Source organism: Sphingomonas sp. P4_D12, assembly GCF_056401895.1.
Map to the genome: position 1 here is coordinate 1 of NZ_JBFUIL010000005.1, position 56,908 is coordinate 56,908.

Annotated in this window: 52 protein-coding genes, 1 tRNA gene, 1 other RNA gene and 1 pseudogene (1 of these 55 cut by a window edge); 28 read left to right on the plus strand and 27 right to left on the minus strand. The window is 64.5% G+C overall.

Annotated elements, in window-relative coordinates; all coding sequences use genetic code 11:
* Positions 1–231, plus strand: a 231-nt coding sequence (locus tag AC1DSD_RS10055; protein WP_478029897.1) for an aminotransferase class I/II-fold pyridoxal phosphate-dependent enzyme, incomplete at its 5' end; no start/stop codon positions are given.
* Positions 232–237: 6 nt separating this feature from the next.
* Here the strand turns inward: AC1DSD_RS10055 and AC1DSD_RS10060 are convergent.
* The 9 genes from AC1DSD_RS10060 to ccoN are packed head-to-tail and all read right to left on the minus strand — an operon-like array spanning position 238 to position 8,148.
* Positions 238–483 carry a hypothetical protein gene (locus tag AC1DSD_RS10060; RefSeq protein ID WP_478029898.1) on the minus strand — a complete coding sequence of 82 codons (246 nt, stop codon included), beginning with the start codon at positions 481–483 and terminating at the stop codon, positions 238–240.
* Positions 467–616 (minus strand): cbb3-type cytochrome oxidase assembly protein CcoS, encoded by a 150-nt coding sequence (ccoS, locus tag AC1DSD_RS10065; RefSeq protein ID WP_066590482.1) that lies wholly within the window; start codon positions 614–616, stop codon positions 467–469. The genes AC1DSD_RS10060 and ccoS overlap by 17 nt, the downstream gene beginning before the upstream one ends.
* Positions 613–2,757 carry a heavy metal translocating P-type ATPase gene (locus tag AC1DSD_RS10070; RefSeq protein ID WP_478029899.1) on the minus strand — a complete coding sequence of 715 codons (2,145 nt, stop codon included), beginning with the start codon at positions 2,755–2,757 and terminating at the stop codon, positions 613–615. Before AC1DSD_RS10070 ends, ccoS begins: the two co-directional genes overlap by 4 nt.
* Entirely contained in the window at positions 2,754–3,212 is a 459-nt protein-coding gene (locus tag AC1DSD_RS10075) for a FixH family protein (protein WP_478029900.1), read from the minus strand. The genes AC1DSD_RS10070 and AC1DSD_RS10075 overlap by 4 nt, the downstream gene beginning before the upstream one ends.
* A gap of 3 nt (positions 3,213–3,215) precedes the next feature.
* Positions 3,216–4,703 carry a cytochrome c oxidase accessory protein CcoG gene (ccoG, locus tag AC1DSD_RS10080; RefSeq protein WP_478029901.1) on the minus strand — a complete coding sequence of 496 codons (1,488 nt, stop codon included), beginning with the start codon at positions 4,701–4,703 and terminating at the stop codon, positions 3,216–3,218.
* 1 nt (position 4,704) lies between these two features.
* The gene (ccoP, locus tag AC1DSD_RS10085; RefSeq protein ID WP_478029902.1) at positions 4,705–5,619 is read right to left on the minus strand and encodes a cytochrome-c oxidase, cbb3-type subunit III; all 915 of its coding nucleotides are present in this window, start codon (positions 5,617–5,619) and stop codon (positions 4,705–4,707) included.
* The gene (locus tag AC1DSD_RS10090; protein WP_478029903.1) at positions 5,612–5,773 is read right to left on the minus strand and encodes a cbb3-type cytochrome c oxidase subunit 3; all 162 of its coding nucleotides are present in this window, start codon (positions 5,771–5,773) and stop codon (positions 5,612–5,614) included. Before AC1DSD_RS10090 ends, ccoP begins: the two co-directional genes overlap by 8 nt.
* Positions 5,770–6,510 carry a cytochrome-c oxidase, cbb3-type subunit II gene (ccoO, locus tag AC1DSD_RS10095; protein ID WP_478029904.1) on the minus strand — a complete coding sequence of 247 codons (741 nt, stop codon included), beginning with the start codon at positions 6,508–6,510 and terminating at the stop codon, positions 5,770–5,772. The genes AC1DSD_RS10090 and ccoO overlap by 4 nt, the downstream gene beginning before the upstream one ends.
* A 6-nt stretch (positions 6,511–6,516) precedes the next feature.
* The gene (ccoN, locus tag AC1DSD_RS10100) at positions 6,517–8,148 is read right to left on the minus strand and encodes a cytochrome-c oxidase, cbb3-type subunit I (protein WP_478029905.1); all 1,632 of its coding nucleotides are present in this window, start codon (positions 8,146–8,148) and stop codon (positions 6,517–6,519) included.
* Positions 8,149–8,517: 369 nt separating this feature from the next.
* On the opposite strand from ccoN, the pseudogene AC1DSD_RS10105 reads away from it, so the two are divergent.
* A pseudogene (locus AC1DSD_RS10105) lies at positions 8,518–8,616 on the plus strand (pyridoxine 5'-phosphate oxidase C-terminal domain-containing protein); the annotation flags it as partial.
* A gap of 112 nt (positions 8,617–8,728) precedes the next feature.
* Positions 8,729–9,559, plus strand: coding sequence for a universal stress protein (locus AC1DSD_RS10110; RefSeq protein WP_478029906.1), 831 nt, complete (start codon positions 8,729–8,731; stop codon positions 9,557–9,559).
* Here AC1DSD_RS10110 and AC1DSD_RS10115 read toward each other — a convergent pair.
* Positions 9,546–10,820 (minus strand): hypothetical protein, encoded by a 1,275-nt coding sequence (locus AC1DSD_RS10115; RefSeq protein WP_478029907.1) that lies wholly within the window; start codon positions 10,818–10,820, stop codon positions 9,546–9,548. The two genes, AC1DSD_RS10110 and AC1DSD_RS10115, sit on opposite strands and share 14 nt — an antisense overlap.
* A 114-nt stretch (positions 10,821–10,934) precedes the next feature.
* Here AC1DSD_RS10115 and AC1DSD_RS10120 point away from each other — a divergent pair, with 114 nt between their 5' ends.
* From AC1DSD_RS10120 to AC1DSD_RS10155, 8 genes are all read left to right on the plus strand, one after another.
* Positions 10,935–11,540: a CGNR zinc finger domain-containing protein gene (locus AC1DSD_RS10120; RefSeq protein WP_478029908.1), complete on the plus strand. Its 606-nt coding sequence runs from the start codon at positions 10,935–10,937 to the stop codon at positions 11,538–11,540.
* 176 nt (positions 11,541–11,716) lie between these two features.
* Complete coding sequence (locus AC1DSD_RS10125) at positions 11,717–14,611, plus strand: TonB-dependent receptor plug domain-containing protein (RefSeq protein ID WP_478029909.1); 2,895 nt, start codon at positions 11,717–11,719, stop codon at positions 14,609–14,611.
* 30 nt (positions 14,612–14,641) lie between these two features.
* Positions 14,642–16,024 carry a serine hydrolase domain-containing protein gene (locus AC1DSD_RS10130; protein ID WP_478029910.1) on the plus strand — a complete coding sequence of 461 codons (1,383 nt, stop codon included), beginning with the start codon at positions 14,642–14,644 and terminating at the stop codon, positions 16,022–16,024.
* Between the two features lie 94 nt (positions 16,025–16,118).
* Complete coding sequence (locus tag AC1DSD_RS10135) at positions 16,119–18,902, plus strand: valine--tRNA ligase (RefSeq protein WP_478029911.1); 2,784 nt, start codon at positions 16,119–16,121, stop codon at positions 18,900–18,902.
* 285 nt (positions 18,903–19,187) lie between these two features.
* Positions 19,188–20,660: an MATE family efflux transporter gene (locus tag AC1DSD_RS10140; RefSeq protein WP_478029912.1), complete on the plus strand. Its 1,473-nt coding sequence runs from the start codon at positions 19,188–19,190 to the stop codon at positions 20,658–20,660.
* Positions 20,661–20,716: 56 nt separating this feature from the next.
* Complete coding sequence (hemB, locus tag AC1DSD_RS10145; RefSeq protein ID WP_478029913.1) at positions 20,717–21,706, plus strand: porphobilinogen synthase; 990 nt, start codon at positions 20,717–20,719, stop codon at positions 21,704–21,706.
* Complete coding sequence (locus AC1DSD_RS10150; RefSeq protein ID WP_478029914.1) at positions 21,703–22,242, plus strand: GNAT family N-acetyltransferase; 540 nt, start codon at positions 21,703–21,705, stop codon at positions 22,240–22,242. Before hemB ends, AC1DSD_RS10150 begins: the two co-directional genes overlap by 4 nt.
* Positions 22,239–22,775 (plus strand): GNAT family N-acetyltransferase, encoded by a 537-nt coding sequence (locus AC1DSD_RS10155; protein WP_478029915.1) that lies wholly within the window; start codon positions 22,239–22,241, stop codon positions 22,773–22,775. The genes AC1DSD_RS10150 and AC1DSD_RS10155 overlap by 4 nt, the downstream gene beginning before the upstream one ends.
* Here AC1DSD_RS10155 and AC1DSD_RS10160 read toward each other — a convergent pair.
* Positions 22,772–24,814: an acyltransferase family protein gene (locus AC1DSD_RS10160; RefSeq protein WP_478029916.1), complete on the minus strand. Its 2,043-nt coding sequence runs from the start codon at positions 24,812–24,814 to the stop codon at positions 22,772–22,774. The two genes, AC1DSD_RS10155 and AC1DSD_RS10160, sit on opposite strands and share 4 nt — an antisense overlap.
* A gap of 141 nt (positions 24,815–24,955) precedes the next feature.
* Between AC1DSD_RS10160 and AC1DSD_RS10165 the strand changes: the two genes are divergently transcribed.
* Positions 24,956–29,458 (plus strand): hypothetical protein, encoded by a 4,503-nt coding sequence (locus tag AC1DSD_RS10165; protein WP_478029917.1) that lies wholly within the window; start codon positions 24,956–24,958, stop codon positions 29,456–29,458.
* 53 nt (positions 29,459–29,511) lie between these two features.
* Here AC1DSD_RS10165 and AC1DSD_RS10170 read toward each other — a convergent pair whose 3' ends face one another.
* Positions 29,512–30,006: a hypothetical protein gene (locus tag AC1DSD_RS10170; protein ID WP_478029918.1), complete on the minus strand. Its 495-nt coding sequence runs from the start codon at positions 30,004–30,006 to the stop codon at positions 29,512–29,514.
* Positions 30,007–30,088: 82 nt separating this feature from the next.
* On the opposite strand from AC1DSD_RS10170, the gene AC1DSD_RS10175 reads away from it, so the two are divergent.
* Positions 30,089–30,165: transfer RNA gene (locus AC1DSD_RS10175), tRNA-Arg, on the plus strand.
* A gap of 158 nt (positions 30,166–30,323) precedes the next feature.
* The gene (locus AC1DSD_RS10180; RefSeq protein ID WP_478029919.1) at positions 30,324–30,974 is read left to right on the plus strand and encodes a glutathione S-transferase family protein; all 651 of its coding nucleotides are present in this window, start codon (positions 30,324–30,326) and stop codon (positions 30,972–30,974) included.
* 82 nt (positions 30,975–31,056) lie between these two features.
* On the opposite strand, the gene AC1DSD_RS10185 is transcribed toward AC1DSD_RS10180, so the two are convergent.
* The 3 genes from AC1DSD_RS10185 to AC1DSD_RS10195 all read right to left on the minus strand — a co-directional run bounded on the left by AC1DSD_RS10185 (position 31,057) and on the right by AC1DSD_RS10195 (position 34,286).
* Positions 31,057–31,467 carry a MerC domain-containing protein gene (locus tag AC1DSD_RS10185; protein ID WP_478029920.1) on the minus strand — a complete coding sequence of 137 codons (411 nt, stop codon included), beginning with the start codon at positions 31,465–31,467 and terminating at the stop codon, positions 31,057–31,059.
* Positions 31,468–31,598: 131 nt separating this feature from the next.
* Positions 31,599–33,770 (minus strand): TonB-dependent receptor, encoded by a 2,172-nt coding sequence (locus AC1DSD_RS10190; protein WP_478029921.1) that lies wholly within the window; start codon positions 33,768–33,770, stop codon positions 31,599–31,601.
* Between the two features lie 96 nt (positions 33,771–33,866).
* Positions 33,867–34,286, minus strand: a complete 420-nt coding sequence (locus tag AC1DSD_RS10195; protein WP_478029922.1) for a DUF2946 family protein — start codon at positions 34,284–34,286, stop codon at positions 33,867–33,869.
* Positions 34,287–34,458: 172 nt separating this feature from the next.
* Here AC1DSD_RS10195 and rpiA point away from each other — a divergent pair, with 172 nt between their 5' ends.
* The 6 genes from rpiA to AC1DSD_RS10225 all read left to right on the plus strand — a co-directional run bounded on the left by rpiA (position 34,459) and on the right by AC1DSD_RS10225 (position 41,188).
* Positions 34,459–35,139, plus strand: coding sequence for a ribose-5-phosphate isomerase RpiA (gene rpiA, locus AC1DSD_RS10200; protein WP_478029923.1), 681 nt, complete (start codon positions 34,459–34,461; stop codon positions 35,137–35,139).
* Positions 35,140–35,240: 101 nt separating this feature from the next.
* The gene (tkt, locus tag AC1DSD_RS10205; RefSeq protein ID WP_478029924.1) at positions 35,241–37,313 is read left to right on the plus strand and encodes a transketolase; all 2,073 of its coding nucleotides are present in this window, start codon (positions 35,241–35,243) and stop codon (positions 37,311–37,313) included.
* Positions 37,314–37,396: 83 nt separating this feature from the next.
* Positions 37,397–38,509: a transaldolase gene (gene tal / locus AC1DSD_RS10210; RefSeq protein ID WP_478029925.1), complete on the plus strand. Its 1,113-nt coding sequence runs from the start codon at positions 37,397–37,399 to the stop codon at positions 38,507–38,509.
* Between the two features lie 128 nt (positions 38,510–38,637).
* Positions 38,638–39,624: a phosphogluconate dehydrogenase (NAD(+)-dependent, decarboxylating) gene (gnd, locus tag AC1DSD_RS10215; RefSeq protein ID WP_478029926.1), complete on the plus strand. Its 987-nt coding sequence runs from the start codon at positions 38,638–38,640 to the stop codon at positions 39,622–39,624.
* A complete protein-coding gene (locus tag AC1DSD_RS10220; RefSeq protein ID WP_478029927.1) occupies positions 39,621–40,445 on the plus strand; it encodes a Cof-type HAD-IIB family hydrolase in 825 nt (274 codons plus the stop codon). Before gnd ends, AC1DSD_RS10220 begins: the two co-directional genes overlap by 4 nt.
* Positions 40,442–41,188: an HAD-IIB family hydrolase gene (locus AC1DSD_RS10225; protein WP_478029928.1), complete on the plus strand. Its 747-nt coding sequence runs from the start codon at positions 40,442–40,444 to the stop codon at positions 41,186–41,188. The genes AC1DSD_RS10220 and AC1DSD_RS10225 overlap by 4 nt, the downstream gene beginning before the upstream one ends.
* Before the next feature lie 135 nt (positions 41,189–41,323).
* On the opposite strand, the gene AC1DSD_RS10230 is transcribed toward AC1DSD_RS10225, so the two are convergent.
* Positions 41,324–42,466 (minus strand): aromatic ring-hydroxylating oxygenase subunit alpha, encoded by a 1,143-nt coding sequence (locus AC1DSD_RS10230; protein WP_478029929.1) that lies wholly within the window; start codon positions 42,464–42,466, stop codon positions 41,324–41,326.
* A gap of 62 nt (positions 42,467–42,528) precedes the next feature.
* Between AC1DSD_RS10230 and AC1DSD_RS10235 the strand changes: the two genes are divergently transcribed.
* Together AC1DSD_RS10235 and AC1DSD_RS10240 are read left to right on the plus strand one after the other, a co-directional pair.
* Positions 42,529–44,220, plus strand: coding sequence for an AmpG family muropeptide MFS transporter (locus AC1DSD_RS10235; protein WP_478029930.1), 1,692 nt, complete (start codon positions 42,529–42,531; stop codon positions 44,218–44,220).
* On the plus strand, positions 44,220–44,981 hold the full coding sequence (locus AC1DSD_RS10240; protein ID WP_478029931.1) for a tetratricopeptide repeat protein: 762 nt from the start codon (positions 44,220–44,222) through the stop codon (positions 44,979–44,981). The genes AC1DSD_RS10235 and AC1DSD_RS10240 overlap by 1 nt, the downstream gene beginning before the upstream one ends.
* A gap of 24 nt (positions 44,982–45,005) precedes the next feature.
* Here the strand turns inward: AC1DSD_RS10240 and AC1DSD_RS10245 are convergent, their stop codons facing one another.
* From AC1DSD_RS10245 to AC1DSD_RS10295, 11 genes are all read right to left on the minus strand, one after another.
* The gene (locus tag AC1DSD_RS10245) at positions 45,006–45,449 is read right to left on the minus strand and encodes a DUF6628 family protein (RefSeq protein WP_478029932.1); all 444 of its coding nucleotides are present in this window, start codon (positions 45,447–45,449) and stop codon (positions 45,006–45,008) included.
* Positions 45,450–45,516: 67 nt separating this feature from the next.
* Positions 45,517–46,845, minus strand: a complete 1,329-nt coding sequence (locus tag AC1DSD_RS10250; RefSeq protein WP_478029933.1) for a bifunctional folylpolyglutamate synthase/dihydrofolate synthase — start codon at positions 46,843–46,845, stop codon at positions 45,517–45,519.
* A gap of 191 nt (positions 46,846–47,036) precedes the next feature.
* Positions 47,037–47,894, minus strand: coding sequence for an acetyl-CoA carboxylase, carboxyltransferase subunit beta (accD, locus tag AC1DSD_RS10255; protein WP_478029934.1), 858 nt, complete (start codon positions 47,892–47,894; stop codon positions 47,037–47,039).
* A complete protein-coding gene (gene trpA / locus AC1DSD_RS10260; RefSeq protein ID WP_478029935.1) occupies positions 47,891–48,691 on the minus strand; it encodes a tryptophan synthase subunit alpha in 801 nt (266 codons plus the stop codon). Before trpA ends, accD begins: the two co-directional genes overlap by 4 nt.
* Positions 48,688–48,873 carry a hypothetical protein gene (locus tag AC1DSD_RS10265; protein ID WP_478029936.1) on the minus strand — a complete coding sequence of 62 codons (186 nt, stop codon included), beginning with the start codon at positions 48,871–48,873 and terminating at the stop codon, positions 48,688–48,690. Before AC1DSD_RS10265 ends, trpA begins: the two co-directional genes overlap by 4 nt.
* The gene (gene trpB, locus AC1DSD_RS10270; RefSeq protein WP_478029937.1) at positions 48,870–50,111 is read right to left on the minus strand and encodes a tryptophan synthase subunit beta; all 1,242 of its coding nucleotides are present in this window, start codon (positions 50,109–50,111) and stop codon (positions 48,870–48,872) included. Before trpB ends, AC1DSD_RS10265 begins: the two co-directional genes overlap by 4 nt.
* Before the next feature lie 94 nt (positions 50,112–50,205).
* Positions 50,206–50,847, minus strand: a complete 642-nt coding sequence (locus AC1DSD_RS10275; RefSeq protein WP_478029938.1) for a phosphoribosylanthranilate isomerase — start codon at positions 50,845–50,847, stop codon at positions 50,206–50,208.
* 74 nt (positions 50,848–50,921) lie between these two features.
* Entirely contained in the window at positions 50,922–51,428 is a 507-nt protein-coding gene (locus AC1DSD_RS10280) for a GNAT family N-acetyltransferase (RefSeq protein WP_478029939.1), read from the minus strand.
* A gap of 9 nt (positions 51,429–51,437) precedes the next feature.
* The gene (pyrF, locus tag AC1DSD_RS10285; RefSeq protein WP_478029940.1) at positions 51,438–52,112 is read right to left on the minus strand and encodes an orotidine-5'-phosphate decarboxylase; all 675 of its coding nucleotides are present in this window, start codon (positions 52,110–52,112) and stop codon (positions 51,438–51,440) included.
* Positions 52,109–52,471 carry a hypothetical protein gene (locus AC1DSD_RS10290; protein ID WP_478029941.1) on the minus strand — a complete coding sequence of 121 codons (363 nt, stop codon included), beginning with the start codon at positions 52,469–52,471 and terminating at the stop codon, positions 52,109–52,111. The genes pyrF and AC1DSD_RS10290 overlap by 4 nt, the downstream gene beginning before the upstream one ends.
* Positions 52,472–52,566: 95 nt before the next feature.
* Complete coding sequence (locus AC1DSD_RS10295) at positions 52,567–53,223, minus strand: alpha/beta hydrolase (protein WP_066807358.1); 657 nt, start codon at positions 53,221–53,223, stop codon at positions 52,567–52,569.
* A gap of 104 nt (positions 53,224–53,327) precedes the next feature.
* Between AC1DSD_RS10295 and AC1DSD_RS10300 the strand changes: the two genes are divergently transcribed.
* The 6 genes from AC1DSD_RS10300 to AC1DSD_RS10325 all read left to right on the plus strand — a co-directional run.
* Positions 53,328–54,401 (plus strand): cysteine desulfurase family protein, encoded by a 1,074-nt coding sequence (locus tag AC1DSD_RS10300; RefSeq protein WP_478029942.1) that lies wholly within the window; start codon positions 53,328–53,330, stop codon positions 54,399–54,401.
* Entirely contained in the window at positions 54,398–55,477 is a 1,080-nt protein-coding gene (locus AC1DSD_RS10305) for a cysteine desulfurase family protein (protein ID WP_478029943.1), read from the plus strand. The genes AC1DSD_RS10300 and AC1DSD_RS10305 overlap by 4 nt, the downstream gene beginning before the upstream one ends.
* Positions 55,474–55,806 carry a 2Fe-2S iron-sulfur cluster-binding protein gene (locus AC1DSD_RS10310; RefSeq protein ID WP_478029944.1) on the plus strand — a complete coding sequence of 111 codons (333 nt, stop codon included), beginning with the start codon at positions 55,474–55,476 and terminating at the stop codon, positions 55,804–55,806. Before AC1DSD_RS10305 ends, AC1DSD_RS10310 begins: the two co-directional genes overlap by 4 nt.
* A gap of 361 nt (positions 55,807–56,167) precedes the next feature.
* Positions 56,168–56,265, plus strand: an RNA gene (ffs, locus tag AC1DSD_RS10315) — signal recognition particle sRNA small type.
* Between the two features lie 210 nt (positions 56,266–56,475).
* Positions 56,476–56,862, plus strand: coding sequence for a hypothetical protein (locus AC1DSD_RS10320; RefSeq protein ID WP_478029945.1), 387 nt, complete (start codon positions 56,476–56,478; stop codon positions 56,860–56,862).
* 42 nt (positions 56,863–56,904) lie between these two features.
* On the plus strand, positions 56,905–56,908 hold the beginning of the coding sequence (locus AC1DSD_RS10325) for a DNA polymerase III subunit gamma/tau (RefSeq protein ID WP_478029946.1). It continues 1,625 nt past the right edge of the window; the window shows 4 of its 1,629 coding nt (coding positions 1–4); the start codon lies at positions 56,905–56,907; the stop codon falls past the right edge of the window.

A 56,908-nucleotide genomic window follows, 5' to 3' on the forward strand; every position in this document is an offset into this window, starting at 1 on the left:
CTGATGGTCGGCGATCCGGTCAAGGCGAAGCGGATCAGCGACATCCTGCTCGCCGAATACGGCGTCTATGTTCAGCCGATCAACTACCCGACCGTGCCGCGCGGCACCGAACGCCTGCGCTTCACGCCCGGCCCCGCCCACGACGAAGCCATGATGCGCGACCTCACCAAGGCACTGGTCGACATCTGGAACCGGCTGGAAATGGAAAGCGCCGTTCGTCTCGCGGCGTAACGGCGATCAGCAATCGGGACAGTCTTCGCCGTCGCTGGCCAGCTTCCGGCTGCAAACCGCGTGGCACCCCGTAGGCGATTCCTCGCGCGGGGCTTTTTTGCGATCGAGCGGGATGGCGATGCGGTGACTGCTATCGCCGCAGATCGACAGCGTCAGAACCTGTGAAGGCGGGCAGCAGGCAATAGCCAGCGCCAGCCGAGTAACCGCTGCAATCCCCATCCAGGCCGCCGCGCCCTCAATCATCTCGATCATCCTCGATCAGAATACGCATGGAGGCGCCGTCGAGATCCTCGAATTGGCCATCGCGAACCGCCCAGAAAAAGGCCGCGAGACCAGCGAGGCCGAGGCCAAGCGCGAATGGGATGAGCAACAGGATGCCGTTCATCGTACCGCGCCCCTCAACCGCAGCGCATTGGCGACGACCAACAGCGACGATCCCGACATCGCTGCCGCGGCAATCAACGGCGTCACGTGCCCCAGGATGGCGAGCGGCACGGCGATCGCATTGTAGCCGATCGCCAGCGCGAAGTTCTGGCGCACGACCGACATTGTCCGCCGCGCGGCCGCGATCGCCAGGGGGACGGGCATCAACCGGTCGCCGAGAAAGACGATATCGGCGGCGAGCGTGCCGACATCGCTCGCGCTTCCCGGGGCCATCGCAACGTCCGCGCTTTTGAGCGCCGGACCGTCATTGAGCCCGTCGCCGACCATCAGGACGTGGTGTCCCGCAGCTTGGAGCTTGCCGACGTGATCATATTTGTCGCCCGGCGACATCCGCGCCTGGGCGGCGACGCCAAGCGTGGCGGCGAGTTCCGCCACCGCGGCGGGCGTGTCGCCCGACAACATCTCTACGGTCAATCGCGAACGATGCAGGCGCGCGATCGCCTCCGCCGCATCGGGCCGGGTTTCGTCCCTCAGCACGACCATGCGGGGCGGCTCTTCGCCGATGCGATAGGCGATAGCGGTGCGATCATAGTTCGGTGCAACGTCGCCGGCGATCCAGTCGGGTCGTCCCAGCCGGCAGCGGATCCCGGCGATTTCGCCTTCGAGCCCCAATCCGGCCTGTTCGATCAGATAGGCGGAGGGCAGCGCCACCGCGCCGGCTCGTTGCGCCGCCGCCGCGATGGCGCGCGACATCGGGTGCGTGCTGCCGCGTGCCAGGGTGTACAGGATCGACAAGGTGGCGACGTCGTCAGGCATGCCGCTGACTGGAGCGAAGCGTCCCAGCGTCGTCGTTCCGGTCTTGTCGAGCAGCACGGTATCGACGCGCGACAGGCGCTCGATCGCACTGCCGTCCTTGACCAGCATGCCCGCACGCATCAGCGCACCCGAGGCGACGACATGTGCGATCGGCACCGCCAGCCCCAGCGCGCACGGGCAAGTGATGATGAGCACGGCGACCCCGATCGTCGCCGCGTGATGGACGCCGGCACCGGCGATCAGCCAGCCGAGGAAACTGAGCGCAGCCAGCGTATGGACCGCGGGTGCATAAAGGCGCGATGCGCGATCGGCGATCCGTACATAGCGCGATTTGACCTGGTGCGCCGTTTCCATCAGCCGCGCGATATCCGCAATCGCCGTATCGTCGCCCGTTCGCGTCACACAGATTACCAGCGGGGCGGCGACATTGATGGTGCCGGCGAGAACCTCGCCATCGGCCTCCACCGGGTCGGGCGCGCTTTCGCCCGTCACCAGCGATCGATCGACCAAGCTCGTGCCGGTCTCGACGATCCCGTCGACCGGGATCCGCTCCCCGGCGGCGACGAGCACGCGGTCGCCGGGGCGCAGGTCGGCGATCGGCCGCCGCGAGGACGATCCATTGGCGGCAAGGACCAGCGCGTCGGCGGGAACCTGGTGGAGCAAGGCCGCGACGCTGTCGCGGGCGCGGGCGCGCATGACGCTGTCGAGGAAGCGCCCCGCGAGCAGGAAGAACAGCAGCATGACCGCGCCGTCGAAATAGGCATGCTCGCCGCCGGTGGCGGTTTCGTAGAGACTCATCAGCGTGGTCAGCACGACGCCGATCGAGATCGGCACATCCATGTTGGTGCGGCCACGACGCAGCGCGCTCCACGCATTGGTGAAGAAGGGCCGGCCGGCAAAGCCTACCGCCGGGATCGCGATCAGCGCGGACAGCCAATGGAACAGGCCGCGCGTCGTGTCGTCGGCGCCCGACCAGACCGATACCGACAACAGCATGATATTCATCGCCGCGAACCCGGCCACGCCGAGCGCGAGCAGTAGCCGGCGGCGTTCGCCGTCCTCGCTTGCGCTCTCGGCAGCGGCGAACGGATGCGCCCGAAAACCCATCCCCTCGACCGTGCGGACCAGCGTCGCCGCATCGATTGCCGGAGCATGGGCGACATGCAGCCGATGCGTCGAGAGATTCATCCGGGCAGTCGCGATCCCGGGCAGGGCATGCAGGCCGCCCTCGATCTTGGCGATGCACGAGGCGCAATGCACGCCCTCGACGGTCAGATCGGTCGTTGCCAGCCTGTCGTCGCGGCGGATGACGACCGGCGCGTTCATACCCTGATCTCATCGTCGAACGCGGCCTTCTCGGCGCCGGTATCGACCTCGATGCGCACCAGCCACCGGCCATGCGGCAAGCGGTCGACCGAGCGGTACATCCCGTCCCCGATTGACCGCAGACGAACCTTCCGCTGCGCAACCAACCCGACGGGATGGTTGGCGACGATGCTGACCATCGCGCCCTCGACTGGCCGGCCGGCGCGCGACAGGCGCAGTGAGATCGTCCCGGCGGAATCGGCGGTCGGCGCGGCTTGCCACCCCTGGCGCTCCTGCTGGCGGCCCTCTGCCAGCCAGCGATTGTAATGCGTCGTCGCGACATAGGAATTATCGACGACCAAGCCGCCAAACGTGCGGATCGCGTCGCTGGCCATCACCATGTTGACCGCGATCACCACGCCGAAAAAGCCGATCATGATCGCCAGCATGTGCCAGCCGGTGAAACGTGCGGTCATCATCTACTCCGGGCGTTCGAAGACACTGGACACGGACGCGACGCCGCCTTCGCGATCGAGCGCACGCGCGGTGAAGGTGATCGGCGTATGCTCTTCCTCGGCTGCGGGCGCGGCCACGAACAGCGGCACTTTGGCAACCTGATCGGCCGGGACGGTCAGGCGGATCGTGCGGGTGGCGGCCTCGCGTGACCCTTGTTCGGTCCAGATCACGGCATCGACTCCCTGCAGATGCAGTTCGACGCTGCGCGGGCGACCTTCCATATTGCGCACGTTGATCGAATAGCTGTTGCGGATGCTGCCGTCCGACAGCCGCACCCACATCGGATTGCGGTTCTGCAGCGCCTCGACCGTCAGCCGCGTGCGCGTGCCGAGCGAGAAGAGCATGGCGAGCCCGACCGCCGACCAGGCGGTGAGATAGATCAGCGTGCGCGGCCGCAACAGCCGGCGCAGCGGCGGCAATGCCGGCTTGCCCGCGGTCTCGAGCTGCGCATCGACCTCCGTCGTATAGCCGATCAGCCGCGGTGGTCGTCCGACCCGCTTCATCACGTCGTCGCACGCGTCGATGCACAGGCCGCAAGTGATGCAGCCGATCTGCGGGCCTTCGCGGATGTCGATCCCGGTCGGGCAGACCGCGACACAGGCATTGCAGTCGATGCAATCGCCGATCCGCGACGCACCGGTCGCGAGGTCGGCCAGTACGATATTGCCGTCGCGCGCTTCAGCAGCACGCTTCACGCCATGGCTACGCGGTTCGCCGCGCCAACTCTTGTAAGTCACCGCGAGCGTGCGCTCGTCCATCATCGCGCCCTGGATACGCGGCCACGGACACATATAGATGCATACCTGCTCGCGCATCAGGCCACCCAACGTGAAGGTGGTGAAGGTCAGGACCCCGATCGTCGCATAAGCGACGAATGGCGCGGCGCCGTCGAGGAGTTCGCGGGCGAGGGTAGGCGCATCGGTGAAGTAGAAGACCCAGGCGCCACCCGTCGAAACGGCAATCGCCAGCCACAGGACGATCTTGCTCGTCCGCTTGGCGATCTTGGCTGGTCCCCAAGGCGCGCGATCGAGGCGGATCTGCGCGTTGCGGTCCCCCTCGATCATGCGCTCGACATGCACGAACAGATCGGTCCAGACCGTCTGAGGGCAGGCATAGCCGCACCAAGCGCGGCCGACCGCCGAGGTCACCAGGAACAGTCCGATCGCCGCCATGATCAGCAACCCGGCCACATAATAGAATTCGTGCGGCCAGATCTCGATCGAGAACATGTAGAACCGACGATGCGCCAGGTCGATCAGCACCGCCTGATCGGGAGCGTAGGGCCCGCGGCCCCAGCGCAGCCACGGCGTGACGTAATAGATGACCAGCGCGACCGCCATCACCGCCCATTTCAATCGGCGGAACGTCCCGTCGATCTTCTTGGGAAACACCTTGCGGCGCGCGGCGAAGAAATGTTCCTCGCCCTTGGTCAGGTCGCGTGGGTCCGACATCTCACTTGGCCGCGACGGTCGTGGCCGGTGCCGCGGCTGGGAGCGCTTCGCCGCCACCGAGCGAATGGACATAGACCGCCAGCATCTTCAGCGTGACCGGGTCGAGCTTCTTTCCCCAGGCCGGCATGATCCCATAGCGCGCATTGGCCACCGTTTGGGTCAGGCTGTCGCGATCGCCGCCATAGAGCCAGATCTTGTCGGTCAGGTTCGGCGCGCCGAAGTCGCGGTTTCCCTGGCCATTGGCGCCATGACACGCCGCGCAATTGTTGGCGAAGATCGTGCCGCCACGCTTGGCCGACGGGCTCATCGCTTCCTGGTGCGAGATGAAGCGCACATAGGAAACGGCATCCTGAACCTCTTCGGGCTTGAGGATCTCGTCCTTGCCGAACGCCGGCATCTGCGACATGCGCGTGCTGTCGTCGCCCGGGAACCGTACGCCGTCGAGCAGGGTCCGCTGGATCGACTTGATGTCGCCGCCCCACAACCAATCGTCGTCGTTCAAATTGGGATAGCCCTTGCTGCCCGCGGCGCCCGATCCGTGGCACGCCGAACAATTGATGCGAAACGCCGCGCGGCCACCGTCGATCGCCGCGTGCATCAAGGTCGGGTTCTTCTCGATTTCCTCGATCGGCAGACGATCGATCGCCGCGAGCGTGGACGCCTTGGCCTTTTGATCGGCGGCGAGTTCCGCCTCCAGCTGGCCCTTGCTGGTCCAGCCCAGCACGCCCGGCGTACCGCGCGTCAAGAGCGGCCAGGCCGGATAGGCGATGCAATAACCGATCGCGAAGACGATGGTCGCGTACAGGATATACAGCCACCACCGCGGCATCGGCGTGTCGAGTTCTTCGATCCCGTCCCATTCGTGACCGACAGTCGGGGTGCCGGTCGCCTGGTCGATGCGGCCTTTCTCAGACATCGGCCTGATCCTCTTCGAAAATGCTGGTGGCGGCGCGGCGCGTGGCCGCACTCGAATTCGGGCGGAAGGCCCAGCCGACAAAGCAGAGGAAGGCCACGCTCATCAGCACGAGCCCCCAAGAGTCGGCGAATTCGCGGAGCGCATTATAGCTCATCGTGCCTGCTCCCGTGCCGCCGCCTTCTTGAAGTCGACCTGGGTGCCGAGCATCTGGAGATAGCCGACAAGCGCATCCATCTCGGTCAGCCGGCCGGGATTGCCGTCGTAATCGCGCGATTGCGCGCCGGGATAGCGCTTGGCGAGTTCGGCCTTGTCGCCGTCGCCGAAGTCGCCCTGGGTCAGGACGTCGGCGACCGCTTTCTTGACGTCGTCGTCGCTGTACGGAACCCCGACGTCGCGCAACGCGGTCAGGTCGCGGTCGATATTGGGCAGCTTCAAATCGCGCTCGGCGAGGAAGGCATAACCCGGCATGATCGATTCCGGCACGACCGAACGCGGATCGGTCAGATGCTGGCGGTGCCATTCGTCCGAATAGCGTCCGCCGACGCGGGCCAGATCGGGGCCGGTGCGCTCAGATCCCCATAGAAACGGGTGGTCGTACATGCTCTCCGACGCCAGGCTGTAATGGCCATAGCGTTCGACCTCGTCGCGAAACGGGCGGATCATCTGGCTGTGGCAGAGCGAGCAGCCTTCCCGGATGTAGATGTTGCGCCCAGTGAGCTCGAGCGGGGTGTACGGCCGCACGCCGTCGACCTTGGGCACCGTCTCCTTGATCCAGAACAACGGCGCGATTTCGACGATGCCGCCGATCGCGACGACGAGCAAAGAGAGCACCAGCAGCAACATCACGTTGCGTTCGACGACCTTATGCTTCTGAAGGAATGAAATGGCCATTGCTGCTTACTCGGCGGCAAGAGGAAGAGGAGCGGCGGTGGCACCGTCGGCGGGCGTCCGGACCACCGGACGGTCGCTGGCCGGGTCGAACGCGGCATCGGCGAGTGGGGCTTCGCTGCGCAGCTTACCCGCGATGGTCATCCAGATGTTCCAGACCATGAACAGCGCGCCGACGAAGTAGAGCAGGCCACCGGCGGTACGGATCACGTAATATGGATGCAGCGCGGCGACGACTTCGGCGAACGAGTAGACGAGATAGCCGTCCTGGCCATATTCGCGCCACATCAGGCCCTGGGTGATACCGGCGACCCACATCGACGAGGCGTAGAGGACGATCCCCAGCGTCGCGCACCAGAAGTGCCAATTGACCATGCGCAGCGAGTAGAGCCGCTCGCGACCCCACAAGCGCGGCGTCATGTAATAGAGCGCGCCGAAGGTGATCATGCCGTTCCAGCCGAGCGCGCCCGAATGGACATGGCCGATGGTCCAGTTGGTGTAGTGCGACAGCGAGTTGACGCTCTTGATCGACATCATCGGGCCTTCGAAGGTCGACATGCCGTAGAAGGCGAGCGCGAAGACCATCATGCGGATGATCGGGTCGGTGCGGATCTTGTCCCAGGCGCCGTTGAGCGTCATCAGGCCGTTGATCATGCCGCCCCAGCTCGGCATCCACAGCATCACCGAGAACACCATGCCGAGCGTCTGCGCCCAGTCGGGCAGCGCGGTATAGTGAAGGTGGTGCGGACCCGCCCAGATGTAGAGGAAGATCAGCGACCAGAAGTGAACGATCGACAGGCGATAGCTGTAGATCGGCCGCTCGGCCTGTTTGGGCACGAAATAATACATCATGCCGAGGAAGCCGGCGGTCAGGAAGAAGCCGACCGCGTTATGGCCGTACCACCATTGCGTCAGCGCATCCTGAACCCCGGAAAAGGCCGAATAGGATTTCGATCCCAGCCATGACGGCGGCACCGAGATGTTGTTGACCAGGTGCAACATCGCCACGGTGATGATGAAGCCGAGATAGAACCAGTTGGCGACGTAGATGTGCGGTTCCGACCGCTTCACGATCGTGCCGACGAAGACGATCAGATAGCTGACCCAGACAATCGTCAGCCAGATGTCGACATACCATTCGGGCTCGGCATATTCGCGGCCCTCGGTGATGCCCAACATATAGCCGGTCGCCGCCAGGACGATGAACAGCTGGTATCCCCAGAACACGAAGCGGGCGAGGGCGGGTGCGAACAGCCGCGCGCGGCACGTCCGCTGCACGACATAGAAACTGGTCGCGATCAGCGCGTTGCCGCCGAATGCGAAGATGACCGCAGAGGTGTGGAGCGGACGCAGGCGCCCGAAGGAGGTATATTCGATGCCGAGATTGAAGATCGGCCATGAAAGCTGCGATGCGATCAGGATGCCGACCAGAAATCCGGCGACGCCCCAGAAGACGGTCGCGATGACGCCCCAGCGTATCACGTCGTCATAATAACGGTCGGGACGTACCGCTTCCGGCGCGCGCCCTATCTGCCGCAGCGTATAGAAAGCCGCGATCGTCGCCGCGGCGGCGGAGATCATCATGTGCACGGCAAAGCCGGTATCGGCCGCAAAGCCCGCTGCGCTCACGCACAGGAACATCAATAGGAGCCAACCCCCGGCTCTGGTCACGACGTCGTCCAAATCGACCCCCCGAAAAGCGTTGTCACCCCGGTTCATGGGGGTGGCGGCGGCTTAGCCGGGGGGATCGGCGCGGCTCTATGCGTAGTTTCCCCAAGGCCTTGCCGGCGCGATGGGCCGGTGGCCGTCAATGCCGCGAATTCCTTGACCACGATCAAATCCAGGCCGTGGAGCAGGGGTTTATGGGTCTTTGCGACGAGGCGGCAGAGGGGGTAATCGGTCCGTCTCGTCGCTTTCCATCAGCCGAGGCACGATCCGTCATGCAGGCCGACGCATACCGAGCGTTTCGACGGGCAACACGTTGCCCGACCGCCCTTCTGGAGTGGCTATGCCATGCCTCCGACCTCGATCGAATTCTGGTCGGATGGCGCGGTGCGTTCGCACGAACGGCGGGAATATCGTCGTTGTTGCGATGGACGGACGATATAGGCGCTATTTCCCTGATCCGACGGAGATCGAGCTGGCGCGACGCGCGTGATCCTCGCCGAGCTGAATGGGTCCGTAATACCCCGAATATCGCGGTCGCAGCCGGCGCAATAGGGTGAGCGCCGGCTATTTCGCGGGGACGGCGATGAAGAATATCCTGGTATTGATCCATGACGACCCGGGGCAGGAGGCGCGCCTCCAGCTGGCATTGGATGTGACGAGGATGTTCAACGGGCACCTGATGTGCCTGGACGTCGCAATTCCTTCGATCGCGCTCGCGGACGAGGCATTCGGCGGTGGGGTCGGCGCGATCCTGCTGGCCGAAGAGGTCACCCATGAGGCCGCCAATCGCACCCGATTGGAGCAGCGGCTGAAGATCGAAGGCGTTTCCTGGGAATGGGCTGACGCGACGGGCCGGGTTGCCCCCAGCCTGCGCGCTGCGAGTCAGTTTGCGGACCTGATCGTCGTCAACCGGCGGCTGGACGATTTCCCGAGTTCGGACATGCGCGCCGTCGCCGGCGAAGTGATCGCGCGATCGGGCAAACCCGTATTCGCCGTTCCGGAGAGTCTGCGCCGATTCCGGCCAGCCTGTGCCATGATCGCCTGGAACGGATCGACCGGCTCGATGGCGGCGGTGCGGCACGCGCTTCCTCTTTTACAGCACGCCGACCGCGTGTTCCTGACCGAAGTGGAAGGGCGCGGTGAAGGGTCCGCCGAGGCTGCGGCCAGCTATTTGTCGCGATACGACGTGCATGTCCGCGTCGAGCGACTGGCGCCCGAAAACGGCGACATCGGCCGCACGTTGATCAGCCGCGCAGTAAGACACGACGCAGGCTATATGATTGCCGGCGGATTCGGGCACTCGCGGTTGACGGAAGCGCTGTTCGGCGGCGTCACTCGCGACTTGCTCACGCACGCTCCATGTCCCGTGTTCATGGCGCACTGACGGTAATCATATCCTGCGCGCGAGCATCGTCCTTGAGCGGAGAGAGCGCAAAGGAAAGCAGCGGGAGCGATAGCGCATAGGCATATTGCGTGAGCGAGACGCCGATGTTGAACGGGAACCAGATAGTGGGAACCCCAAGCCGGGAAAGCTCATTGATGAACAGCGCTACAGCGACCACCGCCATCGTTGTCAGTGCTAGCAATCTGCGTTCGCCGCGCGCGATGATCCGCACCGCAATCACCACGAACAGGACGGCGAAGACGGCGCGTCCAACGGCGACCAATGCATCTGCATGTGTGATCGCTCCGACGACTCTTACCACCCAGGCGGCTATACCGGTCAGCAAGACGATCCGCCTATCGCGGCCGTCCGCCCAGTCGTTCCAGGCAGCCGTCCATGCCAGCATGGCGAGTGGCGAGAGCAGAATGGCGTTCTGCCGATCCAGTGTCGAAATACCGATCAGGTCGGTCCAGGAGGCGACCGCGTTTCCCAGCCTGAGGCAAGCAGTCGCAACGAGGGCGATCGATAACCACCGGGCAAAGCCTGGCCTGGCCATCGAGGGAGCCACGACGAGCGCGATCCCGGCGAGCAGGAACATCATGATCGGTAACGCGATTTCGACGATGTAGCCGGCAATGGTTCGATGCCATTGGGCATTGTACAATGTGTCGCCGAACGAGGCCGCGGCCAGAGTGGGCACGCTCCTGAGTCCGCCGCTCTGATTGTCCCGACCAAGTCCCGGCTGCATGAAGGCCCTGATCGCCAGCAACGCGGAATGCTCGCCCACCGATCGCGGAAGCTTGACCAGGAACGGCCGGGCACCGACCACTTTCGGATCATGGCCCAGCCTGCCGATGCCGCTGATCGGCTTGCCATTCCAGAACATCTCATAACCGTCATCGACCATCGTCGGGCCAAGCAACGCCAAGTCGCCCTGCGCGGGCAAGGCGACGCGGCGGCGATACCAGCCATAACCCTCAAGATCGGGATGGCCGCGCGCGTGCCAACCGGCGAGATAGCCGGGAAGGCCGACGTCGAAATCGTGATTGCTCGGTAGCGAAACCAGGTCGATCCGATCCCAGTTGCGATCGTCGGTCCGCGGGTCGGCCCATCGTGGATCGTCGCCCGCGTGGAAGCGCCACGACCCGTCCAGCACCCTCGCCGGGCCAACCGGATCGGGCCGGCCGCCGATCGCGAGCGTTGCGACGACCGAGAGCAGCATCACCAGACAGAGAGAGCAGAACCAGAACCGCTGAGACAATTCGCTTCCCCTACAAACTGCCCGAACGAAGGTGCATTTGGAAACTGAAGCAGGTAGATCTGACTGCACCAGTTAAATGTGTTTTACTGGTGCAGTCAACGGAGTGCAGGTTGGATGGCCATTTCCTCTCCCCGTCCGGTTTCCGCGATCCGCCTGGATGGCGGCCGCTTGTCCATCGATTTCGCCAACACGATCCACGACCGGTTCGCGGCGGACGTGGAGGATTATATCGCGACCCCCGAACGCTATGTGGAATGGGCGAGGCGCTCGGGCGCGATCGCTGCCGACGAGGCGATGGAGGTATCGCGTTTGGACGGAGAGGGCGAACTCCTCATGGCGGACGTTCGCTCGCTGCGGGACGCTACCTATCTCCTCTTGTCGGCATACATCGACGATGTCGCGCTTCCCAAAGGTCCGCTGCTCGTTGAAAATCATTGGCTCCTGCATGCCCGACGGAGCCAGTCGCTGGCAGAAAGCGGCCTACTAGCGTTGCAGGTGGACCCGGAGGATCTTCGCCTTCCTCTCAAGCGGATCGCCTTGGACGTCGTGGACACGCTCGCGGACGCGCGCGCCGGCAAGTTCACGCTCAAACGTTGTGCAAACCAGAGCTCCTGCGGATGGATATTCGCGGACACCAGCAAGAACGGGCGACGACGGTGGTGCGCGATGCAAACCTGCGGGACCGCGAGCAAAACCGAGACTCGCCGCAACAAGAACTGACATCTGCGATACGCCGCGAGCAGGTGCCGAGCAGCGCGGGATGAACAGAGCCCGATCATAACTCCAGGTTATCGGCGCAAGACGTAATTGCGATTGATTCCTCGCCCCCGCTCACGGACGTTGCAGTGCCCGGTCAGCAATAAGACCGAGAGCAAAATAAACATCAGGGGAAAATCATGGGGCCTCATTCGTGTTCCAATGCCGCACGTCTGCGCTACGCGTACCTTGCTGGTTGCGCCGCGATCTTGCTGGTATCTCCGCCCGCATTTGCCGCGAGCGCCAATAGCGAGGCGCCGACCGGACAGGAAACGCCCCCTGTTACTCAGCCGAGTGACGATCAACCGCAAAAGGACATTGTCGTCACCGGTTCGCTGGTGCGCAGCACCGGCTTCACCGCACCGACGCCGGTCACCGTGATCGATGCCGACGCCTTGGCGCGGGTCTCCGCGCCCAATGTCGCCGACGCGATCAACCAGATGCCGGCGCTGCGTCCCTCGCTCACCCCGACCAGCGCCGTGAACGCCGGCGGCGGCACCCAGATCGGCGGCAATTATCTCGACCTGCGCGGTCTCGGCTATGCCCGTACCCTGGTGCTGCTCGACGGTCGGCGCTACGTGCCGTCCAACCCGACCGGCGCGGTCAACCTCAACAACATCCCCCAGGCCTTGATCGATCGCGTCGACATCGTGACGGGCGGGGCCTCCGCCGCTTATGGCGCCGATGCCGTGGCCGGTGTCGTCAACCTGCAGACCAAGGCGAATCTGGAAGGGCTCAAGGCGACGCTGCAAGCCGGCGAGGCCGGAGCGGGCGATTATCGCAACGTGCTGATCTCGGTGGCGGCCGGGACCAAGCTGACTGACAGCATGCACCTGGTATTGGCCGGCGAATATTCCGACAATTCCGGTATCGCCCGCTTGGCCGCGCGGCGATGGGCCGCGGCCGGCGCCGGTCTGTTGGCCAACCCCAATGCCGGCAATGGCGGGCTCGGCACGCCGAGCCAACCGCGTCAGTTTCTCGTTACCAGCGGTCTGCGCAACAGCAATTCCACGGCCAACGGTGTGATCACCGGAGTGACCTTCCGGCCCGGTTCCGGCTCGCCGATCAACACCATCACCGGCCTGCCGTCCTATTTGAAAGGCGTGCAGTTCAACGATGCCGGTCAGGCGGTACCGTTCTCGCTGGGAACCCTGACGACCTCGGGCACGATGCTGGGCGGGGACGGCGTGAACGGCATGGCCGACCAGGTCGGGGCGACGCCGATCACGCGTTATACCGCTTATGGCAAGCTGAGCGGCGACGTCGCGCCCGGATGGACTGCGTTCATCGAGAGCTCCTACAGCCATTTCCATTCGCTGCAGGACGGAATCCCCTCGACCTTCAGCTACACGATCGCGGCGGACAATTTCTATTTGCCGAGCCAATTGGCGGCGACGATGGCGGCCAACAAGGTTGCCGCCATCACCGTCAACAAGCTCGCCGATCAGAATGCGCGGACGCTGACCAGCTACAATACCGACGTCTATCAGATCACGCTGGGCGTGCATGGCGATCTCGGCAAGAGCTGGTCGTTCGACGGCTATTACGGCCACGGCCGCAACTACAACGACAATATCAGCCGGAACAACCGCATCCTGGCCAATTACGCCCTGGCGATCGACGCCGTGGCCGATCCGGCGCATCCGGGCTCGGCGATCTGCCGATCCACCCTGACCAAGCCGGGCAATGGCTGCATCCCGCTCAACATCATGGGCAAGGTCGATCCCAACAATCCGGCCTTGGGCTATGTCAACGGCGTCGCCGAAACGATCAACGACATCGAGCAGGACGAGCTTTCGCTCACGCTGCGCGGCGAACCCTTCTCGACCTGGGCCGGCCCGGTGTCGCTGGCCCTGGGTGGCGAATATCGCAGCCAGTCGCTGAGGGTGAATTTCGACAGCGCCTCGCGGGCCGGCGCCTATTCCGCTCCAGCGCTTCCTTATTCCGGCAGCGTCGACGTCAAGGAGGCGTTCGGCGAGCTGCTGATCCCGTTGCTCGCCGATTCACCTTTCGGTAAACGGCTGAGTGTCGACATTGCAGGCCGCATTACCAATTACACGACCTCGGGAACGGTCGAGACCTGGAAGGCGGGCGTCGATTACGCGATCAACAAGTCGATCCGGCTGCGTGCGACAGAATCGCGCGACATCCGCGCGCCCAATCTGGCCGAATTGTATCAGAAGAGCGGCAGCTCGTTCCTGACCGTCACCGATCTCGACCCACGCTATCTCGGACAGAGTTATCTGGTCACGGCGCTGACCGCGGGCAATCTGAACCTGAAGCCGGAAATCGCCAGGACCTTCACGGGCGGTGTGGTGCTGACGCCGAGCTTCATTCCGCGGCTGAGCATCTCGGTCGACTATTACAATATCGACATCAAGAAGGCGATCATCCAGCTGACGCCGGCGACGATCGTCCAGCAATGCTTCACCACCAACACGGCCGCTTGCCAATATATCACCCGGGACAATAGCGGGCTGATCACCACGGTGTTCAGCGGGCCGACCAATCTCGCTTATGCCATGACTCGCGGTATCGATGTCGAGATGAGCTATACGATGCCGGTCGGCAGCGATCGCATCGTCTTTCAGGGGCTGGTCAATTATCTGATCAAGACCGAGACCTATGACGGGACCGTCCACGTCCGATTGGATGACAGCGTGGTCCAGCCGACCGTCGCCGGCATGGGCGGCAACCCGCGGTGGAAGGCGAACGCCAACATCAGCTATATCGCCGGCGACTGGCGCCTATCAGCCACCGCCCGCTATGTCGGCGGCGGCTTTATCGACCGCACCTTGACCGCCAGCAATATCGACAAGCTGACCGTCAACGGGCGGCTCTATGCCGACCTGTCGGGCGAAGTGACGATCTTCCGTCCGCATGGCGCGGGCAGCAAGGTCGCGCTGTTCGCGGCGGTCCAGAATCTGTTCGACAATGATCCGCCGATCACCGGCGCCGGCGGCTATGGCACGACGCGCGCGCTGTACGACACGATCGGTCGCCAGTTCATGGGTGGGTTGCGCGTGAAATATTGAGGCTGATTGCCGAAAAGAGGGGAGGGTAGCGTGACTCGGATTGGATATCTGCCGCTGGTCGCGCTCATCGCGATGTCACTGATGGCGCCCGCGGCAACGTCCGCCACGCCGGCCGAGCCGATGACGGCCAAGGCAGCCGCGGTCAAAGCCGCGCTGGCTGTGCCCGCCACCTCGGCCCCCCCCGGCTGCGCGGTCGGGCTGTTTCGCGGCGGCAAGACCGAATTGCAGGTCAATGACGGCTATGCCGATGTCGCCACCGGGCGCCGGATCGACGCCGACACGCAATTCTACGCCGCCTCGGTCTCCAAGCAGTTCACCGTTGCGGCCCTGATGCAATTGGTCGTGGCGGGAAAGGTTCGGCTCGACGCCGACGTCCATCGCTACCTGCCCGATCTGCCGTCTTATCCCGATCCGCTGACGATCCAGAATCTGCTGAACATGACGAGCGGGGTGCGTGATTCCCTGGTCCTGCTGCAGCTCGACGGGATCGAACCGCTTTCCCGCGCGACTCGCGCCGAGGCGCTGGCCGAGGTGTTTCAGCAACGGGATACCAAGTTCAAGCCCGGCACCGCCTATGATTATACCAATGGCGGCTATCTGCTGCTGTCCGAAGTGGTCGAACGCGTCTCCGGCGAAAATTTCGAGACTTATGTCGATGCGCATGTGTTGAAGCCACTCGGCATGACCCGCAGCTTCGTCATGCTGGGCAGTCGCACGTCGGACGCCAATGCCGCGCGGGGCTATACCATGCCCGGCGGCAAGGCGGTGCTGACCAACGAATTTCCGTTGTTCGGCGGGAGTGGCGGGTTGATCACGACGATCAACGATCTCGCCAAATGGTATGCCGATATCGACCACGGACATAAGGTCTGGACCCCCGAGGTCACCCGGCTGATGGCCATGCCGGGGCGGTTCACCGATGGCAGCCCGGTGCGCGACCACGGCCAAGGGCCCGTCTATGGCAATGCCCTGCTGATCGGTCCGCACTGGTTCCACCACACCGGTTCCGCGGGAGGATTCAAGACCCTGTTCGGCTATAATCGCGAGCAACGCTTCGGCGTGGCGCTGCTGTGCAACAATGGCGACTATAACCCCGACAAAGTGGCCGATGCCGTGCTTGCCGCCTATGACGGAAACGTGCCGCGCGTCAGCGAGGGCGCACCGCCCTCTTCGCTCAACGGCCGCTACGGCAATCCCAACCTCAAGGCGGTCTATTCCATCGCCCTCACCGAAGCCGGCGGCACGGTGACCGTCACCGATCGCACCGGCAAGCCGCGCGCGCCGCAATTGCTGGAGGCAACCGGGCCCGGCCAATATAAGGGTCCGGGCTACACGCTGAGTTTCGACGACAATGCCATGGGCTTCACTCTGACTATCCCGCGCGTGGTTCTGCACTTCACCAGATTGCCCTGAGGCAATGTTGTCCGGCGAGTCGACGGCTGGCCAAGCAGGCGAACCGACCGCGCCACGGCTTGTCTAGCCCGGCTCAGCCGGTAAAGGCGGTGCGATGAGCACCGAGCTACCCAAGACCTTCGACCCTGCGGAAATCGAGACGCGCTGGTATGCGCATTGGGAGGAGAGCGGCCAGTTCCGCCCCGATCGCCCCGGCGCCGAGCCCTGGACGATCGTCAACCCGCCGCCCAACGTCACCGGCTCGCTCCATATCGGCCATGCGCTCGACAATACGTTGCAGGACGTGCTGGTCCGTCACGCGCGGCTCAAGGGCAAGGATGCCTTGTGGGTGGTCGGCACCGACCATGCCGGCATCGCCACCCAGATGGTGGTTGAGCGCCAGATGGCCGAGCGCCAGCAGAAGCGCACCGATTTCACCCGCGAGGAATTCGTCGCCAAGGTGTGGGAATGGAAGGCCGAAAGCGGCGGCGAGATCACGCAGCAGCTCCGCCGCCTCGGCTGCTCGATGGATTGGGCGAACGAGCGCTTCACGATGGACGAGGGCTTTTCCAAGGCCGTCCTCAAGGTGTTCGTCGACCTCTACAACCAGGGGCTGATCTATCGCGACAAGCGGCTAGTGAACTGGGATCCGGGTCTCGGTACCGCGATCAGCGACCTCGAGGTCGAGACCAAGGAGGTCAAGGGCAGCTTCTGGCAGATCCGCTATCCGCTGGCCGACGGCTCCGGTTCGATCACCGTCGCGACGACGCGCCCCGAGACGATGCTGGCCGACATGGCGGTCGCGGTGCATCCCGAGGACGAGCGCTACAAGGCGATGATCGGCAAGCAGGTGAAGCTGCCGATCACCGGCCGCCTGATCCCGGTGATCGGCGACGAGCATGCCGACCCGACGCTCGGTACCGGCGCGGTGAAGATTACGCCGGGGCACGATTTCAACGATTTCGAAGTGGGCAAGCGCGCCGGGTTCAAGGCGGGCGAAATGCTCAACATGCTCGATGCCAAGGCGCAGGTTCAGCAGACCGCCGATGGTCTGATCCCTGACGATCTGCTCGGCATCGATCGCTTCTGGGCGCGCAAGCTGGTGGTCGAGCGGCTGAAGGAAGGCGGCTTCCTGGTCCTTCATATCGACAAGGACGGGGTCGAGCATGATGCCGAGCCGCGCACAATCCAGACGCCTTATGGCGACCGCTCGGGCGACGTGATCGAGCCGTGGCTGACCGACCAATGGTATGTCGATGCCGAGACGCTGGCCAAGGCGCCGATCGAGGCGGTGAAGTCGGGCGCGATCAAGATCGTGCCGAAGAGCTGGGAGAAGACCTTCTTCAACTGGATGGAGAATATCCAGCCGTGGTGTGTCAGCCGGCAGCTCTGGTGGGGGCACCGGATTCCGGCTTGGTTCGCTGACGATGGACGCATATTTGTTGCCCACGATGAGCAGGCGGCTTTGCTGCAAGCGATTGGGGGCGATAACGCCGGGCTCGACCTGATGGGAGGGTCGGCGATCGTCGTGGAGGATGAGCGCGCCGCGCAGGCGCTGCGCGAGACGCTGGCCGACGATGATAAGACGCTTATCCTGTGGCAGGACCCAGACGTCCTAGACACTTGGTTCTCCTCCGCGCTTTGGCCCTTCGCGACGATGGGCTGGCCTGACGAGACCGATCCCAAGCTCCACGGCCGCTATCCTAACGACGTGCTGATCTCCGGCTTCGACATCCTATTCTTCTGGGACGCGCGGATGATGATGCAGGGCATGCACTTCATGAAGGACGTGCCGTTCCGCACGCTCTATCTGCATGGCCTGGTGCGCGCCGCCGACGGGCAGAAGATGTCCAAATCGAAGGGCAATGTCGTCAACCCGCTCGGGCTGATCGACCAGTACGGCGCCGACGCGCTGCGCTTCTTTATGGCGGCGATGGAAAGCCAGGGCCGCGACATCAAGATGGATGAGAAGCGGGTCGAGGGCTATCGCAACTTCGCGACCAAGTTGTGGAATGCGGCGCGCTTCTGCCAGTCGAACGGCATCGGCGCGTCCAAGACGCTCGAGGCGCCCGAAGCGATGCTCGCGGTCAACAAATGGATCATTGGCGAGACGATCCAGACGGTGCAGGCGGTCGACCTGGCGCTGGTGGATTACCGTTTCGATGGCGCCGCCAACGCGATCTACCAATTCGCCTGGAGCCGGTTCTGCGACTGGTATCTCGAATTGATCAAGCCAGTCTCTAGCGGCGACGAACGCGGCGCGATCGATGATGAGAGCAAGGCGGTCGCGGGCTGGGTGCTCGACCAGATCCTGGTCATGCTCCATCCGTTTATGCCGTTCGTGACCGAAGAGCTTTGGTCGAAGCTCGGCGTGCGCGACGACGACCTGATCGTCGCCAAATGGCCGATCGCCGATGCACGCGCGATCGATCCCGAAGCGGGCAAGGAGATCGACTGGCTGATCCGGCTGGTGAGCGAAGTGCGGTCGAGCCGCACCGAGCTCAACGTGCCACCGGGCGCGCGACTTTCCGTGTATCTTCGCGATGCCTCGGCCGAGACGCAGGCGCGGTTCGAGCGTCTGGCGCCGGCGATCGCACGGCTCGCGCGGATCGATCGCGCTGAGGGCGAGGCGTCGGGCGGTGCGGCGCAGGTCGTGGTGGATGAGGCAACCTTCGTCCTGCCGCTCGAGGGCGTGATCGACCTCGCCGCCGAACGCGCCCGCCTGACCAAGGCGATCGAGGCGGCGGCAAAGGAGCGTGACGGGCTGGCCGGGCGCCTCAACAACCCGAGCTTCGTCGAGCGCGCCAAGCCCGAGGCGGTCGAGAAGGCGCGGGCGGATCATGCCGAGAAATCGGCCGAGGCCGAGCGGCTGACGGCGGCGCTGGCGCGGCTGGGTTAGCCACACTTACAACGTCACCCCGGCCTTGTGCCGGGGTCCACTCCTCCTCTTGCGAAGGCAGGAGTTGTGGCACGGTGGATGCCGGGACAAGCCCGGCATGACGAAGTGACTGCCGACTCCGGGCGAATGCCACTCGCCGCCCAATAACGCCAAGGAACATCTCTCCCGCGAACGGATTATGTTGCGCCTTGGGCTAGGCGAACCGGCGCCCATTCCCTATCGAACCGCACGACAGCGAAACGACTAGCGAATCCGGCCGTCCGGGCCGAAGAAAGGCAATCCACCGTGGCGCAGCCGCCGCAACAGCCTCAGCACCGGGGGCCGGGAGGCCGACGCGATCTGACCGTCGGACCGATCGGCTCGACCTTGCTGGCGTTCGCGCTGCCGACCCTCGCGTCGAACATTCTTCAGTCGCTCAACGGCTCGATCAACTCGATCTGGGTGGGGCGCTTCCTCGGCGAAAGCGCGCTCGCGGCGACCTCCAACGCCAACATCATCATGTTCCTGATGTTCTCCGCCGTGTTCGGCTTCGGCATGGCGGCGACGATCCTGATCGGCCAGTCGGTCGGGCGCAACGATATCGAGGGTGCGCGGCGCGCTTTCGGATCGGCGGTCGGCCTGGTGATCGGCGGCGCAGTCGTGATTTCGATCCTCGGCTGGCTGTTCGCGCCGCAGATATTGCGGCTGCTGGCGACGCCGGGCGAGGCGCAGAACATGGCGCGCGATTATCTGCGCGTGATTTTCCTCGGCCTGCCTTTCTCGATGCTCGGCGTGCTCATCTCGATGAGCCTGCGTGGCACCGGCGATTCGGTCACGCCGCTCTGGTTCATGGGGTTGAGCGTCGCGATCGACAGCAGCTTCAACCCGCTGTTGATCGACGGCATCGGTCCATTCCCCAAGATGGGGATCGCCGGGTCGGCGACGGCAACGTTACTCGCGGGGATCGTGTCGTCGGCGGGCATGCTGCTCTACGTTTATTGGCGCGACCTGCCGATCCGCTTGCGCGGGCACGAACTGCGCTATCTGATCCCCGAAAAGGCGCTGGTGAAGACGATCCTCGCCAAGGGTCTGCCGATGGGCGCGCAGATGCTGGTCATGTCGACCGCCGGTCTCACGATGATCGGTCTCGTCAACCGCCACGGCGTGGAAACCGCCGCGGCCTATGCGGTGTCGCAGCAGCTGTGGACCTATATCCAGATGCCGGCGATGGCGATCGGCGTCGCGGTCAGCTCGATGGCGGCGCAGAATATCGGCGCGGGCAAATGGGAGCGGGTCAACGCGATTACGCGCTCGGGCATCGTCTACAACACGATCATCACGCTGGTTGTCATCACCGCGATCATCCTGTTCGACCGTCAGGTGATGACCCTGTTCGTCGGCAGCGGCAGCCCGGCGATCCCGATCGCGCGGCATATCCAGCTGATCTCGAGTTGGACCTTCGTGATGTTCGGCGCGACGATGGTGCTGTTCTCGACCGTGCGGGCCAACGGCGCGACGGTGCCGCCGCTGATCATCCTGGCGGTCGCTTTCTATCCGGTTCGTCTCGGCTTCGCGATCTTCGGTCAGCCGCTGATTGGTGCCGACGCTTTGTGGTACGCCTTTCCAATCGGCTCGATGGTCTCGCTGCTGCTCGCCGCCTGGTATTACCGGAGCGGCCATTGGCGCGAGCAGGTGCTGATCGTCCCGCCCGAGCCCGAGGCGGAAGAGCATGCCCATGGCACCGGCGAGCCGGCGGGACGGCTGCATCCAACGGGTTGAGCGAGAGTCTCCCCGGCCCCTTGCGCGCAGCGGCGGGGAGGCTCAAATGCGCGGCCATGAGCCAATACCCCGCGATCCGTCTCCGCCGCCCTCGCGCTTCGGCGTGGAGCCGGCGGATGCATGCCGAAACCACCCTGACCGCCGCCGATCTGATCTGGCCGCTGTTCATCGCCGAAGGGCGAGGCGTCGAGGAACCGATCGCCAGTCTGCCGGGCGTATCGCGCTGGTCGGTCGACGGCATCGTCGCGCGGGCGAAGGAAGCGCGTGACCTCGGCATCCCGTGCATCGCGCTCTTCCCCAACACGCAACCCGATCGCCGCACCGATGATGGCAAGGAAGCGCTCAATCCCGACAATCTGATGTGCCGCGCGATCCGCGCGCTCAAGGACGCGGTGCCCGATATCGGCGTGCTGACCGACGTCGCGCTCGATCCCTATACCAGCCACGGGCATGACGGCTTGCTCGACGATAGCGGCTACGTCCTCAACGACGCCACGGCGGACGTGCTCGTCGGCCAAGCGCTCAATCAGGCTGCCGCCGGTGCCGACATCATCGCGCCGTCGGACATGATGGACGGTCGCGTCGGCCTGATCCGCGACGCGCTGGAGGCGGAAGGCCACGTGAACGTCCAGATCATGTCCTATGCCGCCAAATATGCCAGCGGCTTCTACGGCCCGTTCCGCGATGCGGTCGGCTCGCGCGGGCTGCTCAAGGGCGACAAGAAGACCTATCAGATGGACCCCGCCAATGCCGAGGAAGCGCTGCGCGAAGTCGCGCTCGACCTCGCCGAGGGTGCCGACAGCGTGATGGTCAAGCCGGGGCTGCCTTATCTGGACATCATATTGCGAGTGAAGGATCGATTCGAAGTCCCTGTATTCGCGTATCAAGTGTCGGGCGAATATGCGATGCTGGAGGCTGCCGTGGCGGCCGGTGCCGCCGAGCGCGACGCGGTGGTGCTTGAGACGCTGATGGCGTTCAAGCGTGCGGGTTGCTCGGGCGTGCTGACCTATCACGCGCTCCACGCGGCGAAGCTGCTGGCAAAATGATCGAGACGGCTCGCCTGATCCTCCGCCCATGGCGCGAGGATGACAAACCTGCGTTCGACGCGATCATCAACACGCCGGCGATGATGACGCATTTCGGCGGCGTTGCACCGCGCGACCGGATCGACACGCTGATCGACAGCCAGATCGCCAAGCAGGATTCCGACGGCCATTGCATGTGGGCGGTCGAGACCAAGGCGGATGGCGCGCTGGCAGGGATTTGCGGGCTCAGGCTGGGCGGCCATCCCGATACGCCAGTCGACGGCATGTACGAACTCGGCTGGCGAGTCGCCGAGAAGCATTGGGGGCAGGGGGTCGCACGCGAGGCGGCCGAGGCGAGCCGTGACTGGGGCTGGACGAACACGCCGGCCGAGACGATCGCGGCGTGGACCAATCCCGACAACGCGCCGTCCTGGGGGCTGATGATCCGGATCGGCATGACGCGCCGTCCCGAGCTCGACTTCCGGCATCCGCGCTATCTCGATAATGACGACGTGATCGGCGACATGATCGTCTACGCGATCGATCGACCGCGATGAGCGCGATCGAGACCGAACGACTAATCCTGCGCGGCTGGCGCGAGAGCGACGTCGCGCCGTTCCATGCCATGTGCAACGACCCGGAGGTCATGCGCTATCTCGGGCCGCCGCTGAGCCGCGAGGATGCCGAAGCCGCCGCGGCCCGCCAGAACGGATTCATCGCCAGCCACGGCTACTGTTTCTGGGCGGTCGAGCGAAAAGCCGATGGCGCGTTCCTCGGCTTTTGCGGCCTCAAGCCTGGCCCCGAGGGTACGCCGCTCTTCCACCAGGTCGAGATCGGCTGGCGGCTCGCGCGGGACGCCTGGGGCCGGGGCTATGCGCGCGAAGCGGCCGAGGCGAGCATCGCTTGGGGCTGGGAGAACACCGACGCGCCCGGCATCGCCGCGATGACCAATATCGAGAATGTGCGCAGCTGGGGCCTGATGGAGCGGATCGGCATGATGCGCGATCATGCCGCCGATTTCGACCATCCGGCGGTGCCGATCGGCGATCCGTTGAGGCCGCACATCGTCTACCGGATAGCGCGGCCTTAGTCCCACAGCGTGCCGTTGAGGCGCTCGACCACATAATCTGCACCCGATTCCGAAAGGTGTTGTTGGTCAATGAAGAACGGAATTTCTCCGTCATTGGTTCGGCACCGATCATTGGGGCACAACAGGTCGCGCAATAGCGCGAAACGAACGCCGCGGACGGCGTGAGCGCTCTCTGCGACGATCACATTGCCGCGATCGACCAGCGGGTCGAAGAAGCGATCGTCGACTGATCCGTCCATCTCGCTCAGTCCCGGCGTTGTGTACCCCTCGATGACCCCGCGCAGCGGCAGCGCTTGCGCCCAGACATGGCGCGCCGGGTCGAATCGCAGCCAAGGCACGTCCCCGAGCAGAACGACCTTCTTGCCGGCGTCACGGAGGCGAGTCAGCGTTCGGCCGAGCGCCGAGCGCAGTTCGATGTCGCTTGAGCTGTCCGTATTCGTCCCGTTGGCGGGTATCACCCCATCGCCGATGGCAATGGCACGAGCGCTGAAAGGCGACTGCCAGAATGCCGTCAGGACGACAATCTTGATGCGGGGATCCCGGGCCGCCTTTTCGATCGCGGCAATGTTGAAATCAGCGCAGGCCCGCGATGCGCCAGGATGCTCACGCAGCCTGAGCGTCGCGCCGAGCAACGGTGGGCAGGAACCCGCCGTCATCTGGATCAGCCCGTAACCGTGCGCACGGGCATCCTCGCGCAGCGCGTCGCCGAGCGACGATGCATGGCTATCGCCAAGCAATGCGACAAGCGGGCCATTGCCGGGCGGCGCGCAGAATGGGCTGGGGTTCGGGCGATCGACGCCATAGCCGGTCAGGCAAGAGCTCCTGCTCTTGGTCAGGATTCTCTCTATGCGCCGTGACGATGCGCCGGTTCGGTCGGGAATGCCGCCGGACAGCGCGATACCACCGAACAGCGCGAGACTCGCCGCAAGCGCGATGCCGTAGCGCCGCAGGGTGGCCGGATTGGTGCGGCCATGCCGGGGGTGGCGCCAAGGCCGTTCGATCCAACGCCAGCAGCAATAGGCAGGAACGATCGACCCGATCGCCGTTGCCGCCAGCAGCAGCGGCGGTACCGGACCAGCAGCGGCGACGCGGAGGAAGGCGAGCGGCGGCCAGTGCCAGAGGTACCAGGAATAGGAGATGAGCCCGATCGCGACCAGCGGGCGGCTGCCGAGCAGGTGGCGGTTGATGCCGCTTTCGGGTGCCGCAATCATCATCGCCGTACCGAGGGTCGGCAGGAGCGCGGCATAGCCCGGAAAGCGCACCTGTTCGTCGAACAACCGCAAAGACGCGGCGATCGCCACCAGCCCGGCAACGGCGATCCATTGCTGTACGGCAGCCGGGAGCCGGAAGCCCGCGCGGTGGGCGATCGCCAGCGAGACGCCGATACCGAGCTCCCACGCACGCGTCGGCAATAGGTAGAAGGAAGCGACCGGCTCGATCGGTGTCGCCAGCAGGCCGAGCAAAAGCGATAGGCCCGTAATGGCGAGCACCGCCCATAACGTGCTTCGGACGCTCCATCGGCGAAGCACCAGTAACAATGGCGGCAGGAGCAGATAGAACTGTTCTTCGATGCCGAGCGACCAGGTCATCAGGAACGGCTCGAGCACCGCGCTTGGCGTGAAATAATCGGTTGTGTGGAAGAACCAGAAATTGGAGATGCCGAGCAACGCGGCGACCGCCGAGATCGCGAACCGCGCAAGTTCGCTCGGCCCCAGGATCAGCACTCCCGATCCCAGCGTCGCCAACGACACGGCGATGAGCGCCGGCAGGATGCGCCGGGCGCGCCGGGCGTAAAAGGCGGCAAAGCTGAATCGGTGATCGGCGATCTCGTGATGGACGATTCCGCCGATGAGAAATCCCGAGATGACGAAAAATATATCGACGCCGGCAAACCCGCCGGGCAGCCAGCCGAGGCCGGCGTGAAAGAGCACGACGGAGGTAACGGCAATCGCGCGCAGCCCATCGATATCTGGACGATAGCCGGCACGCGCTCCGACCAGAGCCGATCGGTCCGCAATTTGCCCGGTCGCCATATCCATCGCCGCGATCTAGGCGATAGAAGTTGAAAGAAGCTGAAATCCGATAAGCTTAGCGATCAAACTTTGATTGCAAGGTTGGATTATTGATGTTCTCCTTATGTTCCAGCGCAGTGCGTTGGACGGATCCCAGAGGAGAATTGCATGCAAATCAATGGCCCCAGCCAAATCGTTTTTCCGGACGGTTCGGCACAGCAGAGCTTGGCGCTGACTACCAGCGGCACTACCGGTACCGTCGGCTTCAGCGTCACTGAAATCCCTGCGCAGGTTGCTTCGGTGCGCCTGTCGGCCACCGCTTCACCGCTGGCTGTCGGCGCCGCGCTAACGCCGGCGCAGGCCGGAGCACTGGTCGTAACCCGTACCGCCAGCGGCGGCACCGGTTACGGCCCGACGATCGACAAGTCGGCGATCGTCGGGGTCCGCTCGCGTGTCTACGCGACCGGCACCGCCGCGCCCGCTTTCACCACCGGCGATTCGACGGCGGTCACCGCGTGCAAGAATGGCAACTATTTCATCCCGGACTTTCCGACGGGCGGCAGCGGCACCTTCACCGTCGACATGCTGTTCGATATCGGTACGGCGATCACGCTAGGTAAGGTGGTCGATACGCTATTGAGCCTGGGGTACACCACGGCGACCAGCGATCAGTGGACCGGCGTCTCTGCCACAACCCTGGTCAGCGGCGATGGTACGACCGTATCGGTGTTGAACGCGCTGACGATCACCGCCGACAGCACCAATCCATTCAACCAGAAGAAGCTGAATGCGACTGTCACCGGCGCATTGTCGGGCCGCTGGGTCGGTGTGCGGCTGACCGCTGTCTCGCCGAGCCGCTACCCTTGCGTGTTCGGCGGCCTTGGCGTGCAGGCAAGCACCGGGTCGGGCTCGACCTTCACGCCATTGCCGTCGCCGGTCTATTTCGGCGTTACCGCGGCCGACAGCGGGTCGGGATCGGGTGCGCTCATCGACCAGTCGTCGATCGTTGGCGTACGTACGCGCGTCTTTGCCAGTGGGACGACCGCGCCGTCTTTCACGACTGGCGACGCCAACGCCGTGACCGCATGCAAGGATGGCAATTACTTCATCCCCGGCCTGCCGACGAGCGGCACTGGAACCTATACGATCGACGTGTTGCTGGACATCGGCACCGCAATCACGCTGGCCAGTGTCGCTGACACGAAGGCCAGTCTGGGCTACACCACGGCGACGACCGATCAATGGACCGGAGTCACCGCCAACGCGATCGCAAGCAGCGACGGCACGACATTGTCGGTGCTCAATGCCCTGGCGATCACCGCGGACAGCGCCAGTCCGCTCAACCAGAAAAAGTTGAACGCAACCGTCTCCGGTGCACCGACCGGTCGCTGGGTCGGATTCCGCCTGCTCGGCGTGTCGCCCAGCCGTTATCCGTGCGTATTCGCCGCGTTGGGCGTGCATCCGGCCAGCGGCAGCGGATCGTCCGCCACCTATCGCGTGCCGATCGGCGACACATCGACCGATTTCGGCTCCACTCCGCCGCCGACTGGTAATCCGGTGGTCTATGGCGATCCGGGCACGCGTTTCCCGCTCGGCATCTATCTTCCGTCCCCGGCGGCGAGCTATGCACTGACGATCCCCGTCGGGCTGTCGCTCGTTGTGCGCTCGACCAGCCCGACGACCATCACCGTAGGTTCCGCCTATAGCCTCACCAGCGCCACCGGGCCGTTTGCTCCCACCCAGACCGCAGGGGGTGCGAGCAGCGTATCGCTGCAGATTGTGGGCAGCGGCAAAAGCTTCGACGGCACCAACCTTAACCTATCGGCCGGCACCTATCTCGCCTCTCCAGCGCTCGGGCTGAGCTTCGCGAGCAGCAGCGACGCGAGCAAAAGCCAGACGCCGCCGGCCTTCACCCTGTCGTTCAAGGGGGTCATCCCGACCGACAAGAACGTCATCGCCGCGGTCTACGAATATGGCGAAGGCGGCATCGTGCTACTCGGCAACTGGGCGACCAACAACGTCATCGTCCGGATCGAGCGCGACGGCACCGTCGAGGAGTTCGAGAGCGCGAGTGTGTTCTCGAACACCGCGGTCGAGGACGTAGCGGTGCGTTATGTCGACAATGCCTCGGGGGCAGGCGGGACCATCAGCTTCCTCCGTGCCGGGACACAGGTGGGGACGGCGCAGACAACGACGATCAAGCCGCGTGTCGTCCCTGACGCTCCGCTGGAAAGCAACGCGCTATCGGGCAACACTGCCGGCGGCGGTGCGCTCAAGGTGCAAAAACTCGGCGTCACCGTTGATCTTCCCTCGCAGAGCGAAAGCTTCACGCCGGTTTCGGCGGGCAACGTGACCGCCACGCAGTTGCAGAACCTCTATGTCGATGCGCTGGCGGTAATGGCGCCGCAAAGTGCGCGGACGGTGACCTATCAACCGACGGGTGGATCGGTCCAAGCACTGGATGTGGTCATCGGCCCCCTGACGGTGCCGGCAGGCGCTCCGTATCGAGCAGTGCTCGAGGACTGGTCGAGCGGCTCGGCTGTCAGCCATGCCAACGTGCTCGTCATGACCAGACCGGTCAGGCAGAATTGCGTGTTCGAGGATGCGCAATTGGGGGCGGTTCCGCCATGGATCGAGTGTCTGCCGCAAGGCGCGGTACCGGTGATCGGCGGCATCGCCTATTATTGCGAAGCCGTGCGCATCGGGAGCTACGCGACCTTCCAGTTCGGCTATGACTGGACGACCGTGACGATGCCCAACAACCCGTTCGGCGATCCCAGTGGCAAGAACAGCTACATGGTGCCGCACAAATGGCGAATCGAAGATTCCTCAGGCAATCTGCTCGGCAAGGTCGAAAGGCCCGATGGCGGCCCGCTGAACGGCACTGACATCCCGAGAATCTTCGCCGGCAGCTATGACGGCAACGGTGTGGCGATCACTAACGCCACCGATAGATGGTATCCGCACGGCACGGTCCGCGCGGCGGTGATCTGGCGCTCGGCAACGCCGACGGCACAGAGCCAATCATTCATCAACGCCAATCTGCCGCGGTACGACATCACCGTGCCGTATGCGTCGCACACCCATTTCTCCAACAATGGCGGGGACATGCGCTTGTGGAGCGACGGACAGGCCAACGGGTTTGGCAATACGCGCGTCATGCCGTGGCAACCGACCACTTATGCTGCCCTGGTACCGCAGGCGGGCGTCACGCAGGATCCGTACAAGGCGTCGCTCTACGCCGACGTGTCACTTGCGTCCGTAGCATCGACCTGGCTCAAATATACGCCGTTCAATCAAGCCGGCCGCAGCCCGGTGACGGGGCCGGGCGGTGCTCGTGACGATCGCGCCGGCATCGCCGAGCCCGTTGCCCAATATATGTACGACGTGACCGCCACGCGGCCGCACGACGGTACGCCGTTCGCCGCGATCGCGCTGGATTATTGTTCGAGTTACGCCAGCGATCCCTATCATTGTTTCGAAGGCGGGCGATGTGTGCCCCTGTTCAAGGGCCCCAACGCCAATCGTACGATCACCCTGCGGAATCACTATTATGGTGCGGGTGACGGCGCGACGCCGCCGGAACGGGCCTATTACATCCAGGGCGGCCAGCCTTATGTGTTCGCGACGCAATACAGTCCGTTACGGGTCACGGTGCCCTATGCCGGTTCTGCGGCGGACAAGCCCTATTTCGGGACGAACGAAATCGATTCGCTGCATGCGCATCAGTTCCCGCACTGGGGCTCGTTGCTCTGGAAAACGCCCGAATTCGCGTTCCTTGGGCACAAACTCTGGGATCAGACCCGTCTCTATCTGAACGTAATCATCAACGAATCGTCGGCCCAGCGCTGGGCGGTACGCGATGGTGCGTGGTCGTTCCTCCATGCCGCATTGGCGTGGAAGACGGCATCGGCGAATTCCGACCGGCTCTATAGTCGGGCCGAGGTGATGGCATTTGCTGTCGCCGATTTCGAAGCGTTCAGCGACATGCACAAGACGGCCACGCCCGGCTTCGACCATCCGCCGGCCAACCTGTTCACCGGCGGCGCAATTGATCCGGTCAAAGTCGCCTATGCCGGTGCGAGCAAGTTCGGCATCATCATCCCGATCAACGACGACTATGGCCAGCACGATTTCTATGCGGGCTACTGGCTAAGCGCGCTGGGAATCGGCGAGAAGCTGGGCTTCAATGCCGCGTTGCGCAGTGCATCCGCGAAGGCAGGGGCCGTGCTCGACTGGCTGATCGCCCAGCATCGCAAGCGGATCGTCGGGCGCATCAACTCGGCACCGCGTGCCAATCTGGCCGACAACAATTATCTGTTCGTGTTATGGAAGACGGCGTCGATCAACGCCGCGAGCGGGAATGTTGCCAGCCTGCCGCAAACCTTTGCCGCAGTCGCGACGCAGAACGGCAATGCGCCGAGTTGGGATTATTCGACCGCCAACGGCGTCACGGATATCCGAGATGGCCAGGCGACCGACCAGCTGCTGGCCGGCCCGTCAATCCTGAAGAACCAATTGGCGCAGACGGGCACCGATCTCGACTCGGCGCTCACCACTGTCACCGGTTGGCGCAACCAGAAGAAAAGCGAGCAGTTGGCGCTGGGCTCCAACGCAGGGCAGAGCTGGTTCCGATATCTGAATGCGATGAACAATCCAGCCATAAGCTGAACTGAATGACGGCGCTCAGTGGCTGAGCGCCGTCACCCTCCGTCCGTTTCGGCTCATTTCTCGCCGAGGATCGCCTTGATCACGGCGATCTTCTTCTGCTGAGTTTCCATCTGTGTCTGCGCCTTGGCGCGCGCGTCGTCCAGCGCTGGATAGGGGGGATCGCCGGCCACGCCGCGCTCGCTGGCCAATTGGTCGAGATCGCTGACCGCCCCCAGCGTATCGACGCGGAGCGAATCGAGATCGGCGAGCGCCGATTCGGCGCGCACCCATTCGTTGCTGCCCACCGCCTGCGCGGCCGGGCTGCGCGCGGCGCTCTCCGCGGTGGCGGCGCTGGCGGCAAACGCCGCGTCCGACGCGCCCAGCTTGGCGGCGATCGCCGCGATCTTCTTGTCGAGTTCGGAATCCGGGGCTGCGACTGGCGTCACCACTTCCGGCTCGGCGTCCGAGCGCGATTCGATCGGCCGTAACGCGAGCGACGGATAGGTGCCGGGTGGTTCCGTGCAGCCGACCAGCCCGAGGGTAAGGAGTATCGCGATCCGCTTTGACATGACGTTGCTCTAGGCGGCGAAAAACTATGGCGCAACGCACTTGCGCTTCCCGAAACACCCCTCTATGTGCCGCGTCTCCCAGGCGCCCGTAGCTCAGCTGGATAGAGCATCAGACTACGAATCTGAGGGTCGGACGTTCGAATCGTTCCGGGCGCGCCATTTCCATTCACAGGCACAAATGCCTATCGCCGCCGCCTCTATACCAGAGGCGGCGGTTCGCGTTCTGCGCCAGCTCGCCGCGCATTGTCGTGGGGCGACGGCAGCTGTACCGGCCGGCGGCACCTGCCGCTCGCAGACCCACATCCGGAATTACGACGATGATGATGAAACTCTTCTTCAGTCGAAATCCAAATCCGCGGCTTGCGGTCGCGGTCGCACGCTACCTGAATTCGGCGATCGACTTTGAATATGCTTCGCCGTTCGCGCCGGGCGAATCCGAGAAGTTCCGGGCTTTGAATCCGAACCTTTCCCTGCCCATTTTCGTGGGCGGCGAACGGGTCCTCTGGGAAGCGGACGCCATAGCATGCCGGCTTTCGCGTGACGCAGCGTCGGACTTCTGGCGCACAGGCGATGACGAGCCGGAAATGATCCGTTGGCTGAGCTGGGGAAAAGAGCATTTCATGCGGGCGTGCGATATGGTCCATTTCGAGCGTGGAACGAAGCAGCGTTACGCCCTCGGACCGATCGACGCCGAAAAGGTTGCGGAAGGGCTGGCGCGTTTCCACGACGCTGCGACCATCCTTGAAAGCGAACTCGCGGCGCGAGAGTGGCTTGTCAGGGAATCGGTTTCGTATGCCGATTTCCGAATGGCCGCCTTTCTGCCGTTCAACGACGTCGCCCGCCTGCCCATCGACGAATATCCGGCGATTGGCCGGTGGTATGATCAACTCGAGAACATCGAGGCATGGCGGGAGCCGTTCCGGGGATTGGATGCTCCCGGCCTGCCACCAATAACACCACCGCGATAGCGCTCGACTAGCACTCGGAGGGAAGTGCTCTCGCAATGGGTGTCGAATAGCGAACTGACGCTGCTTGCCGCCGATGCCGATGTCAGTCGCAATGCCGATGGCTGGAATGTCGCAGCCGCCAATTGGCGATATGCGCCCTGGCGAGGCACAGGCTGCCGAGGATCGTCACCGGTGTCTCCCAACGCCCGCCGAGCAGGAACAGCGCGCCGGTCGCGAGCAGAATCAGCCCTGCTGCGCCAATCATCAAGGGATGGGCCCGTCGATGATGGTGCCGGCCGGTAAACAGGGCCAGCGCCGAGGTCGGAACGGCGAAGGCCAGGACCCAGACGTGGAAACTTTCGGGAATGGGAAGGAACGACGATAGAGCGGGCAGGGCAGCCAGCAAGAGCGGCAGGCCGATACAATGGATCAGGCACAGCGCCGACGCACCGACCGCGGCGCGCTCCACCCAGTCGATACCTGGCGCGCCCGCGGCGGGTTGTCGGTGGGACATGCGATTCTCCAATGTCGATGCGCCTTTGACGATGTTGGTCGGGAAGGCTCGCGGCTAGCGGCCACCACGGGCGCGCCGCGGCGGCTGGCCAACCCCAGCGGGGCGCGCCACCGGCACGCCCCGATCCGTGCTCAGAACTTCTTGCTGATGCCGGCGAAGAATCCGCGCCGCGCGCCATATTGCGGCGCGCCGACGCCGACCCCCGATCCGTCGCGGATCAGGTAGCTCTTGTCGAACAGGTTCACGACGTCGAAGCGGATCGACAGCCCTTTGAGCACGCCCGGCCCTTCGAGATTCTGCGCGATCCCGATATTGGCGGTGACGTAGGAGGGCAGCTTGCCGCCATTGGGGACGATTCCCGCAGGATCCTCCGCGCGCAGGCCGTCGCCGTAGAGGAAGTCCACCGCCGGAACGAGCGTGCCGATCCCGTCATGGATCGTGACGCTGGCGCCGCCCGACGCCGTCCAATTCTGCGAATGGTCGGTGAAGATATAATGGTTGGAGATGTAGGCGAGTTCGTCCGGCGCGAAGAAATATTGGCTCGAGACGATGTTGCGTCCCTTCTCTTCGCCGCGCGCAACGTTGGCGTAGAGATCGACCGGCCCCTTGGTGTAATTGGCGCTGAGTTCGACGCCCCAGGCATAGCCCTTGGCGTAGTTGAACGGCGACAGCACCAGCGACGTGCCGAACTGCCCCTCGTCGAGCAGGTTGCGCTTGATCTTGTAATAAGCGTCGAGCCCGATCTTGAGGCCCGGCAGCAGCTTCTGCTCCAGTCCGGCATCGAAATAATGTTCGCGCTCGGCACGGACCGGATCGGCGGTCGCGATCTCGGGTTCCTTGGTCGTGCCGTTGAACAGCGCCAGCGTCGGTGCCGCGATCAGTTCCTGCGGCGGCGGCGTGAAGTTGCGCGCATAGCCGAGATGGAAGGTGGTGCCGTCGCTTGGCTTCCAGACCAGATTGACGCGTGGGCTGACCTGTTGCTCGCGGGTATAGGCCCGCACTGCGTCGAAGCGGACGCCATAGTTGAGCGTCAGCCTTGGAGTCAGCGACCATTCGTCCTGGAGATAGATGCCATAAAGCTGGCCGTTGCGGCCGCCCTTGTCGGTGATCGTGATCGGCACGTCGGAGGTCTGGTTGCCGTCTCCGTCGACGGGGAACACGCGCGAGGTCACCAGCGACCGCGTCCGCTCGTTCTGGACGAACAGCCCGAAGCGCAGCATGTGCGTGTCGGATAACTTGTAGCTTCCATCGGCCTGGACCCCAGCGGTCAGGCTCGACAGGCGCGACCGATCGGCGACGCCGGTGAAGATGAGGTCGCCGCCCTGCGGATCGGGCGTGAAGCGGGTCTGCGAATAACGCACGAACGGCGCGACCTGAAAATTGAGCGCCCCGCCGGCATATTGGTAGGCGAGCACGCCATAATGTGTGATCTCGCGCTGGTTCTGGTCGAGCTTGGCCGAATCGAAAGACGACTGCCCATTGAGAATGAAGGCTGGCGTCTGGCCCGGGTTGTTGGGAATCTGGAAATAGCCGATCGACGTGCCGCCGAACGCGGTGATGCGGCTGGTCGAGGAGACGATGTCCGAAACATAGGCGAACGCCCGGTACTGACGTGTGCGGTCGTGGATCGCGTCGCGCGTCGCAATCGGGTTTTCGACGCCCAGATCGTTCTGAAGATAGCTGCCCGAGGCGAAATAGCTCAGCGATCCGTCCGATCCGTGAATCGACGCGCTGGGATTGAGCGTGTTCCGGCTGCCGCCGTAAAAGCCGACATCGCCGCCATCGTCGAACCCGCCCGTGCCGGTCTTCAGGCTGACCACGCCCGACGTGCGATAGCCATATTGCGCCGGCAAGGTACCGGTGATGAGCTCGACCGAGTCGGCGATCCGGGGGTCGAAGGTCTGGCCGAAGCCGGAGATGCTTTCCGGCACGATCACGCCATTCAGCCGGTATTGCAGGTTACCATGCTCGTTGCGGACGTGCACCGCGCCATAGCTGTCGAGTGTCACGCCGGGAGCCTGCGACAGGATCTGGACCAGGCTGACATTGACGCCGCCGGGCTGCTTGGCGAGCATCGCCTTGTCGACCGTATAGGCGCTGGCCCCGAGCGACGGCAGGATGGCGTCGCGCGCGGCGTCGAGCCGCTGCGCGGTGATCACGATGTCTCCCGGCTGGGCCGACGACGTTGGGGCAGGGGCAGGGGCAGGGGCAGCCGGTGACGGGCTGGCCGGCGCGTCCTGGGCCGAGGCAATTGCGGGAAACAGCGCGGCGGAGGCCGCGCCCAGCAGGAAGAGATGTCGCATTCGAATAAACTCCGGGAACCTTGGTCGCGGATTCTCAACGGAATCCGCGGGACGCGACTGGGCACGGTGCCGTGCCTTCGCGTCGCGGCGATACAGTCAGGCCTGGAGTTGGATCGGGGGTGCGCGGCTATGCCAGCCGAGCGAGCGCCGTTGGAGGATCAGCCCGAACGCTAGCCCGGCGACGAGCCAGACGAGCATCGGTTGGGGCGCCGGCAGGACGATCGGCGCCGGCGGCAGATAGGCCGCGCTTTGCGCGATTTCCCGGCAGATCGGACAATTTGCCGGGGAATCGAACGGGGAGTTTCTGTCCGACGAGGACGCCGCGGCGACATTTGTCCCAGCCGCGGCGGTCGAGATCGGTGCGCTGGCGAAATGGTTGTGGGTCTGCGCAACGAAGCTCTGCCACGAAAAGGCCAGCAGCATGGCCAGCAGCACGGCGGCCCAGCCAGCACCAAGCCGCCGTCCCGAACGGGGCGGGCGCGACGTGCTGCCGATGCGCCTTGCTTTAGTCGCCATAATCTCCGGCCGGTCGTTCGACGAACGGGTTGCGGCCGCCCTGCTATGTTGCATTGTTACATGAATCAAGCCCGTTTCGTTGCGGTGCACCATTCCGCTTGGTTATAACCGTGGCGCAACGGTGATGAACCGGGCGTTTGCGTGCGCATGGTTTCGCGCTACGCCGCTAGCCATGATCGACGACGACAAAAGGATCGCCGCCGAGGCTGCGGTCGCCGAAATCCGTGACGGCATGCTGGTCGGCATCGGCACCGGATCGACCGTGGCGTTTGCGATCGGCGCGATCGCCGCGCGCCTGCCCGAGCTGCGCAAGACGATATTTTTCGCCACGTCGATCGCTACCGAACAGGCGGCGCGCGATGTCGGCATTCCGATCGGGCGATTCGCGCTCGCGGCCCGACTCGACCTGACGATCGACGGCGCCGATGAGATCGACCCCGCATTGCGCGTCATCAAGGGAGCTGGCGGCGCGTTGCTGCGCGAAAAGATCGTTGCCGAAGCGTCCGAGCGGATGGTGGTGATCGCCGATTCGTCGAAACGGGTCGATCGACTGGGCGCCGCGCCGCTGCCGGTCGAGGTGTTGCCCTTCGCCCGCAGCTTCGTCGCAGCCCGCTTGGCGGCGCTGGGAGCAGAACCTGTCCTGCGTATGGCGGACGAGGGCGCGTGGCGCAGCGATCAGGGCAATGTCATTTTCGACTGCCATTTCGCGTCGTTCCCGGACCCCGCTGGCCTCGCGGCAGCGTTGCAGGCGATCCCGGGCGTGATGGGACATGGCCTGTTCCTGCGCGAAATCGACGCCGCCTATGTCGCCGATGGGGGAACCGTTACGAAAATGGAACGCAATACCACCTGACGGGTGGCAAGCGCGCAAGGCTCCCCATATAGGGCGTGGAAATGGCGCAACCGCGATGCGGCCTGCGCGTTCGTCCACCCGAAGCGGGAGCCTGAAAGAGAATGTCCGATACCCAGACCGCCGACGTGGATCAGCTCAAAGAGGATGGCTCGATCGAGCGCCTGACCATCGACACGATCCGCACGCTGTCGATGGACGCAGTGCAAAAGGCCAATTCGGGGCATCCCGGCACGCCGATGGCGCTGGCGCCGGTTGGTTACACGCTCTGGTCGCAATTCCTTCGCTACGATCCGTCGACGCCGACCTGGCCCAATCGCGACCGGTTCGTGCTGTCGGTCGGCCACGCTTCGATGCTGCTCTATTCGCTGATCCACCTCGCCGGAATCGAGGAAGTCGACGGCACGGGAAAGAAGACCGGCAAGGAAGCGGTCAGCCTCAACGATATCGAGAATTTCCGTCAGCTCGGCTCGAAGACGCCGGGCCATCCCGAATATCGCCACACCACCGGCGTCGAGACCACGACTGGTCCGCTCGGGCAGGGCTGCGGCAATTCGGTCGGCATGGCGATCGCCGAGCGCTGGCTCGCGGCGCGCTATAACAAGGACGGGTTCACGCTGTTCGATCACGACGTCTATGCCTTGTGCGGCGACGGCGACATGATGGAAGGTGTCTCGGCCGAGGCGGCGTCGATCGCCGGGCACCTCAAGCTCTCCAACCTCTGCTGGATCTACGATTCGAACCACATCTCGATCGAGGGCGACACCGCGCTCGCCTTCGACGAGGATGTCGGCAAGCGCTTCGAGGCTTGTGGCTGGAACGTCATCCATGTGGACGACGCCAATGACTGCGCCGCGATGGCGCAGGCGCTCGAGACGTTCCGCAAGACCGACGACCGGCCGACCTTCATCGTCGTCCATTCGGTGATCGGCTGGGGCAGCCCGCGCGCCGGCAGCGAAAAGGCGCATGGCGAGCCGCTCGGCGTCGACAATGTCAAGGCGACCAAGGAGGCCTATGGCTGGCCGCAAAAGGACTTCTATGTCCCCGACGGCGTCGAGAAACATTTCAACCAGGCGATTGCCGGCCGCGGCCGCCCGCTGCGCGAGGAATGGGAAGCGAGCTTCGCCAAGTATAAATCGGCTTATCCCGATCTCGGCAAGGAGCTCGACCTGATCCTGTCGGACCGGTTGCCCGATGGCTGGGATGCCGACATCCCGACTTTCGACGCCGACGAAAAAGGTCTCGCGACTCGCGATTCGAGCGGCAAGGTACTCAACGCGATCGTGCCCAAGGTGCCGTGGCTGCTCGGTGGCTCGGCCGACCTCGCGCCCTCGACCAAGACCGACATCAAGAACGCGCCGTCGTTCGAGCCGGGCAATTACGGCGGCACCAACTTCCATTTCGGCGTGCGCGAACACGGCATGGGCGCGGTGGTCAACGGCATGTCGCTGTCGCATCTGCGCGCTTACGGTTCGACCTTCTTCGTGTTCCTCGACTATATGCGCCCGCCGGTGCGGTTGTCGTCGCTGATGGAATTGGGCTCGGTCTGGGTGTTCACCCACGATTCGATCGGCGTCGGTGAGGACGGCCCGACTCACCAGCCGATCGAGCAATTGGCGATGCTCCGCGCGACGCCGGGGATAGACACGATTCGCCCTGGCGACGCCAATGAGGTTGCCGCGGCGTGGCGCGCGCTGATGATCGATGGCCGGCACCCGACTGCGCTCGTTCTGTCGCGTCAGGCGATGCCGACGCTCGATCGATCGACCTATGCCAGCGCCGACGGCGTTGCGAAGGGCGCCTATGTACTGGCCGACAGCGATGATCCGCAGGTGATCCTGATCGCGAGCGGATCGGAAGTCAGCCTGGTGACCAAAGCCTATGAGCAGCTCAAAGCCGAAGGTATCGCGGCGCGCGTCGTGTCGATGCCGAGCTGGTTCAGGTTCGAATTGCAGGATCAGGCGTATCGCGAAAGCGTGCTGCCGTCGGGCGTTACCGCGCGTCTCGCGGTAGAGATGGGCGGCGAAATGGGCTGGGACCGTTATGTCGGCCCGAAGGGTTCGACGATCACCATGTCGACCTTCGGTGCCTCGGCCCCGCTCGCCGGTCTGCAGGACAAGTTCGGGTTCACCGTCGAGAATGTGGTGAAGAGGGCGAAGGAACTGATCGGCAAATAACAGGCCGTCATCCCAGCGAAAGCTGGGATCTCGTGCCGCATGAGACCCCAGTTTTCGCTGGGGTGACGCAGAAGGAAAGACACATGGGACGGATCAACGATCTGGAAAAACTCGGTCAGGCGATCTGGCTCGACTTCATCGACCGCAAGCTGCTCACCGAGGGCGGTTTGAAGAAGCTGGTCGAGGAAGACGGCGTCACCGGCGTGACCTCCAACCCGTCGATCTTCGAGAAGGCGATGGGCCATGGCAATGCCTATGACGCCGAGCTCGCCGAGTTCGACAAGGCCCATCCGGGTGCATCGGCGATGGCACGCTACGAGCATCTCGCGATCGAGGACATTCAGGCGGCCGCCGACACGCTGCGCCCGGTCTATGACCGACTGGGTGGCAAGGACGGCTATGTCAGCCTCGAAGTGTCGCCCTATCTCGCCAACGACACCGATGAGACCGCCGCCGAAGCCGAACGGCTATGGAAAGCGGTCGGCCGGCCCAATCTGATGGTCAAGATCCCCGGCACCGCCGCGGGCGTCCCCGCGATCGCGACGTCGATCGACAAGGGCATCAACATCAACGTGACGTTGCTGTTCTCGATCGAGGCATACAAGGCCGTCGCGCTGGCGTTCGTCGAGGGTCTCGAGAAACGCGCCGCGCGCGGCGAGCCGATCGACCGCATCGCCAGCGTCGCGAGCTTCTTCGTCAGCCGCATCGACACCAAGATCGACGATGCCATCGACGCGGGAACGGGCGGCGACGAGGCCAAGGCGCTGAAGGGCAAGGTGGCGATCGCCAACGCCAAGGCGGCCTATGCCTGGTATCAGGACTTCATCCACTCGGACCGCTGGCAGGCGCTCGCCGCCAAGGGTGCGATGCCGCAGCGACTGCTCTGGGCGTCGACCGGTACCAAGAACCCCGATTATTCGGATGTGCTCTATCTCGATACGCTGATCGGCCGCGACACGGTCAACACGGTGCCGCCCAAGACGCTCGACGCGTTCCGCGATCACGGCACCGCCGCCGAGACGCTGACCCAGGATCTGGACGGCGCGAGGCATGTGCTGGCCGAGGCCGAACGGCTCGGGCTCGACCTGCAAGGCGTGACCGAAACTTTGGTCGAGGAAGGCGTCGCCTCCTTCTCCAAGGCGTTCGACGACCTGCTCGGCGCGATCGCCGCGAAGCATCCCGTCGAAGCGACCTGATTTCACCCTCATCATGCCGGGCTTGTCCCGGCATCCAACGGGCCTCACGCGATATCGCCCGTGGATAGTTGGACCCCGGCACAAGGTCGGAGTGACGCAGGAATAGATCAGCGCTTCAGGAGTTTCACATGAAAATCGGAATCATCGGCCTCGGCCGCATGGGCGGCAATATCGCGCGGCGGCTGATGCGCGGCAATCACGAGACCGTCGTCTATGATCGCGCGCCCGAAGCCGTGAAAGAGATCGTCGCCGATGGCGGTATCGGCGCCGGGTCGCTTGAGGACATGGCGGGCAAGCTCGACAGCCCGCGCATTTTCTGGGTGATGTTGCCGGCGGGCGCGCCGACCGAGACTACGATCGAGACGCTGACCGGGCTCTGTTCGCCCGGCGATATCATCATCGATGGCGGTAACACCTTCTACAAGGACGATATCCGCCGCTCGAAGGCGCTGGCCGGGAAGGGCCTGAAATATGTCGATGTCGGCACCTCGGGCGGTGTCTGGGGTCTGGAACGCGGCTATTGCATGATGATCGGTGGCGATGACGACGTCATGCGCCATCTCGATCCGATCTTCGACACGCTCGCCCCGGGGCTGGGTACCATCCCGCGCACGCCCAACCGGATGGCGCAGGAAGGCGAGGATCCGCGCGCGGAGAAGGGCTATATCCATGCCGGCCCCGCCGGTGCGGGCCATTTCGTCAAGATGGTCCATAACGGCATCGAATACGGCCTGATGCAGGCCTATGCCGAGGGCTTCGACATCCTCAAGAGCAAGGTCTCGGAGCAATTGCCCGAGGATGAGCGCTTCGATCTCAACCTCACCGACATCGCCGAGGTATGGCGCCGCGGATCGGTGATCTCGTCCTGGCTGCTCGATCTGTGCGCACAGGCCTTGGCCAAGGACCAGGCGCTCGATCAATTCTCCGGCCGCGTCGCCGATTCGGGCGAGGGGCATTGGACGATCGAAGCGGCGATGGAAGAAGCGGTGCCCGCGCACGTGCTGACCGCGGCGCTGTTCGCGCGCTATCGCAGCCGCGTTGAGCATACTTATGGCGACAAATTGCTGTCGGCGATGCGCTTCGGGTTCGGCGGGCATGTGGAGATGCCGCAGTGACGCAAGCCGATCCGGCGATCCGGCTGGTCATTTCGGACGTCGACGGCACGCTGGTCCGTAAGGACAAGTCGCTCAGTCCCCAGGTCATCGCCGCGGTGCATCGCCTGCGTCAGGCCGGCGTCGCGTTCACCCTGATCAGCGCGCGTCCGGTGTCGGGCGTGTTGCCGCTGATCGCGCCGCTGGGGATCGATATCCCCCTGGCGGCGATCAACGGCGGGATCGTCTTCCGCCCGGACGGCAGCGTGATCACCAGGCATGGTATCGACCCCGAGGTCGTGCATGGCATGTTCGCGTTGGCCGAGGGCGTTCCGGTCGATCGCTGGGTGTTCGCCGATGGCCGTTGGTATGCCTCCAGCCTTGCGGGCGTCCATGTCGAGCATGAGCATGTCGCCTCGAACCAGGAGCCGATCCTGCGCGACGATTTCAGCGATCTCTATGACCGTGCCGACAAGATAACCTTCGTCAGCGATAACCCGCCGGTGCTGAAGGATCTCGCCGCTCGCGGCGTTGCGCAATTCGGCGCGCGCGCGACGATCGGGCAGAGCCAGACCTATTATCTCGACGTCACCGACACTCACGCGAACAAGGGCGATGGCGTGGCGGAGCTCGCCGCTATCCTGGGCGTCGATCTCGCGCATGTCGCGGTGTTCGGCGATATGGACAATGACGTCGCCATGTTCGCGCGCGCCGGCATGTCGGTGGCGATGGGACAAGCGCCCGACACGGTGAAGGCCGCCGCCGATTTCGTCTCGTCGAGCAACGAGCAAGATGGCGTGGCGCATGCGATCGACGCGTTCGTGCTGGCGCGGGCGGTGGCATGAAGAAACTGGTCGCGTTCGACCTCGACGGGACATTGGCGCTCAGCAAACAGCCGCTCGACGAGGATATGGCGGGGCGGATCGCGGATCTGCTCGACGTCTGCCTGGTCGACATCATTTCGGGCGGCGACTGGCCGCAATTCGAAAAGCAGGTCGTGTCGCGGCTACCGGAGCGGGCCAAGCTCGAGAACCTGTTCATTCAGCCGACCACGGGGACCAAGCTCTACCGCTGGTCGGGCGAGTGGAAGCCTGTCTATGCCGAATTGTTCTCTGACGGTGAGCGCCGTCAGATCGAGACGGCGCTCGACGACGCCGTCAAGGCCGAGGGTCTCGACGAGGGGCAGACCTGGGGCGACCGGATCGAGGATCGCGGCAGCCAGATCACCTTTTCCGGCCTGGGCCAGGACGCTCCTTTGGTCGCGAAGAACGCCTGGGATGCCGATCGCTCGAAGCGTGAAGCGCTGCAGAAAAGGCTGCGCGCCGCACTGCCCGATCTGTCGATCAATATCGGCGGATCGACCTCGATCGACATCACGCGCCAAGGTGTCGACAAGCAATATGGGCTGAAGAAATTGCTGCCGGTGGCTGGGGTGCGCGCGGCAGAAGTGTTGTTCATCGGCGATGCGATCTACCCGGGCGGCAACGACTATCCGGCCAAAGAAATGGGGCTCGACACGATCAAGGTCGATGAGATCGAGCAGACCCGGCTGGTGATTTCGACCGTCGCGACGGTGCTGAAGGGCTGAGTTTGGGGAGGGGCTGACGCCAGCCGTTACCCCCATCGTCATCCCGGCCTTGTGCCGGGATCCACCGCGCCATCCTCCCGATTAGGAGTTGTTGCACGATGGATGCCGGGACGAGCCCGGCATGACGATGGTCAGTTAATCGCGCAATGCGCTCTCCACCGCGTCATGGAACAGGCGAATGCCGCCTTCCATGCTGCCCAAGGTCAGCCGGTCGATCGCGCCGGACATCAGCCCTTCCTGGCACAAAGCCGCCGCGCGGAAATCTTCCGAACCGAAGACCTCGCCGTCGAGCAGGTTCCAGCTCTTTTCCCAATGCGCCTGCGCCTTATCCGTCGCGGGAGGCTCGGGGATCAGCATGAAATCCTCGACCAGCACGCGGTCGACGCCGCGCGGCATCAGCGTCATCAGGTTCATGTAATCGGGGCTGACCACCAGCACCGTCGCCGGGAACATCTGATAGGTATAAGTGATCGCGCGGCGCAGGGTCGGCCAGTCTTCCGCCGCGCAGTCGTCCGCGGACACGTCGCGACCGACCGCCGAGCGCTGGTGCGCGCCGATCATGTCGCCCGAAGCGACGCCATCCTTGAAGAACGGACCGATCGTCGCGGCATGGAGGCGCTGGACGTGGTAGCTCTCCAGGAAGGCATCCATGATCTGTTTCCAGTTTGCTGCGACATCGTGGGTGCGACGGCGGAATAGATATTGGCCGGCGAGATTGAAGGCGTCGAAATCATGACCCAGCGTCTCGGGCTCGGCGAAATCGGCGCCTTCGTCGAACGCGAACCAGATCAGACCGCCCGCTTCGCAGGTCGGCAGGCGGCGCAGACCGAACTCGCTTTTGTCGAGACCGGGAAAGGCGTCGGTGCGCGGCAGCGCGAGCAGCGCGCCGTCGAGTGCATACGTCCAGGCATGATAGGGACAGACCAGGCGCGCGGCACAGACCGGCTCCTGGCCCTCGACCAGCCGCGTGCCGCGATGGCGGCAGACGTTCATGAAGACGTGCGCCTTACCTTCACGGTCGCGCGTGATCAGCAGCGGCTTGCCATAGCCGTCATGCGGGACCGCCATGCCGGGGTCGGGCAGCAGCGCGGACGGCGCGATTACCAGCGGGCGCTTGGCGAAGATCGCCGCCCGTTCGGCCTCATACCTGGCCGGATCGGTATAGGCGGCGGCGTCGACATGGGTGATTCCGCCACCGCGCCGCTCGCCACCTTCGGCCAGTTTCTTCGCCAGCGCGAGCTGCCCCGCGGTCGGAGCGATCCTGGTCGCCACGTTCATGGGCTTCCTCTCCCGATTTTTGTGTTTAGTGTCTGCTTTAAGAGCATGGGGAGCAAGCCTGAATGAGCGGTACCGTGGTGACACGTCCCAAGGGGTGGCGGCTGTTCGTCGCTGCGCTTCGGACGCGCAAGTCGGCGTCGATGCTCGCGCTCGGCTTTTCGTCGGGGCTGCCCAATGCGCTGCTGATCGGGACGCTGACCGCCTGGCTGGGCGAGGTCGGGATCAAGATGGCGACGATTGGCGTGCTGTCGTGGATCGGCCTGACCTATGCCTTCAAATTCCTGTGGTCGCCTCTCGTCGATCGCCTGCAATTGCCAGTGCTCGGCAAGCTCGGGCGGCGCAAAAGCTGGATCGTGTTGTGCCAGACGCTGATGATCGTCGCTTTGTTGGGGATCGTCGTCACCGATCCTGCGCAGCAGATCGGCATTTTCGCGATGTTCGCCTTTCTCGGCTCGCTGGGCTCCGCGACGCAGGACATCGCGATCGACGGCTGGCGCATCGACGTGGCGGACGAGGATGCGCCGGTCGAATTGCTGTCGGCGGTCAACCAGCTCGGCTATCGCACGGCCAGCATCGTCGGCGGCGCGATTGCGCTCTACATGGCCGCGCGAATGTCATGGCCGACCGTCTATCTGGTGATGGCGGTGATCATGGGGCTAATGCTGCTGATCACGCTCGGCGCTCCCGATACCAAACGTGTGCCGAGCGAGGCAGTACAGGCGCTGTCCGAGCCGGGCGAGATCAGGCCGCGGACGCGTGCGATCGCATTGCTCGTCGTCGGAATCAGTTGGGTCTGGGCGATTGGCTCGCTGATCGGCTTCATGGTCTCGATGCTCGCCGACACGCCGCCGGGAGCAACCAAGCCGTCCCCGGCCGACTTCCTCAAATATCATGGTCCGGCGATCGTGATCGCGACTGTGCTCGTGCCGCTCGCCGTCGCCGCCATCCTCAACTGGCTGAAGACGCAGGGACGCCAGGTCCAGGCCGAGCGAGACACCACGGTTTCCGCATCGAGGACGGCCGCGAACCATCTCTATGGCGCGTTGATCGCGCCGCTCGCCGATCTCGTCGCGCGGCTCGGCTGGGGCGTGCTGATCGTGATCGGGCTGATCCTGACCTATGCGCTTTGCTACAATGTCTGGGGATCGTTCGCTTATCCGTTCTATCTGGAATTCATGCATTATTCGAAGGACGAGGTGGCCTTCGCATCGAAGATTTTCGGCATTATCATGTCGATCATCGGCGTCAGCCTGGGCGGCTATCTGTTCGCCAAGATCGGACGATTCCCCACCGTGCTGATCGGGGCGATCCTGCCGATCTTCGGCAATTTCCTGTATGCCGACCTCGCTGACGGATCGCCGCATATCGACCCCGTATTGCATTTCCTCCGGCTCGATTCGCTGGCAGTCGCACTAGGCAGCGACGAACGGATGGCGCGCTTGCTGCTGACGATCAGCTACGAGAATATCTCGACCGGCCTGGCGCTGGCTGCGTTCGTCGCGTTCCTGTCGGGTATCGTCAGCAAGAAGTTCGCGGCGGTCCAATATGCGGTGCTGTCGTCGCTGACCTTCCTGATCGGCTCATTGGGCAAGGGCATGGCCGGCGAAATGATCGACAAATACGGCTATGCCGACGTGTTCCGCTATGTCGCCGCGGTCGGCGTGCTGGCGATCCTGTTCGTCCTGCTCGAATGGTGGCGCGCCTCGCAAGTTCCGACGGTGGTGGAGGCCGGCAATACCGGCAAGCCTGCCTGATGCTGTTCCTGATCCTGTCGGGCGGGACGATCGTCTGCCAGATCGCCTGCGTGGTGCATTGCGTGCGCAACAGCCGCAACACGTTCTGGATCTGGCCATTGGTGTTCTTTCCGATGGTCGGCTGCATCGCCTATTTCATCGTCGAAGTGCTGCCCGGCATGCAGGGCAATCGCCATGTCCGCACGATGCGCGCGCAGGCCGCCAAGGCGATCGACCCCGAGCGCGAAGTGCGCTCCGCCCGCGACGCGCTGGGGCTGGCCGATACGATCGCCAATCGCATCCGGCTGGCCGACGCCCTATCGGCAGTCAACCGGCCGGCTGAGGCGATCCCGCTCTACCGTGAAGCGATCGCCGTGCAGCCGCTGCCCGACACGCGCACCGAAACCAAGCTTGCCCGCGCGTTGTTCGAAGAAGGCAAGATCGACGAGGCGCAGCAGGTGATCGACGCGATCGCCAAGCCGTCGGGGCAAAGCGACCGCGACCGCCTCGATCTGCTCCGCGCGCGGATCTACGACCATCTCGAGCGCAAGGACGATGCCCTGGCGATCTATCGCGACATCGTCACACGGATGCCGGGTGAAGAAGCGCGCTGCCGCTATGCCGCACTGCTGATCGAACTCGGCCGCAAGCGCGAGGCGCTGGGCGTGCTGGAGGAAGTCGAGGATCGCATGAAACGGCTCGATCGCCACCAGCGCCAGGCGGAGGGCGACATGTACCGCTGGGCGACCGACAAATTACGCGAGCTGCGCGCGGCGGGGTAGCGGGCTGCTTGGCCCCTTACAAATTTATTGAATACCGATTGGCAGCCCCGCATCCGCGAACGCCGCGGACAAGGCCGCCGCCGTCGCCACGATCGCATCGGCACGGCGTTGCGCCATCAGGTCAGCGAGCAACAGGCGGGCGGTTTCCGGGCGACGCTCGGCATGGGCGATCGCGGTGATCATCGTCTGCTCCGCCCAGGTCATCCGCGCGCAGCAGCACGGCGCGATCGGAATAGTGGTGGTCGAGGTCGCGGCGAGTTCGGCCATGAAGGCGCGTGCGAGCAATAGCGGCCGACGGAACCCCGCGCCGAATGCGCTCAGAAAGGTGTTCGCGGCGACCGCATCGTTGAGGCCGTGCGCTCCCATGCGACGGATCGCGAGCAGCAGGAGGCGTGCGGCCATTGTTTCCGGCAGGCTGTGCGGCAGGGCTTCGCTGACCAGCGACGCGGGCATTGGGGCAGGGGCCATCGGGCGACTCCATGGTGGGAGCCGCATAGTCGGTAAACCGCTATTGATAGTCAATCGCAATAATGCGTCACTCCGGCGCTTCGTCGTTCGCCGCGAGCACTTCGCCTGCCAGATAGAGCGAGCCCAGGATCATCGCCGTCACCGGTTTTCTGGCGTCGTCGGCGATCGCTTGCAGTGCCGCCTCGATTGTCTCCGCTGACTGCGGTGCCATGCCGATATCGCGGGCGACCGCACCCAGCACTTCCGCGCTGTGGCATTCATGACCACCGACCGGGACGGCATGAAAGCTCGCTGCCAGCCCGGCGAACGGCTGCAGTAACCCTGCGGGATCCTTGTTGGACAGCATGCCCACGATCATGTGCGCACCGTCTGTCTCGCGGTGATCCAGCACCTCGCGCAACGCCGCGGCGACGCTGGCGCCTGCGGCAGCGTTATGGCCGCCGTCGAGCCAGATCTCGCTGCCGGACGGCAATAGGCGCGTCAGCGGGCCGTCGCCGAGCAATTGCATCCGCGCGGGCCAGGTCGCGTGCTCGGCGGCGGCGACGAAAGCGTCGGGTGGGATGGTCAGCGTCTTCTGATGATGGAGCATGGCGATCGCCAGCGCGAGATTGCCCGGCTGGTGCGGCCCGGCCAGCACCGGCAGCGGCGTCTGCACCTTGCCGGCGGCGTCGCGATAGGTGAGCCGGCCGTCGTCGGCCGCCCAGAACCAGTTCCTGCCTTCGGGCGACACGGGCGCGCCGGCGGTGCGCGCGACGGCATTGACCCGCGCTTCGACCGATGGCGGGTAACGCATGGTGACGAGCGGCACTTGCGGTTTGGCGATGCCAGCTTTTTCGGCGGCGATATCCTCGATGGTCGTGCCCAGGAATCGTTCGTGGTCGATGCCGAGCTGCGCGATGCCGGTGACGATGGGTTGCGCGATGACATTGGTCGCGTCGAGCCGCCCACCGAGCCCGACCTCGACGATGCTGGCGTCGGCGGGCGTGCGGGCGAAGGCGAGGAATGCCGCTGCGGTCGTGACCTCGAAAAAGCTCGCGCCGATATCGCCGCCGGCGTCGAGCACTTCCTCGAGCAGCGGTGCCAGCTCGGCATCCTCGATCAGCGTGCCGGCGAGCCGGATGCGCTCGTTGAAACGCACGAGATGGGGGCTTGAATAGACATGCGTCGTGTAGCCCGCCGCCTCGATCGCCGCGCGCAGGAAGGCGCAGGTCGATCCCTTGCCGTTGGTGCCGGCGACATGGAGTACCGGCGGCAAGCGTTCGTGCGGATTGCCGATGCGCTCGAGCAATTCGGTGATCCGCTCGAGGCCGAGAATATCGGCACCGGGGGAAAGAGCCCATAATCGGTCGAGCTGGCGCTGCACCGCGGGATCGGAAGAGGTGGCGTGGTCAGGCATCTTAGTTCCCCTCCCATTCATGGGAGGGGCTAGGGGAGGGCGTGTTGGTCACCACGAACGGCACATGCCCTCCCAACTCGCGGTCTGCAACTGGCCGAAATGCGCCCCGCGCATTTCGCAATCATGCCGGGGGCATGATTGACCAGTTGTAGACCGTGAGTTCCCTCCCACAAGCGGGAGGCGAGAATCCGTCACGCCGCCTTACGCTGCCCACCGACATAATCGATCAGCCGCGCCAAGGTCGGGCGCAGTTCCGCACGCGGCGTCACCATGTCGAGCATGCCGTGGTCGAGCAGATATTCGGCGCGCTGGAACCCTTCGGGCAGCTTTTCGCGGATCGTCTGCTCGATCACCCGCTGGCCGGCAAAGCCGATTAACGCGCCGGGCTCCGAAATCTGCACGTCGCCGAGCATCGCATAACTCGCGGTGACGCCACCGGTGGTCGGGTCGGTCAGCACGACGATATACGGCAAGCCGACATCATGGAGCATCTGGATCGCAACCGTGGCGCGCGGCATCTGCATCAGGCTCAATATGCCTTCCTGCATCCGCGCGCCGCCCGCCGCAGTGAAGATGATATAGGGTGCGCCTTCGCTGATCGCCGCCTCGACGCCGCGGACGAACGCCTCGCCCACCGCGAGCCCCATCGATCCGCCCATGAAGGCGAAATCCTGGACGCCGACGACTGCCTTGCGGCCCTCGATCGTCCCGGTCGCGTTGATCAGCGCGTCGCTCTCTCCGGTGGCAGCGCGCGCCGCCTTGATGCGGTCGGTATATTTCTTCTGATCGCGGAACTTGAGCGGGTCATCCTGAACCTTGGGCGGAGTCAGCGTCGCGAACGAACCGGCGTCGAAAATCTGCGCGAACCGCACCTCTGGCCCAATCCGCTCGTGAAACGCGCAATTGGGACAGACGTAGAGATTGTCGGCCAGTTCCTTGGCGAACACCATCTGCCCGCACCCCTTGCACTTGTGCCAGAGGTTGTCGGGGCTTTCCTTCTTGGGGATGACGTACGACAGCGCGTTGCGGACGTTGGTCAGCCAGCTCATGCCATTTCCTTTCTGGCGGCGCGGATCGCGCCAGCGAGACTCGCGATATAGGCGCGCACCGGCTCGGCCGCATCCTTGCCATGCTGCCCGACCAGTTCGACGATCGCCGATCCGACCACGACGCCATCGGCAACCCGCGCGATCGCCGCGGCCTGATCGGGGGTGCGGACGCCGAAGCCGACCGCCACGGGCAGCTTGGTGGCGGCCTTGAGGCGCGCCACGGCTTCCTCGATCGAGGCCTGCACCGCCTGTTGCTTGCCGGTGATGCCTGCGACCGAGACGTAATAGAGGAACCCGCTAGCGCCTTCGAGCACGGTCGGCAGTCGCGCGGCGTCGGTGGTCGGGGTAGCGAGGCGGATCAGGTCGACGCCATTGCCGCGCAGCGCCGGGCCGAGCGAATCGTCTTCCTCGGGCGGGATGTCGACGCAGATCACGCCATCGACTCCGGCTTCCTTGGCGCGCTCGGCGAACCAATCGGCGCCGCGCCGCGTCATCGGATTGGCATAGCCCATCAGGACGAGCGGGACGGTCGGATGACGCTCACGGAACGCCGTCGCGATGGCCAGGATGTCCGCCGTGGTCGTGCCCGCCGCGAGGCTCCGCAAATTCGCTGCCTGAATAGCGGGGCCGTCCGCCATCGGATCTGTGAATGGCATACCGAGCTCGATCACGTCGGCGCCGCCCTCGACGAGGGCGTCGAGGATCGGCCCGGTCGCGAACCGACCGGGGTCGCCGGCGGTGACGAAGGCGACGAGGGCCGGGTGGCCCTTGGCAAAGGCTTGGGAGAGGCGGGTCATTGCCGGCTCCCTGCGCCAATACCGGCGAAGACAGCTATCATGACGATGATACCGAGCGATTCCAAATCCCCGAATCCGGCCTCGCTTTGCCGCAGGAGCCACAATCCGGCGGCTCTGACGATCAGCCCGACCAGCATGATCGAAACGAAGGTTCCGATCCCAGCTTTCCATGCGGCCGTCATATCTTCACTCCCAGCGCTTCGGCGACGGTGAAGATGTCCTTGTCGCCACGCCCGCACAGGTTCGCCAAGATGATCTGATTCTCGTTCATTTCCCGCGCCTTCTTGGTCACAGCTGCGATCGCATGTGAGGGTTCGAGCGCGGGAATGATGCCTTCGGTCCGACAGAGAAGCTGGAAGGCGTCGAGCGCTTCCTCGTCGGTTGCCGAGGTATAATCGACCCGGCCGATTTCCTTGAGCCAGGCGTGCTCGGGACCGATGCCCGGATAGTCGAGCCCTGCCGAGATCGAATGCGCCTCGGCGATCTGGCCGTCATCATCCTGGAGGAGATAGGTACGGTTGCCGTGAAGGATGCCGGGGAATCCACCGGCCAGGCTCGCGGCATGCTTGCGCTCGAGTCCTTCGCCCGCCGCCTCGACACCGAGCATGCGCACGTCGGGATCGTCGAGGAACGGATGGAACAGCCCGATCGCGTTCGATCCGCCGCCGATCGCCGCAACCAGCAGGTCGGGCAGACGGCCGATCCGCGACAGCATTTGCGCGCGCGCTTCCTTGCCGATCACGCTCTGAAAATCGCGAACCAGCTCGGGATAAGGATGCGGACCCGCTGCGGTGCCGATGATGTAGAAGGTGTCGTGGACGTTCGCGACCCAGTCGCGCAGCGCCTCGTTCATCGCGTCCTTGAGCGTGTTGGCACCGCTGGTGACGGGGATCACCTCGGCGCCGAGCAACTTCATCCGGAACACATTGGGCTGCTGCCGCTCGACGTCCTTGGCGCCCATATAGATGACGCAGGGCAGGCCGAAGCGCGCGCAGACGGTGGCGGTGGCGACACCGTGCTGGCCGGCACCGGTTTCGGCGATGATCCGCGTCTTGCCCATGCGGCGCGCGAGCAGAATCTGGCCGATGCAATTGTTGATCTTGTGCGCGCCGGTATGGTTGAGCTCGTCGCGCTTGAACCACACTTGCGCACCCTTGCCTGGCTCCGACCCGGCGCGGATCGCAGCGGTCAGCCGTTCGGCGAAATAGAGTGGGCTGGGCCGGCCGACATAATGTTCGAGCAGGTCGTCGAATTCCTGCGCGAACGCGGGGTCGACCTGCGCCGCGCGATATTCGCGTTCGAGGTCGAGGATCAGCGGCATCAGCGTCTCGGCGACGAAGCGGCCGCCGAACTCGCCGAAATGCCCGCGATCGTCGGGTTGGGTACGATACGAATTCGACAAAAGATCAGGGTCAGACATTACCGTTATTTCCTCGTCACAACATTAGGTCCAATCGCTTCGAACAGCGATCAGCGCCATCGTTGCGGGATGCGCAGGGCAGGGAGGATCGGCATCAGCATTGCGCCACCGCTTTAAGGAACGCGGCGATCTTGTCCACATCCTTGACGCCGGGCGCGGATTCGACCCCGGAGGAAACGTCGACCATGCGGGCGCCCGTGATAGTGACAGCCGGAACCACGTTTTCCGGCGTAAGGCCTCCAGCGAGCGCCCACGGACTCGAATGGCGATGTCCCTGCAGCATGGTCCAATCAAAGCGCAATCCCATGCCGCCTGGCAGCATTGCGTCATCCGGCGTTTTGGCGTCGTAGAGCACGCGGTCGACAGGGATGCTGGCATAGCGCTTGGCTTCGTCGATATCGGCGGCCCGCCTGACAGAGATAGCCGGCCAGACCGAATAGCCGCGCGCGTCCAGCTCTGCGACGCGAAGGAAATCCGTCGAGTGGAGCTGGATTGCCCACAGATTCGCGGCTTCCGTGGCGCGCGCGATCAGATCGTCATCGGGATCGACGAACACCCCGACCTTTCCGATACCGTCGGGAACACGGGCTGCCAGCGCGCGCGCTTGGTCGAACGTAACGTTGCGTGGCGAACGCTCGAAGAACACGAACCCAACATGACTCGCCCCGCCGGCAATCGCGGCGTCGAGCGTTTCTGGCGTGCTGAGGCCGCAGATCTTGGCGGTAACGCGGGACATGGCGGCGCTATAGACGCGGTGAGGGGCGGATGACCATGGGAGTGGCTCGGCGCGAACGGACGGCGATGAGGAATTCAGCCGAGCGGCTTTTCCAACACCACCATGTGAAGCGGCGGATCGACCACGATTGGAAAATCGCGCGTGCCGACCTGCGCGTAGCCCCGGCGCTCGTAGAAGGCGATCAACTCGGCGCGCCGATCGATCACCGTCATTTCGATCCGGTCGGCAGAAAATTCCCGGTGCGCGGCCGCTTCGGCCGCGGCGATCAATTGCTTGCCATAGCCGCCGGTCTGCAACAGCGGATCGACGCAGAGCAGTCCGAGATAGGCGAGTCCGCCGCCCGAATTGGCGACGCGAACGCAGCCGACCATGCGATCATCATCGAACCCGACCAGCAAGCGTTCCGCCGGATCGGCGATCATCGCCTCCAACTCGTCGACGCCGATCCGCTCGCCGTCGAGCAGGTCGGCTTCGTGCGTCCAGCCGGCGCGCGCATCGTCGCCGCGATAGGCGCGCTGAATCAGCGGTTGAAGCGTGGCGAGGTCGTCGCGCCGCGCGACGCGAACCGATAAATCGGACATGACAAGAACCTAAAGCGTCGCGCCGATCTCGCGCGCGGCGAGGTCGGGATCCTCGGCGGCAGTGATCGGCCGGCCCACCACCAGAATCGAGGCGCCGGCGTCCATCGCGGCGCGCGGCGTCACCACGCGCTTCTGGTCGCCTATCGCACCGTTGGCGGGGCGAACGCCCGGCACGACGAAGAAGCCCTTGGGCCACAATTTGTGTGCCGCCCGGACTTCCTCGCCCGAACACACGATGCCGTCGACCCCGGCGTCCATCGCCAGTTCGGTCAGCCGTAGCACCTGGTCGTGCGACGACCCGTCGACGCCGGTGGCGCGCAAGTCGTTCTCGTCCAGGCTGGTCAGCATCGTTACCGCGACGACCTTGGTATTGCTCGGCGCGGCGGCTTTGGCATCCTCCAGCATCGAGCGGCCGCCGCTGGCATGGACGGTCAGCACCGCTGGCTCGAGCCCGCGCAGTGCCTGGATCGCCTTGCCGACGGTGTTGGGAATGTCGTGTAGCTTGAGGTCGAGAAAGATCGGCAGGCCCAGCTCGTGCATTTCCAGCACGCCATGGCGGCCATTGGCCATGAAGAATTCGAGGCCTAGCTTGATCCCGCCGACATGGTGGCGGACCCGCGTGGCGATCGCCTTCGCCTTGTCGATATCGGGTGTGTCGAGCGCGACGTAGACGCGGCTGGTCATGGCGTCAGCTCGAGCGGCGGCTGTTTGGGCGGCTTGGGCGGTGCCGGCGGCGTGGTCGCGGCGATCGGCGCGGCAAGCACCGGACCGGGATCGGCGCCCATCGGCACCACAGGTTTCAGATCGGCGATCACGCGCTCGGCGGTCGTCAACCGCTGCGTCAGGCGCCAGCGGATCGTCCGGTAATAGAGCCAGGTCGGGACCACTCCGGCGAGAAACATGAATAACATCATGAAGGGAAGGTTCACTTCCGCGACCAACCCACCCCACAGGTTGATCGTCACCCAGCTCCAATTGCCATAGGTGAAGATCGCCGCGACGAAGCTGATCAGGCACCAGAAAAGGATCTTGAGGAATTGCATGGAGCGGGACGCTAGCGGGGCCGGTCAAGTTTGGCCAGACTTCCCGGCAATCCTCCCCATAAGCGATGGGGAGGGCCGGAGCTGTCCGCCGAGCCTCAGCGAATCGGCGAGTTCGGGTCGAGCCGCATATCCAGATACTTGTCCACGCTGCCCATCAGCTCGCCCATCTCATGCTCGAAGAAATGGTTGGCCTTGGGAATCGTGTCGTGGTGGATCGTGATGTGCTTCTGGGTACGCAATTTGTCGACCAGCTTTTGCACCGCGATCGGCGTGACGACCTCGTCATTCTCGCCCTGGATGATGATGCCCGAGGCGGGGCAGGGGGCGAGGAACGTGAAGTCGAACATGTTCGCCGGCGGCGCGATCGAGATGAAGCCGCGGATTTCCGGGCGGCGCATCAGCAACTGCATGCCGATCCACGCGCCGAACCCGAACCCGGCGACCCAGGTGGTCGAGGCTTCGGCATGGAAGCTTTGCACCCAGTCAAGAGCCGAGGCGGCGTCGCTCAGTTCGCCGATGCCATTGTCGAACACGCCCTGGCTCTTGCCGACGCCGCGGAAATTGAAGCGCAAGGTCGCGAAGCCGCGCCGCTGGAACGTCTTGTAGAGCTCGATCACGATGCGGTTGTTCATCGTGCCGCCCGACATCGGATGGGGATGCAGGATCATCGCGACCGGTGCGCGCGGCTTGGGCGCGGGGGCGAAACGACCTTCGAGGCGGCCCTCGGGGCCGGGAAAAATGACTTCGGGCATCGTGTCCTGTTCTTTTAGCCGCAGAGGCGCCGGTGTGGCGCTAAAGGTTGCGCGCTATATAGGCAGCAGGCCCCAACACGCAATTGGAACGAGTCGGACCCATCGTGAGCCAGCGCATCTATCTCGATCATGCCGCGACCACGCCGCTGCTGGCGGCCGTGCGCGAGGCGATGGCCGAGGGGTATGCGCGTTGGGCCAATCCGTCATCGCCGCATGCCGAGGGGCGCGCGGCCAAGGCGATGCTGGAGAAGGCGCGGACGCAAATCGCGGCGGCCTATGGCTGGCCGGGCGAAGTGCTGTTCACCAGCGGATCGAGCGAGGCGTTGGCGATCGCGCTGACTCGCTCGGCAGTGACGCGCCGGCTGGCGAGCGCGGTCGAGCACGACGCGGTGCTTCGCGCTGCCTATGATATCGTCCTGGTCTCAGTGGATTCGGTGGGACTTGTCGATCGCGCCGCGCTGGATGCCGCGATGGCGAGTGAAGGGCGCGCGGTCGTCGCGATCCAATGGGCCAATAGCGAAACCGGAATCCTCCAGCCAATCGCCGAACTGGCGGAACAGGTTCACGCCGCCGGCCATCTGCTGCTGGTCGATGCCGCGCAAATGCCGGTTGGCGCTGATCGCGAGGTGGCGCGCCATGCCGATTTCGTCGCGCTGTCGGCACACAAGCGCGGCGGGCCGATCGGTGTCGGCGCGTTGCTGGTACGTGATCTCGCGACGCTCGATCCGACCGGTGGGCAGGAGCGGGGATATCGGCCCGGGACGGAGAACATGCCCGGCATAATCGGCTATGCGGCAGCGCTCGCCGAGCCCGAGGACATTGCCGGGTACCGAGCATTGCGCGCCCATTTGGACGAGGAGATCAAGGCGTCGGGCGGTGAGCCGGTGCTGGCCGGCGCGCTGCGTCACCCGGCGATCGGCTCGTACCGTATGCCCGGTGTCGCCGCCACGACGCAGCTGATTCGCTTCGACATGGCTGGGATCGCGGTCTCCGCGGGAAGCGCGTGCGCGAGCGGCAGCATGAAGCCGAGCCATGTGCTGTCGGCGATGGGCTGGGACATGCAGGCGTCCCAGGAAGTGGTAAGGGTCAGTTTCGGACGATCGACGACGCGCACCGAGCTCGACGCGTTCGTCGCGGCGTGGCGCGAGATCGCGGCGTCACTGGCGCGCGCGGCATGATCTATCTTGATTACCAGGCGACCACGCCGCTCGCGCCCGAGGCGCTGGAGGCGATGCTGCCCTGGCTGCGCGACCAGCATGCCAATCCGCATTCGGCGCATGGTCCGGGACGGGCGGCTAAGGCCGCGATCGAAGTTGCGCGGGCGCAGGTTGCGGCGTTGCTGCCGGCTGGCGGAACGGTCAGCTTCACCAGCGGCGCGACCGAGGCGCTCAACTGGGCGATCAAGGGTGTAGGCGGCCCGATCGTGACCATCGCCACCGAACATGCCGCCGTGCTTGATACCGTAGAAGCCGTGGGTGACGCGGTGGTGCTGTCGGTTGGACATGACGGCCTGTTCGACCTGGATGTGGCGCGCGCGACCATCCGGCCAGGCGTGAAGCTGGTCGCGGCGATGCTGGTCAATAACGAGATCGGGGTGGTCCAGCCGATCGCGGAGATGGCGGCGCTGGCGCGCCAGGTGGGCGCTTTGTTCCTGTGCGATGCCGTGCAGGGCTACGGTCGCGTGGCGATTCCGGAGGGCTGCGATCTGATCGCGCTGTCGGCGCACAAGATTCACGGACCCAAGGGCATTGGCGCGCTGTGGATACGCGAGGGTATCGATCTGGCGCCGCTGCTCCATGGCGGCGGGCAGGAAGCGGCGGGGCGTTCGGGCACGCTCAGCCCGGCTCTGTGCGCGGGGTTCGGCGCGGCGGCGGCGCTGACGGCGGCGCGACGCGATCGGGACGCGGCTCATGTCGAGAGGTTATGGTCGGTAGGGCGGGCTGCCCTGAGCGCAGAATGGATCGTCAATGGGTCGATCGAGCACCGCTATCATGGCAATCTCAACATTCGGCGTGATGGGCTGGACGTGGCGCGGCTGATGTCAGATCTGCGCGACATCGCCTTTTCGGCGGGGTCGGCTTGCGCCAGCGGATCGGGAAGGCCGAGCCATGTGCTCGAGGCGATCGGATTGAGCGATGCGCAGGCCCGCAACAGCGTCCGGATCGGTTTCGGGCGCTATACGACCGAGGAGGAATTGGTGACCGCGCTACAGCGCATCGACGCAGCCGCCCGCGCGCAGAGAATCGCAGCATGACGAAGGTGATTTTCATCGAGCGCGATGGCGCCACGCGCGAAGTCGAGGCGCGGCCGGGCGATCGCCTGCTCGACCTGGCACAAAATGCCGGCGAGCCGCTCGAAGGAACCTGCGAAGGCCAGATGGCCTGTTCGACCTGTCACGTGATCATCGATGCCCAGGATTTCGCGAAATTGCCTCCCGCCGTCGAGGAGGAAGAAGACATGCTCGACCTTGCCGCTGGGGCCACGCGATACAGCCGACTCGCGTGCCAGATCTGGCTGAACGACACGCTCGAAACGCTGACCGTGCGCATCCCCTCCGAAGCCAAGAACATGCAGGGACGCTGACCTAAATTCTTAATGTCTTACAGTGACTAAGCATTATTTCGTTCGTGGAACGGCCGCTGCATGTTAGGCGTTTGGACGCGCCGGGGGGCGAAAAAAGCATGGAGAGACACGCCATGAAATTTCTCGCTGTAGTTGCTGCTGGAATTCTTGCCGCCTCCGCACTCACGCCGGTCGCTCCCGCCAGTGCGGCGCCCGCTCCCGCACGCTGGGGCCACGGACATCATGGATGGAAGTGGAAAAAGGTGTGCACGGTGCGCTGGCATCATGGCCACAAGGTCCGGACGTGCCGCAAGGTTCGTGTTCGCTGGTAGCAGCGGTCGTCTAATGGCTTGAAAGCGCCGCCCGATCCCGCCATATGCGCGGCGGGAGTCGGGCGGACGCAATCGTCGCCAACCCGGTCAGGTCCGGAAGGAAGCAGCCGTAACGATTTCGTTGCGGGTCGTTCCGGCTCCCACCTGCCTCCATTGATATGATGGCCTGTCCACTTGCGTGACGGCGCGACACTTGGTCGCTTACGACGTGTCGGCGCGGACCGTTTTAGTATCGGCTGCGATCGCATCCGAAATGGATCAGGATCGACGCACCGGGGCGCTCCAATCCGATACGGAACGCGATAGCGCTTTCGTGCATTTCGACAGTGCCTCTGACCCACAAGGCAAGGAGTCCTGTATGCGTATCACTCGAATGTTCGCCGTCCTGCTGGCCGTTGCCGGCGTATCGGCGATTAATCCGGCTTCGGCCGAAACGTCGCTGACGCGGTCGACGACGATCGCCGCGCCGATCGCGGCACCCTCCGGCACCACCGCTACCGCGGACCAGTATCGCGATCGCGGCCGCCACAATGGCTGGCGCAACGGCGATCGCGGTTGGCGCGGCGACCGGGGCTGGCGGGGCCGCGGCTATGGCTATCGCGGCGGTTACGGCTATCGCGGCCGCGGTTATTACGGTCCGCGTTATGCCTATGGTCGCCCATATCGTTGGCGCGGACCGCGTCTCGCATGCCGCACGTCGTGGCGCTGGGGCCGGCCGCACCGCGTGTGCTTCCGTCGCTGGTAACAGGCTTCGACAATCCGGCTCGCCGACCCTAGATAGGACTTGATGT

Coding starts and splice junctions, on each gene's coding strand:
- AC1DSD_RS10060 (WP_478029898.1), bottom strand. CDS start 483: ATGATCGAGATGATTGAGGGCGCGGCGGCCTGGATGGGGATTGCAGCG.
- ccoS (WP_066590482.1), bottom strand. CDS start 616: ATGAACGGCATCCTGTTGCTCATCCCATTCGCGCTTGGCCTCGGCCTC.
- AC1DSD_RS10070 (WP_478029899.1), bottom strand. CDS start 2,757: ATGAACGCGCCGGTCGTCATCCGCCGCGACGACAGGCTGGCAACGACC.
- AC1DSD_RS10075 (WP_478029900.1), bottom strand. CDS start 3,212: ATGACCGCACGTTTCACCGGCTGGCACATGCTGGCGATCATGATCGGC.
- ccoG (WP_478029901.1), bottom strand. CDS start 4,703: ATGTCGGACCCACGCGACCTGACCAAGGGCGAGGAACATTTCTTCGCC.
- ccoP (WP_478029902.1), bottom strand. CDS start 5,619: ATGTCTGAGAAAGGCCGCATCGACCAGGCGACCGGCACCCCGACTGTC.
- AC1DSD_RS10090 (WP_478029903.1), bottom strand. CDS start 5,773: ATGAGCTATAATGCGCTCCGCGAATTCGCCGACTCTTGGGGGCTCGTG.
- ccoO (WP_478029904.1), bottom strand. CDS start 6,510: ATGGCCATTTCATTCCTTCAGAAGCATAAGGTCGTCGAACGCAACGTG.
- ccoN (WP_478029905.1), bottom strand. CDS start 8,148: ATGTTCCTGTGCGTGAGCGCAGCGGGCTTTGCGGCCGATACCGGCTTT.
- AC1DSD_RS10120 (WP_478029908.1), top strand. CDS start 10,935: ATGGCCATTTCCTCTCCCCGTCCGGTTTCCGCGATCCGCCTGGATGGC.
- AC1DSD_RS10125 (WP_478029909.1), top strand. CDS start 11,717: ATGGGGCCTCATTCGTGTTCCAATGCCGCACGTCTGCGCTACGCGTAC.
- AC1DSD_RS10135 (WP_478029911.1), top strand. CDS start 16,119: ATGAGCACCGAGCTACCCAAGACCTTCGACCCTGCGGAAATCGAGACG.
- hemB (WP_478029913.1), top strand. CDS start 20,717: ATGAGCCAATACCCCGCGATCCGTCTCCGCCGCCCTCGCGCTTCGGCG.
- AC1DSD_RS10150 (WP_478029914.1), top strand. CDS start 21,703: ATGATCGAGACGGCTCGCCTGATCCTCCGCCCATGGCGCGAGGATGAC.
- AC1DSD_RS10155 (WP_478029915.1), top strand. CDS start 22,239: ATGAGCGCGATCGAGACCGAACGACTAATCCTGCGCGGCTGGCGCGAG.
- AC1DSD_RS10160 (WP_478029916.1), bottom strand. CDS start 24,814: ATGGATATGGCGACCGGGCAAATTGCGGACCGATCGGCTCTGGTCGGA.
- AC1DSD_RS10165 (WP_478029917.1), top strand. CDS start 24,956: ATGCAAATCAATGGCCCCAGCCAAATCGTTTTTCCGGACGGTTCGGCA.
- AC1DSD_RS10170 (WP_478029918.1), bottom strand. CDS start 30,006: ATGTCAAAGCGGATCGCGATACTCCTTACCCTCGGGCTGGTCGGCTGC.
- AC1DSD_RS10180 (WP_478029919.1), top strand. CDS start 30,324: ATGATGATGAAACTCTTCTTCAGTCGAAATCCAAATCCGCGGCTTGCG.
- AC1DSD_RS10185 (WP_478029920.1), bottom strand. CDS start 31,467: ATGTCCCACCGACAACCCGCCGCGGGCGCGCCAGGTATCGACTGGGTG.
- AC1DSD_RS10190 (WP_478029921.1), bottom strand. CDS start 33,770: ATGCGACATCTCTTCCTGCTGGGCGCGGCCTCCGCCGCGCTGTTTCCC.
- AC1DSD_RS10195 (WP_478029922.1), bottom strand. CDS start 34,286: ATGGCGACTAAAGCAAGGCGCATCGGCAGCACGTCGCGCCCGCCCCGT.
- rpiA (WP_478029923.1), top strand. CDS start 34,459: ATGATCGACGACGACAAAAGGATCGCCGCCGAGGCTGCGGTCGCCGAA.
- tkt (WP_478029924.1), top strand. CDS start 35,241: ATGTCCGATACCCAGACCGCCGACGTGGATCAGCTCAAAGAGGATGGC.
- tal (WP_478029925.1), top strand. CDS start 37,397: ATGGGACGGATCAACGATCTGGAAAAACTCGGTCAGGCGATCTGGCTC.
- gnd (WP_478029926.1), top strand. CDS start 38,638: ATGAAAATCGGAATCATCGGCCTCGGCCGCATGGGCGGCAATATCGCG.
- AC1DSD_RS10225 (WP_478029928.1), top strand. CDS start 40,442: ATGAAGAAACTGGTCGCGTTCGACCTCGACGGGACATTGGCGCTCAGC.
- AC1DSD_RS10230 (WP_478029929.1), bottom strand. CDS start 42,466: ATGAACGTGGCGACCAGGATCGCTCCGACCGCGGGGCAGCTCGCGCTG.
- AC1DSD_RS10235 (WP_478029930.1), top strand. CDS start 42,529: ATGAGCGGTACCGTGGTGACACGTCCCAAGGGGTGGCGGCTGTTCGTC.
- AC1DSD_RS10240 (WP_478029931.1), top strand. CDS start 44,220: ATGCTGTTCCTGATCCTGTCGGGCGGGACGATCGTCTGCCAGATCGCC.
- AC1DSD_RS10245 (WP_478029932.1), bottom strand. CDS start 45,449: ATGGCCCCTGCCCCAATGCCCGCGTCGCTGGTCAGCGAAGCCCTGCCG.
- AC1DSD_RS10250 (WP_478029933.1), bottom strand. CDS start 46,845: ATGCCTGACCACGCCACCTCTTCCGATCCCGCGGTGCAGCGCCAGCTC.
- accD (WP_478029934.1), bottom strand. CDS start 47,894: ATGAGCTGGCTGACCAACGTCCGCAACGCGCTGTCGTACGTCATCCCC.
- trpA (WP_478029935.1), bottom strand. CDS start 48,691: ATGACCCGCCTCTCCCAAGCCTTTGCCAAGGGCCACCCGGCCCTCGTC.
- AC1DSD_RS10265 (WP_478029936.1), bottom strand. CDS start 48,873: ATGACGGCCGCATGGAAAGCTGGGATCGGAACCTTCGTTTCGATCATG.
- trpB (WP_478029937.1), bottom strand. CDS start 50,111: ATGTCTGACCCTGATCTTTTGTCGAATTCGTATCGTACCCAACCCGAC.
- AC1DSD_RS10275 (WP_478029938.1), bottom strand. CDS start 50,847: ATGTCCCGCGTTACCGCCAAGATCTGCGGCCTCAGCACGCCAGAAACG.
- AC1DSD_RS10280 (WP_478029939.1), bottom strand. CDS start 51,428: ATGTCCGATTTATCGGTTCGCGTCGCGCGGCGCGACGACCTCGCCACG.
- pyrF (WP_478029940.1), bottom strand. CDS start 52,112: ATGACCAGCCGCGTCTACGTCGCGCTCGACACACCCGATATCGACAAG.
- AC1DSD_RS10290 (WP_478029941.1), bottom strand. CDS start 52,471: ATGCAATTCCTCAAGATCCTTTTCTGGTGCCTGATCAGCTTCGTCGCG.
- AC1DSD_RS10295 (WP_066807358.1), bottom strand. CDS start 53,223: ATGCCCGAAGTCATTTTTCCCGGCCCCGAGGGCCGCCTCGAAGGTCGT.
- AC1DSD_RS10305 (WP_478029943.1), top strand. CDS start 54,398: ATGATCTATCTTGATTACCAGGCGACCACGCCGCTCGCGCCCGAGGCG.
- AC1DSD_RS10310 (WP_478029944.1), top strand. CDS start 55,474: ATGACGAAGGTGATTTTCATCGAGCGCGATGGCGCCACGCGCGAAGTC.
- AC1DSD_RS10320 (WP_478029945.1), top strand. CDS start 56,476: ATGCGTATCACTCGAATGTTCGCCGTCCTGCTGGCCGTTGCCGGCGTA.